General features: G+C 66.9%; 55 protein-coding genes and 1 tRNA gene (2 of these 56 only partly in view). 33 read left to right on the forward strand and 23 right to left on the reverse strand.

Annotated features, from left to right (window positions below):
- Positions 1–723 carry the 5' portion of a peroxide stress protein YaaA gene (yaaA, locus tag H9656_RS02695; RefSeq protein WP_191743723.1) on the reverse strand. It extends 51 nt beyond the left edge of the window, so the window shows 723 of its 774 coding nt (coding positions 1–723); its start codon is at positions 721–723; the stop codon falls past the left edge of the window.
- A 95-nt stretch (positions 724–818) separates the two neighbouring features.
- Entirely contained in the window at positions 819–2,222 is a 1,404-nt protein-coding gene (locus H9656_RS02700) for an FAD-binding oxidoreductase (RefSeq protein ID WP_191742725.1), read from the reverse strand.
- A gap of 77 nt (positions 2,223–2,299) precedes the next feature.
- Here H9656_RS02700 and H9656_RS02705 point away from each other — a divergent pair, with 77 nt between their 5' ends.
- The 3 genes from H9656_RS02705 to H9656_RS02715 are packed head-to-tail and all read left to right on the forward strand — an operon-like array spanning position 2,300 to position 4,238.
- Positions 2,300–2,752: an NUDIX hydrolase gene (locus tag H9656_RS02705; RefSeq protein WP_191742726.1), complete on the forward strand. Its 453-nt coding sequence runs from the start codon at positions 2,300–2,302 to the stop codon at positions 2,750–2,752.
- A 52-nt stretch (positions 2,753–2,804) separates the two neighbouring features.
- The gene (locus H9656_RS02710; RefSeq protein WP_404821550.1) at positions 2,805–3,776 is read left to right on the forward strand and encodes an SPFH domain-containing protein; all 972 of its coding nucleotides are present in this window, start codon (positions 2,805–2,807) and stop codon (positions 3,774–3,776) included.
- A 3-nt stretch (positions 3,777–3,779) separates the two neighbouring features.
- Complete coding sequence (locus tag H9656_RS02715) at positions 3,780–4,238, forward strand: NfeD family protein (protein WP_191742728.1); 459 nt, start codon at positions 3,780–3,782, stop codon at positions 4,236–4,238.
- A 27-nt stretch (positions 4,239–4,265) separates the two neighbouring features.
- On the opposite strand, the gene rnhA is transcribed toward H9656_RS02715, so the two are convergent.
- Complete coding sequence (gene rnhA / locus H9656_RS02720; protein ID WP_191742729.1) at positions 4,266–4,718, reverse strand: ribonuclease HI; 453 nt, start codon at positions 4,716–4,718, stop codon at positions 4,266–4,268.
- A gap of 116 nt (positions 4,719–4,834) precedes the next feature.
- On the opposite strand from rnhA, the gene H9656_RS02725 reads away from it, so the two are divergent.
- From H9656_RS02725 to tatC, 3 genes are read left to right on the forward strand one after another with little or no spacing between them, the layout of a single operon-like run.
- Positions 4,835–5,050 carry a twin-arginine translocase TatA/TatE family subunit gene (locus H9656_RS02725; protein WP_003166998.1) on the forward strand — a complete coding sequence of 72 codons (216 nt, stop codon included), beginning with the start codon at positions 4,835–4,837 and terminating at the stop codon, positions 5,048–5,050.
- A 23-nt stretch (positions 5,051–5,073) separates the two neighbouring features.
- The gene (gene tatB, locus H9656_RS02730; RefSeq protein WP_191742730.1) at positions 5,074–5,658 is read left to right on the forward strand and encodes a Sec-independent protein translocase protein TatB; all 585 of its coding nucleotides are present in this window, start codon (positions 5,074–5,076) and stop codon (positions 5,656–5,658) included.
- The gene (gene tatC, locus H9656_RS02735) at positions 5,655–6,533 is read left to right on the forward strand and encodes a twin-arginine translocase subunit TatC (protein ID WP_191742731.1); all 879 of its coding nucleotides are present in this window, start codon (positions 5,655–5,657) and stop codon (positions 6,531–6,533) included. The genes tatB and tatC overlap by 4 nt, the downstream gene beginning before the upstream one ends.
- 7 nt (positions 6,534–6,540) lie before the next feature.
- Here the strand turns inward: tatC and H9656_RS02740 are convergent, their stop codons facing one another.
- From H9656_RS02740 to H9656_RS02750, 3 genes are all read right to left on the reverse strand, one after another.
- The gene (locus tag H9656_RS02740; protein ID WP_191743724.1) at positions 6,541–6,960 is read right to left on the reverse strand and encodes a hypothetical protein; all 420 of its coding nucleotides are present in this window, start codon (positions 6,958–6,960) and stop codon (positions 6,541–6,543) included.
- A gap of 96 nt (positions 6,961–7,056) precedes the next feature.
- Positions 7,057–8,466 (reverse strand): type I glutamate--ammonia ligase, encoded by a 1,410-nt coding sequence (gene glnA / locus H9656_RS02745; protein WP_191742732.1) that lies wholly within the window; start codon positions 8,464–8,466, stop codon positions 7,057–7,059.
- Between the two features lie 60 nt (positions 8,467–8,526).
- Positions 8,527–8,865, reverse strand: a complete 339-nt coding sequence (locus H9656_RS02750; RefSeq protein ID WP_024352698.1) for a P-II family nitrogen regulator — start codon at positions 8,863–8,865, stop codon at positions 8,527–8,529.
- Between the two features lie 118 nt (positions 8,866–8,983).
- On the opposite strand from H9656_RS02750, the gene H9656_RS02755 reads away from it, so the two are divergent.
- A complete protein-coding gene (locus H9656_RS02755; protein ID WP_191742733.1) occupies positions 8,984–9,811 on the forward strand; it encodes an NAD(P)H-hydrate dehydratase in 828 nt (275 codons plus the stop codon).
- 4 nt (positions 9,812–9,815) lie between these two features.
- On the opposite strand, the gene H9656_RS02760 is transcribed toward H9656_RS02755, so the two are convergent.
- Together H9656_RS02760 and H9656_RS02765 are read right to left on the reverse strand one after the other, a co-directional pair.
- Positions 9,816–9,900, reverse strand: a tRNA-Leu gene (locus H9656_RS02760).
- Positions 9,901–10,077: 177 nt separating this feature from the next.
- On the reverse strand, positions 10,078–11,739 hold the full coding sequence (locus tag H9656_RS02765) for an amino acid permease (protein ID WP_191742734.1): 1,662 nt from the start codon (positions 11,737–11,739) through the stop codon (positions 10,078–10,080).
- A gap of 155 nt (positions 11,740–11,894) precedes the next feature.
- Between H9656_RS02765 and hrpB the strand changes: the two genes are divergently transcribed.
- Both hrpB and H9656_RS02775 read left to right on the forward strand, forming a co-directional pair.
- Positions 11,895–14,330, forward strand: a complete 2,436-nt coding sequence (gene hrpB / locus H9656_RS02770; protein ID WP_191742735.1) for an ATP-dependent helicase HrpB — start codon at positions 11,895–11,897, stop codon at positions 14,328–14,330.
- A gap of 64 nt (positions 14,331–14,394) precedes the next feature.
- Complete coding sequence (locus H9656_RS02775; protein WP_191742736.1) at positions 14,395–15,684, forward strand: MFS transporter; 1,290 nt, start codon at positions 14,395–14,397, stop codon at positions 15,682–15,684.
- Here the strand turns inward: H9656_RS02775 and H9656_RS02780 are convergent.
- From H9656_RS02780 to H9656_RS02790, 3 genes are read right to left on the reverse strand one after another with little or no spacing between them, the layout of a single operon-like run.
- Positions 15,681–16,493 (reverse strand): TrmH family RNA methyltransferase, encoded by an 813-nt coding sequence (locus H9656_RS02780; RefSeq protein ID WP_191742737.1) that lies wholly within the window; start codon positions 16,491–16,493, stop codon positions 15,681–15,683. The two genes, H9656_RS02775 and H9656_RS02780, sit on opposite strands and share 4 nt — an antisense overlap.
- Positions 16,493–17,389, reverse strand: coding sequence for a class I SAM-dependent methyltransferase (locus H9656_RS02785; protein WP_191742738.1), 897 nt, complete (start codon positions 17,387–17,389; stop codon positions 16,493–16,495). The genes H9656_RS02780 and H9656_RS02785 overlap by 1 nt, the downstream gene beginning before the upstream one ends.
- Positions 17,390–17,405: 16 nt before the next feature.
- Positions 17,406–18,806, reverse strand: a complete 1,401-nt coding sequence (locus tag H9656_RS02790; protein ID WP_191742739.1) for a glycosyltransferase family 2 protein — start codon at positions 18,804–18,806, stop codon at positions 17,406–17,408.
- Between the two features lie 123 nt (positions 18,807–18,929).
- On the opposite strand from H9656_RS02790, the gene H9656_RS02795 reads away from it, so the two are divergent.
- The 4 genes from H9656_RS02795 to H9656_RS02810 are packed head-to-tail and all read left to right on the forward strand — an operon-like array spanning position 18,930 to position 22,106.
- Complete coding sequence (locus H9656_RS02795) at positions 18,930–19,562, forward strand: TetR/AcrR family transcriptional regulator (RefSeq protein ID WP_191742740.1); 633 nt, start codon at positions 18,930–18,932, stop codon at positions 19,560–19,562.
- Entirely contained in the window at positions 19,559–20,356 is a 798-nt protein-coding gene (locus tag H9656_RS02800) for an ABC transporter substrate-binding protein (RefSeq protein ID WP_191743807.1), read from the forward strand. Before H9656_RS02795 ends, H9656_RS02800 begins: the two co-directional genes overlap by 4 nt.
- Complete coding sequence (locus tag H9656_RS02805; protein ID WP_191742741.1) at positions 20,353–21,342, forward strand: FecCD family ABC transporter permease; 990 nt, start codon at positions 20,353–20,355, stop codon at positions 21,340–21,342. The genes H9656_RS02800 and H9656_RS02805 overlap by 4 nt, the downstream gene beginning before the upstream one ends.
- On the forward strand, positions 21,339–22,106 hold the full coding sequence (locus H9656_RS02810; protein ID WP_191742742.1) for an ABC transporter ATP-binding protein: 768 nt from the start codon (positions 21,339–21,341) through the stop codon (positions 22,104–22,106). The genes H9656_RS02805 and H9656_RS02810 overlap by 4 nt, the downstream gene beginning before the upstream one ends.
- Here the strand turns inward: H9656_RS02810 and H9656_RS02815 are convergent.
- Entirely contained in the window at positions 22,097–24,127 is a 2,031-nt protein-coding gene (locus H9656_RS02815) for a lytic transglycosylase domain-containing protein (protein WP_225212198.1), read from the reverse strand. The two genes, H9656_RS02810 and H9656_RS02815, sit on opposite strands and share 10 nt — an antisense overlap.
- A gap of 114 nt (positions 24,128–24,241) precedes the next feature.
- Between H9656_RS02815 and dapA the strand changes: the two genes are divergently transcribed.
- The 4 genes from dapA to prfB all read left to right on the forward strand — a co-directional run bounded on the left by dapA (position 24,242) and on the right by prfB (position 29,323).
- The gene (dapA, locus tag H9656_RS02820) at positions 24,242–25,126 is read left to right on the forward strand and encodes a 4-hydroxy-tetrahydrodipicolinate synthase (RefSeq protein ID WP_191742744.1); all 885 of its coding nucleotides are present in this window, start codon (positions 24,242–24,244) and stop codon (positions 25,124–25,126) included.
- Positions 25,126–25,596, forward strand: coding sequence for an SsrA-binding protein SmpB (smpB, locus tag H9656_RS02825; protein ID WP_191742745.1), 471 nt, complete (start codon positions 25,126–25,128; stop codon positions 25,594–25,596). Before dapA ends, smpB begins: the two co-directional genes overlap by 1 nt.
- 101 nt (positions 25,597–25,697) lie before the next feature.
- Entirely contained in the window at positions 25,698–28,088 is a 2,391-nt protein-coding gene (locus H9656_RS02830) for a penicillin-binding protein 1A (protein WP_191743725.1), read from the forward strand.
- A 121-nt stretch (positions 28,089–28,209) separates the two neighbouring features.
- Positions 28,210–29,323 (forward strand): peptide chain release factor 2 gene (gene prfB / locus H9656_RS02835; protein WP_191742746.1). Its coding sequence is split into 2 segments (ribosomal slippage): positions 28,210–28,278 and positions 28,280–29,323, totalling 1,113 coding nucleotides; the frame shifts between segments, so codons are not numbered across the junction.
- Positions 29,324–29,399: 76 nt separating this feature from the next.
- Here prfB and H9656_RS02840 read toward each other — a convergent pair.
- From H9656_RS02840 to tyrS, 3 genes are all read right to left on the reverse strand, one after another.
- Positions 29,400–29,963, reverse strand: a complete 564-nt coding sequence (locus H9656_RS02840) for a bactofilin family protein (RefSeq protein ID WP_191742747.1) — start codon at positions 29,961–29,963, stop codon at positions 29,400–29,402.
- A 133-nt stretch (positions 29,964–30,096) separates the two neighbouring features.
- Complete coding sequence (locus H9656_RS02845) at positions 30,097–30,564, reverse strand: peroxiredoxin (RefSeq protein WP_191742748.1); 468 nt, start codon at positions 30,562–30,564, stop codon at positions 30,097–30,099.
- 10 nt (positions 30,565–30,574) lie between these two features.
- Positions 30,575–31,831, reverse strand: a complete 1,257-nt coding sequence (gene tyrS / locus H9656_RS02850; RefSeq protein WP_191742749.1) for a tyrosine--tRNA ligase — start codon at positions 31,829–31,831, stop codon at positions 30,575–30,577.
- A gap of 182 nt (positions 31,832–32,013) precedes the next feature.
- Between tyrS and H9656_RS02855 the strand changes: the two genes are divergently transcribed.
- The 3 genes from H9656_RS02855 to H9656_RS02865 all read left to right on the forward strand — a co-directional run bounded on the left by H9656_RS02855 (position 32,014) and on the right by H9656_RS02865 (position 35,194).
- Positions 32,014–33,153, forward strand: coding sequence for an anhydro-N-acetylmuramic acid kinase (locus H9656_RS02855; RefSeq protein ID WP_191742750.1), 1,140 nt, complete (start codon positions 32,014–32,016; stop codon positions 33,151–33,153).
- Positions 33,154–34,110 carry a DMT family transporter gene (locus tag H9656_RS02860; protein ID WP_191742751.1) on the forward strand — a complete coding sequence of 319 codons (957 nt, stop codon included), beginning with the start codon at positions 33,154–33,156 and terminating at the stop codon, positions 34,108–34,110.
- Between the two features lie 106 nt (positions 34,111–34,216).
- The gene (locus tag H9656_RS02865; protein ID WP_191742752.1) at positions 34,217–35,194 is read left to right on the forward strand and encodes a TerC family protein; all 978 of its coding nucleotides are present in this window, start codon (positions 34,217–34,219) and stop codon (positions 35,192–35,194) included.
- Positions 35,195–35,205: 11 nt separating this feature from the next.
- Here H9656_RS02865 and H9656_RS02870 read toward each other — a convergent pair whose 3' ends face one another.
- Entirely contained in the window at positions 35,206–35,856 is a 651-nt protein-coding gene (locus H9656_RS02870) for an alpha/beta hydrolase (protein ID WP_191742753.1), read from the reverse strand.
- A gap of 158 nt (positions 35,857–36,014) precedes the next feature.
- Between H9656_RS02870 and H9656_RS02875 the strand changes: the two genes are divergently transcribed.
- From H9656_RS02875 to H9656_RS02925, 11 genes are read left to right on the forward strand one after another with little or no spacing between them, the layout of a single operon-like run.
- The gene (locus H9656_RS02875) at positions 36,015–36,473 is read left to right on the forward strand and encodes an Rrf2 family transcriptional regulator (RefSeq protein WP_191742754.1); all 459 of its coding nucleotides are present in this window, start codon (positions 36,015–36,017) and stop codon (positions 36,471–36,473) included.
- The gene (locus H9656_RS02880) at positions 36,470–37,606 is read left to right on the forward strand and encodes a cysteine desulfurase family protein (protein WP_191742755.1); all 1,137 of its coding nucleotides are present in this window, start codon (positions 36,470–36,472) and stop codon (positions 37,604–37,606) included. The genes H9656_RS02875 and H9656_RS02880 overlap by 4 nt, the downstream gene beginning before the upstream one ends.
- A 3-nt stretch (positions 37,607–37,609) precedes the next feature.
- Positions 37,610–39,076 carry a Fe-S cluster assembly protein SufB gene (sufB, locus tag H9656_RS02885; RefSeq protein ID WP_191742756.1) on the forward strand — a complete coding sequence of 489 codons (1,467 nt, stop codon included), beginning with the start codon at positions 37,610–37,612 and terminating at the stop codon, positions 39,074–39,076.
- Between the two features lie 21 nt (positions 39,077–39,097).
- The gene (gene sufC / locus H9656_RS02890; RefSeq protein ID WP_191742757.1) at positions 39,098–39,847 is read left to right on the forward strand and encodes a Fe-S cluster assembly ATPase SufC; all 750 of its coding nucleotides are present in this window, start codon (positions 39,098–39,100) and stop codon (positions 39,845–39,847) included.
- Positions 39,844–40,866, forward strand: coding sequence for a Fe-S cluster assembly protein SufD (gene sufD, locus H9656_RS02895; RefSeq protein ID WP_191742758.1), 1,023 nt, complete (start codon positions 39,844–39,846; stop codon positions 40,864–40,866). The genes sufC and sufD overlap by 4 nt, the downstream gene beginning before the upstream one ends.
- A gap of 14 nt (positions 40,867–40,880) precedes the next feature.
- On the forward strand, positions 40,881–42,098 hold the full coding sequence (locus H9656_RS02900; RefSeq protein ID WP_191742759.1) for an aminotransferase class V-fold PLP-dependent enzyme: 1,218 nt from the start codon (positions 40,881–40,883) through the stop codon (positions 42,096–42,098).
- Positions 42,099–42,103: 5 nt separating this feature from the next.
- The gene (locus H9656_RS02905) at positions 42,104–42,502 is read left to right on the forward strand and encodes an SUF system Fe-S cluster assembly protein (RefSeq protein ID WP_191742760.1); all 399 of its coding nucleotides are present in this window, start codon (positions 42,104–42,106) and stop codon (positions 42,500–42,502) included.
- 10 nt (positions 42,503–42,512) lie between these two features.
- Entirely contained in the window at positions 42,513–42,911 is a 399-nt protein-coding gene (locus H9656_RS02910; protein ID WP_191742761.1) for a HesB/IscA family protein, read from the forward strand.
- Between the two features lies 1 nt (position 42,912).
- Positions 42,913–43,902, forward strand: a complete 990-nt coding sequence (locus H9656_RS02915; RefSeq protein ID WP_191742762.1) for a methionine ABC transporter ATP-binding protein — start codon at positions 42,913–42,915, stop codon at positions 43,900–43,902.
- Positions 43,902–44,558: a methionine ABC transporter permease gene (locus H9656_RS02920; RefSeq protein WP_191742763.1), complete on the forward strand. Its 657-nt coding sequence runs from the start codon at positions 43,902–43,904 to the stop codon at positions 44,556–44,558. Before H9656_RS02915 ends, H9656_RS02920 begins: the two co-directional genes overlap by 1 nt.
- 20 nt (positions 44,559–44,578) lie before the next feature.
- Positions 44,579–45,388, forward strand: a complete 810-nt coding sequence (locus tag H9656_RS02925) for a MetQ/NlpA family ABC transporter substrate-binding protein (RefSeq protein ID WP_191742764.1) — start codon at positions 44,579–44,581, stop codon at positions 45,386–45,388.
- Here the strand turns inward: H9656_RS02925 and H9656_RS02930 are convergent.
- The 3 genes from H9656_RS02930 to H9656_RS02940 form a co-directional block, all read right to left on the reverse strand.
- Entirely contained in the window at positions 45,385–46,182 is a 798-nt protein-coding gene (locus H9656_RS02930) for a lysophospholipid acyltransferase family protein (protein WP_191742765.1), read from the reverse strand. The two genes, H9656_RS02925 and H9656_RS02930, sit on opposite strands and share 4 nt — an antisense overlap.
- A 49-nt stretch (positions 46,183–46,231) precedes the next feature.
- The gene (locus tag H9656_RS02935) at positions 46,232–47,290 is read right to left on the reverse strand and encodes a GGDEF domain-containing protein (protein ID WP_191742766.1); all 1,059 of its coding nucleotides are present in this window, start codon (positions 47,288–47,290) and stop codon (positions 46,232–46,234) included.
- A gap of 80 nt (positions 47,291–47,370) precedes the next feature.
- A complete protein-coding gene (locus H9656_RS02940; protein ID WP_191742767.1) occupies positions 47,371–48,879 on the reverse strand; it encodes a DEAD/DEAH box helicase in 1,509 nt (502 codons plus the stop codon).
- Positions 48,880–49,093: 214 nt separating this feature from the next.
- Between H9656_RS02940 and H9656_RS02945 the strand changes: the two genes are divergently transcribed.
- Complete coding sequence (locus H9656_RS02945; protein WP_225212199.1) at positions 49,094–49,468, forward strand: hypothetical protein; 375 nt, start codon at positions 49,094–49,096, stop codon at positions 49,466–49,468.
- 39 nt (positions 49,469–49,507) lie between these two features.
- Here the strand turns inward: H9656_RS02945 and topA are convergent, their stop codons facing one another.
- The gene (gene topA / locus H9656_RS02950; RefSeq protein WP_191742768.1) at positions 49,508–52,144 is read right to left on the reverse strand and encodes a type I DNA topoisomerase; all 2,637 of its coding nucleotides are present in this window, start codon (positions 52,142–52,144) and stop codon (positions 49,508–49,510) included.
- Between the two features lie 152 nt (positions 52,145–52,296).
- On the opposite strand from topA, the gene H9656_RS02955 reads away from it, so the two are divergent.
- Positions 52,297–52,482: a hypothetical protein gene (locus H9656_RS02955; protein ID WP_191742769.1), complete on the forward strand. Its 186-nt coding sequence runs from the start codon at positions 52,297–52,299 to the stop codon at positions 52,480–52,482.
- Here the strand turns inward: H9656_RS02955 and dprA are convergent.
- The 3 genes in view from dprA to pyrC are tightly spaced (at most 14 nt apart) and all read right to left on the reverse strand, a layout consistent with a single transcriptional unit that may run on beyond the window.
- Positions 52,479–53,567, reverse strand: coding sequence for a DNA-processing protein DprA (gene dprA / locus H9656_RS02960; RefSeq protein WP_191742770.1), 1,089 nt, complete (start codon positions 53,565–53,567; stop codon positions 52,479–52,481). The two genes, H9656_RS02955 and dprA, sit on opposite strands and share 4 nt — an antisense overlap.
- A complete protein-coding gene (gene plsY, locus H9656_RS02965; RefSeq protein ID WP_191742771.1) occupies positions 53,564–54,202 on the reverse strand; it encodes a glycerol-3-phosphate 1-O-acyltransferase PlsY in 639 nt (212 codons plus the stop codon). Before plsY ends, dprA begins: the two co-directional genes overlap by 4 nt.
- Positions 54,203–54,216: 14 nt before the next feature.
- Positions 54,217–55,410 carry the 3' portion of a dihydroorotase gene (pyrC, locus tag H9656_RS02970; RefSeq protein ID WP_191742772.1) on the reverse strand. The gene runs 105 nt beyond the window's last position, so the window shows 1,194 of its 1,299 coding nt (coding positions 106–1,299); its start codon lies off the right edge, out of view; it ends in the stop codon at positions 54,217–54,219.

Genomic DNA, 55,410 nt, shown 5'->3' on the forward strand with positions numbered 1-55,410 from the left:
CTTGTCGAAGCGATAGCCGTCGCGGTCGAAGGCTTTGAGATCCTCAGCCTTCTCCAGCCGGTTCTCGATGGCGAAGCGAGCCATGCCGCCGCGCGCCTTCTTGGCGTAGAAGGAGATGATGCGGGCCTCGCCGTCCTTCTTCTCCTTGAAGTGAGGGGTCACGACCGGAAGCTTCAGGGCGCGTGCATCGACGGCGCCGAAGTATTCATGACTGGCCAGATTCACCAGCGTCTGTTCGGGCAGTTTTCCGGCGTCTTCGTTGAGGCGCAGCGAAATCCGTTCGCCCCAGAAATCGTACAGGGTCGCGCCGCGCTTGGTCTTCAGCCGCACGCCCATCTCCAGCCTGTAGGGCTGGATCGCGTCCAGAGGCCGAAGCAGGCCGTAGAAGCCCGACAGGATGCGCAGGTGATCCTGCGCCCAGTTCAGATCCTCGACAGACAGGGTGCGGGCCGACAGCCCCTCATAGACATCGCCGGCGAAGGCGAAGACGGCCTGCAGCGCGCCTTCTGACGTGTCGTTGTCGAAGGCCTGGAAGCGCTGATAATTCAGCTCGGCTAGGGCGTCGGAAATGGACATGAGTCGGCGCAGGTCCGCGCGGCTGAGTTCACGCGTCACCTTGGCCAGTTCGGCCGTCTCATCGGCGCAGCGCCTTGGCGTCACGGCGGCGTCGATGGCGGGCGGATTGAAGTCCAGCTTTTTGGCCGGGGACAGGACGATCAGCAAGACGATCGACTCCGTATGCGTCTCAAGAGCGGGCCTCATAGGCCGCTTCCATGACGTTTTGAACCGCCTGAAACGTCACAGACCGTCGCGAAGCCTCAGAATAGAACCGCCGGATTCATGATGCGCTGCGGGTCTATGGCGTGTCGGATCGCCTGCATCGTCGCGATCTCTAGGGGCGATTTGTAACGTCGAGCTTCGTCGGTTTTCAGCCGTCCCAAGCCATGTTCAGCCGAAATCGAGCCGTCGTAGCGGGCCACCACGTCGTGCACGACCTGCGAGCCCTCCATCCAGCGGGCGATGAAGGCGGCGACGTCCTCGCCTTCGCCGGGGATCACGTCATAGTGAAGGTTGCCGTCACCGACGTGACCGAACACTGACACGCGACAACCGGGGTGGAACCGCTCGACCGCCGCTGTGGCCTCGTCGATGAAATCCGCGATTCGCGAGACGGGAACCGAGACGTCGTGTTTCCACCCGCCGCCTTCGGGCTTGAGCGCCGCCGAATGCTCTTCGCGCAGACGCCAGAACTCTGCTTTCTGGGCGTCGTTCTGTGCGATGGCGGCGTCGACGATCAGACCTTCTTCGAAGGCGGCGGTCAGCAGACGCTCCATCGCCGCCTCGGCGCCGTTCGGTTCGCCTGAGGCCAGTTCGATCAGCACATACCAGGGCGGCGTCGATTCCAGCGGTTCGCGGGTGTCGGGAATGTTCTTCAGCACCAGGCTCATACCCAGCCGTTTCATCAGCTCGAACGCCTCGACCCCGCCGCCGGTCTCGGCCTTGGCGCGGGCCAGCAGTTCAACGGCGTCGTGGTGGCTTTCCAGGCCGACGATGGCCGTGGCGCGGCTGCGCATGATGGGGAACAGCTTCAGCGTCGCCGCCGTGATGACGCCCAGGGTGCCCTCGGCGCCGATGAACATCTGCTTCAGGTCATAGCCGGTGTTGTCCTTGCGCAGGCGCTTCAGGCCGTTGAACACCTGACCGTCAGGCATGACCGCCTCAATACCCAGCACCAGATCGCGCATCATGCCGTAGCGTAGAACGGCCGTGCCGCCCGCATTGGTCGAGATCACGCCGCCGATGGTGGCCGAACCCTCCGCCGCGAGGCTGAGGGGGAAGAAGCGATCCTTCTCCTTGGCCAGTTCCTGCGCCTCCAGCAGGGTCACGCCCGCCTCGACCGTCATGGCGTCGTCCAGCGGCGTCACGTCGCGCACCGTTCGCAGCTTGCGCGTGGACAGCAGAACCTCGCCATAAGGAATCTGGCCGCCGACCAAGCCGGTGCCGCCCCCCTGCGTCACAATGGCTGTGCCGTGGCGGGCGCAGATCTCGACAGCGCGGGCGACCTCCTCGGTCGTGCGCGGTTGCAACAGCAGCGGCGTCTCGCCCGTCCAGCGGCCGCGCCATTCGGTCAGCCACGGCGCCATCTCGGCGGCGTCTTGCGTCCAGGCGCCGGGCAGGGCGGCCTTGAGTTCAGCGAGGGATTCTGGCGAGGGGAGGGTCATATCGGCCTTGTGGCAAAAGGCGTGACATGGTGGAAGCGCAAAACCATGCCTTCTGGCGCTCAATTTGAGGGCAAAACATGATTCCGACGCCAGCCGTGGGCGTGGTGTGCCTGAAGCACGATGAAGTCCTGCTGATCCGGCGGGGTACGCCGCCGCGCGTCGGCGAGTGGAGCCTGCCGGGCGGACGGCTGGAGCCGGGCGAGCGCCTGGCCGACGCCGCCCTGCGGGAACTGCGTGAGGAAACCGGCGTCGAGGCCGAGCTGATCGGTCTGGTCGACGTGGTGGACGGCCTGTTTCCAGAAGCGGGGCGTCATTATGTCCTGATCGACTACGCAGCGCGCTGGATCGCGGGCGAGCCAGTGGCGGCTGATGACGCCACCGAAGCGGCCTTCTTTCCCTTCGAGGCCGCGCTGGCCAAGGTGGACTGGGACGAAACGAGGCGGATCATCCGCATGGCGCGCCGGATGGCTGACGGTGATGTCATATTGAAGGAACCGGATTCGATGGCGCAGCAGGCGTCCGGCGGATAAGCTGGTCTTCACATGGGAGGGCCTAATGAATTTTTCGCTGATTTTCTTTGTGATGTTCGCGGTCTTCGCGCTCATCTTCCTGTTCAGCGTGATCAAGATCGTGCCGCAGGGCCGTGAGTTCACGGTGGAGCGGTTCGGCAAATACACGAAGACCCTGACGCCAGGCATCCACATCCTGACTCCGTTCGTCGAGCGCATCGGCCGCCGCATGAACATGATGGAGCAGGTGCTCGACGTGCCGACGCAAGAGGTCATCACCCGCGACAACGCCATGGTGAAGGTCGACGGCATCGTCTTCATCCAGGTGATGGATGCGGCCAAGGCGGCCTATCGCGTCGATAACCTGACCTACGCCATCGCCCAGCTGTGCATGACCAACCTGCGCACCGTGGTCGGCTCGATGGAGCTGGATGAGGTGCTGAGCCAGCGCGACAGCATCAACACCCGCCTGCTGCACGTCATCGATGCTGCGACTGAGCCGTGGGGCATCAAGGCCAACCGCATCGAGATCAAGGACCTGACGCCGCCGTTGGACATCACCAACGCCATGGCCCGCCAGATGAAGGCCGAGCGCGAGCGCCGCGCGGTCATCACCGAGGCGGACGGCGAGAAGCAGGCCGCCATCGCCCGCGCCGAGGGCGCCAAACAGGCCGCGATCCTGGAAGCTGAGGGTCGCAAGGAAGCGGCCTTCCGCGACGCCGAGGCCCGCGAACGCGAAGCGGAGGCCGAAGCCAAGGCCACCGCCATGGTGTCGGAGGCGATCGCCCGCGGCGACGTCAACGCCATCAACTACTTTGTGGCTCAGAAGTATGTCGAGGCCTTCGCCGAACTGGCCCGCAGCCCGCAGCAGAAGACGGTCATCGTGCCGTCGGAAATGGGCGCCCTGGTCGGCACCATCGCCGGGGTCGGCGAACTGGTCGGTCTGGCCAAGGAACAGCAGCAGGTCCGCACTGAAGCCCGCCAGGCTGCGCCGCGGGCCGCACCCCGCCGTTCCGCTGGCGGCGCCGTGCCGACGACGGAGTAGGTGATGGACTGGTTTGTCTCGCTCTACGCCTCGCAACCCTTCTGGCTCTGGTTGGCGATCGGCGTCGTCCTGCTTGGGATCGAGGCGGCGGCTTCGACGGAGTGGCTGCTATGGCCGGCGGTTTCGGCGGGCCTGACCGCCTTGCTGACCGCCCTGGCGCCTCAACTGGGGCTGCCGATCGAGATCGGCGTGTTTGCGGCGCTGACGGTGGCGTCGACGGTGATGTCGCGCCGCTTGATCAAGCGCGTGAACCCCGAGGATCAGCCGGATATCAACGACCGCGACGTCCGTCTGATCGGCGAGCGCGCGCGGGTCGTCGAAGCCTTTGTCGATGGACGCGGGCGGGTGTTCGTGTCGGGCTCCGAGTGGCCGGCAGAGATCGATGGCGCGGCGCCCCTGGCGGGCGAAAGCGTCATCGTGGAATCGGTGTCGGGTCCGCGTTTGAAGGTGCGGGCGGTCTAGACCGCTCGAACCCCGCTCACGTAGGCCTCATCGGGTCCGTAGATCCGCCACGCCGCGATTGGCCAGGCCGTCGGCGCGCTCGTTCAGGGCGTGGCCGGCGTGGCCCTTGACCCAGTGCCATTTGACCTCGTGCCGGTTGCGGGCCTCGTCCAGGCGCCGCCACAGGTCTTCGTTCTTGACCGGTTTCTTGTCGGCGGTCTTCCAACCGCGGGCCTTCCAGCCGCGAATCCATTCGGTCACGCCCTGCATGACGTATTTGCTGTCGGTGTGCAGATCGACGCGGCAGGGGCGCTTCAGCGCCTCCAGCGCCATGATGGCCGCCATCAACTCCATGCGGTTGTTGGTGGTCAGGGGCTCGCCGCCCCAGAGTTCCTTCTCATGGCCGCCGCCGGTCTGCAGGATTGCGCCCCAGCCGCCGGGGCCGGGGTTGCCCTTGCAGGCGCCGTCGGTGTGGATGATGACGTGATCGTTAGGATTCATGGTCGCGATGCCTACAGCCTCCCTTGGCGCATCGCCATCACTCAGCCTATATGACGCACAACAATCAGTCGGTGGGGCGCGCGCGGGCGCGGCCGCCCCCTTGAGGAGGTATCGCCATGGGCTCCATGAGCATCTGGCATTGGGCCATCGTCGTCGTCGTCGTGCTGGTCCTTTTCGGCGGGCGCGGCAAGCTGTCGGGCATCATGGGCGACGCAGCCAAGGGCATCCGGGCCTTCAAGGACGGCCTGAAGGACGACACGGACGCCAAGGGCAAGGAAGCCCCGGGCGCACTGCCGCGCACCGAGGCCGAAAAAGAAGAACTGAACCGCTGATTTTCGCCGGAAGACGCTGAACCATGGGTGGTCTTGGCCCCGGAATCGGCGGGTTCGAAATCCTTGTCATCGGTCTGGTGGCCCTGCTTGTCGTAGGGCCCAAGGACCTGCCTGTGCTGATGCGCAAGGTTGGCCAGTTCGTCGGCAAGGCGCGCGGCATGGCCAACGAATTCCGCGCCAGCTTCGACGAGATGGCGCGTCAGTCCGAGCTGGACGACCTGCGCAAGGAAGTCGAAGCGCTACGGTCGGGGCAGGGGATGTACGCCCTGGGCGCCGATGCGGACGAGGCCTTCAAGGACATCCGCAAGGAACTTGAGACGCCGCTCGAGACGCCGGCCGTCACCCAGCCTGTCGAACAGGAGCCGGCGCAGATCGAGGCCACGGGCGTCGACGAATGGCCCGACAGCGCCACGCCCGTCGTTACGCCCGAGCCTGCGGCCAAACCAGCAACAAAGCCGAGAGCAAAGAAGGCGATCGCCGCCGCTGACGCGACCGCGCCCAAGGTCAAGTCGCGCAAGGCTGCGCCTAAGTCTGACGCCCCGTCGTCCTCGCCGAAACCGGCCGCTGCACGTGCTAGGGCTCAGCGCGCCAAGAAGGTCGAACAATGAGCCGCGCCGACCATGACGAAGCTGATATCGAGGCTTCGCGCGCGCCCCTGATGGACCACCTGATCGAGCTTCGGTCACGGCTGATGATCTGCGTCGTTGCTTTCATCATCGCCTTCATCGGCTGCTTCGCTTTTTCAGAGACCCTTTATCTGTTCCTGGTGCAGCCCTATGTGGTCTCGGCCGCGTTTCACCAGATGGTGGGCGCGCACGGCCATGTGTCTCCCTTCAGCCTGATCCTGGGCACGGCTGGGCTGATTCCTGTGCCCCACGTCGACGACAACAGCGTGCGCTTGATCTACACGGCGCCGCTGGAGATCCTGTTCACCAAGATGAAGTTGGCAGGGCTGGGCGCCGTCATCGTCGCCTTCCCGATCCTGGCCTGGCAGTTGTATCGTTTCGTCGCGCCGGGCCTGTATCGCAACGAGAAGGGGGCCTTCCTGCCGTTCCTGATCGCGGCGCCGGTGCTGTTCCTGCTAGGCGCGGCGCTGGTCTATTATGTCATGCTGCCCTTCGTGATGTGGTTCTCGTTGAGCCAACAGATCATCGGCCAGGGCGTGGCGGCCGAACTGCTGCCGAAGGTGTCTGACTACCTGAACCTGGTGACGGCGCTCATTCTCGCGTTCGGTCTGTGCTTCCAGTTGCCGGTCGTGATGACGCTGCTGGGTCTGGCGGGACTGATCAATAGCGAGCTGATGGCTAAGGGCCGTCGCTACGCCATTGTCGCCGTGGTGGTGGTGGCGGCGGTCGTTACCCCGCCCGATCCGATCAGCCAGCTGATGCTCGCCATCCCCATGGTGCTGCTCTACGAGGTCTCGATCTGGTGCGTCCGCATCATCGAACTGCGCCGCAAGAAAGACGATGCGGCCACGGCCTGAGCGCGTCTCAAAAGACGTTGACGGTGATCGGCTTCGCCGAGTGAAGGGTGGCCGCGCTTCTGGCCACGCCGTCTTTGACCACGGCGATGGCGACCGGGCCTGAGCCGTTGGTTTTGGTGAGCGTACAACTTCCGTTGTCTCCTGGAAGCCGACCACGTTGCGGACCGCGACCCGTGCGGTTCAGGCGGTTGGCCCAGTGCTTGCGATCATAGATGCTCATCTCAAGCGTGACGGGCGTGAAGCCGCAGGTCAGCACCCATTCCGCACCTTGCGGCGCAGCGACCGACCAGGGGAGACCGCCATAGTGGTCAGCGCCCACGTCGGTCTGGGACCAGGCGCTGGATGCGAGCAGAGACAAGCTTCCGATCAGAGCGATTTTGGTCAGCCTCACCATCAGATCCTCCTGTCTGTGACGCATCATGATCACAAAGAACAAGGTTCATCAATCTGGTCGGCTGTGGGCATGAAAAAGGCGTCGGGTGCGGACCCGACGCCTTTGGGAAGCTTCAGCTGTAATCAGTGATCAGCAGCTATAGTACATGTCGAACTCGACCGGGTGCGGGTGCAGCTGCAGCCGGGCGACTTCTTCCTGCTTCAGGGTGATGTAGCTGTCGATGAAGTCGTCATCCATCACGCCGCCCTTCTTGAGGAAGGCGCGGTCGGCGTCGAGCGCATCCAGGGCCTCACGCAGCGAACCGGCGACCTCGGGGATCGAGTGACGCTCTTCGGGCGGCAGATCGTACAGGTTCTTGTCGGCGGCCGCGCCCGGATCGATGCGGTTCTCGATGCCGTCCAGACCCGCCATCAGCAACGCCACGAACGTCAGATAGGGGTTGCCCATCGGATCGGGGAAGCGCGCTTCCAGACGCTTGGCCTTGGGCGAGGTGACGTGCGGGATGCGGATCGAGGCCGAGCGGTTGCTCGCCGAGTAGGCCAGCTTCACCGGCGCTTCATAGCCCGGGACCAGACGCTTGTAGGAGTTGGTGGTCGAGTTGGCGAAGGCGTTGATGGCCTTGGCGTGCTTAATGATGCCGCCGATGTACCACAGGCATTCCTGCGACAGGCCGGCGTATTTGTCGCCGGAGAACTGAGGCTTGCCGTCCTTCCAGATCGACATGTGGACGTGCATGCCCGAGCCGTTGTCGCCGAACATCGGCTTGGCCATGAAGGTCGCCGACTTGCCATAGGCGTGGGCCACGTTGTGGATCACGTACTTATACAGCTGCATCCGGTCGGCCATGGTCAGCAGGTCGCTGAACTTCAGGCCCAGCTCGTGCTGCGCGGGGGCGACTTCGTGGTGGTGCTTTTCCGGGTCGAGGCCCAGGTCCTTCATGACCGCCAGCATCTCGCCGCGCAGGTCCTGGCCGGAGTCGACCGGGTTGACGGGGAAGTAGCCGCCCTTGGGGCCCGGACGGTGGCCCAGGTTGCCCTCGGCGTATTCGGCGCCGGTGTTGGCGGGGAGTTCGGTGGAGTCGAAGCTGTAGCGGGTGTCGTGCGGCGCCGTGTTCCAGCGCACGTCGTCGAACACGAAGAACTCGGCTTCGGGACCGAAGAAGACGGTGTCGCCCACGCCCGACGACTGGACATAGGCCAGGGCCTTCTTGGCCATCGAGCGGCTGTCGCGGTTGTAGGGTTCGGCCGTGTCCGGGTTCAGCACGTCGCAGAACATGAACAGGGTGGTCTGCTGATAGAAGGGGTCCACGAAGGCGCTCGACAGGTCCGGCTTCAACAGCATGTCGGACTCATTGATCGTCTTCCATCCGGCAATCGAGGAGCCGTCGAACATGGTGCCGTCTTCGAGGAAATCCTCGTCGACCATGCCGATGTCAAAGGTGACGTGATGGACCCGCCCACGCGTGTCGGTGAAACGGAGATCGACGTACTGGACGTCCTTGTCCTTGATCTCTTGCAGGATCTTTGCGGCGGCGCTCATGGGGAGGAGTGTCCTGTAGCTTGAAATTGAAATCGGCCGCCTTGGAAGGCGGCCGTTGGTCTAGATGGCCTGGGCGCCGGTTTCGCCCGTGCGGATACGGATTACGTCTTCGAGGTTGGTGATGAAAATCTTGCCATCCCCGATCTTGCCGGTGCGGGCCGCGTTTTGAATCGTCTCGACCACGGCCGGCGCCAGGTCATCGGCCACCACCACCTCGATCTTGATCTTGGGCAGGAAGTCGATGACGTACTCGGCGCCGCGATAGAGTTCCGAATGACCCTTCTGACGGCCATATCCCTTGGCCTCCAGCACAGTCATGCCCTGCACGCCGATATCCTGGAGTGCATCCTTCACTTCATCCAGCTTGAATGGCTTGATGACGGCTTCGATCTTCTTCATGGCAGGTCCCGAGCCGGCTCCTTGTTTGGTCCGACGCTCGGGCGCTAAAGGGACATTGCATCGCACAAATTGGCAAGCGATTTTCGTGCCCAGAGGCCATCCGTGAACGGAAATCCACATGAAGTTCGGTAACAGCCCCTCAGAGTGGCGTCATCTGCTCCCCCGACCGGGGCCCGACAGCCATAAACACGCGCGCGGCCGGCTCGGCGTCGTCTCGGGCGGCGCTTTGACCACGGGGGCCGCTCGTCTGTCCGCCAGAGCCGGCCTTCGGGTCGGCGCAGGTCTGGTCAAGGTCTTCTGCCCGCCGGACGCGGCGCCGGTTCTGGCCCCGGCGCTGGAGGCGGTGATGCTGGCCGCTTTCGCCACGCCCGAGCAGCTTCAGGTCCTGGCGGATCCGATGGACGCCGTCGTGATCGGTCCCGCCGCCGGCCTGGTCGAAAGCACGGCGCTGAACCTGGCGGCGCTGGTGCGTACGGGCGCGGCGCTGGTTGTTGATGCGGACGCCCTGACCCTGTTTCGCGACCGACCTGAGCAGTTGTTCGCCTGGCTGGACCGGGACGATGTCCTGACCCCGCACGAAGGGGAGTTCGAGCGACTGTTTCCCGGCCTGTTGGAGGCGAACGGCCGCGAGGGCGCGGCGCAGGAAGCCGCGCAGCTTGCTGGCGCGATTGTCGTGCTGAAGGGCCCGGCGACAGTCATAGCGGCGCCGGACGGCCGCCTGGCGATCAACGGCGACGGTTCGCCCTGGCTGGCGACGGCGGGCAGCGGAGACGTATTGGCTGGAATGATCGGCGGTCTGATCGCTCAGCACATGGACAGCTTCGACGCGGCGCGGGCCGCAGTCTGGATGCAGTCGGAAATCGCGCGGCGCTTCGGGCCGGGCCTGATCTCGGAAGACCTGCCGCAAGGGCTGCCGGCAGTGCTGGCGGACCTGCTGAACGGTTGAAATCTGGTGCGGATGAGAGGACTCGAACCTCCACGCCTCGCGGCGCCAGAACCTAAATCTGGTGCGTCTACCAGTTCCGCCACATCCGCATAGGTTCGCCCGAGGCTGTAGGCGAGGGCGGCCGTTTCGGCAATCCCGCCGGACATGAAAAAGGCCCCGGATCGCTCCGGGGCCTTTCTGTTTTTTGGCCTACCGCGCTTCGCGCTGCTTGAGGCCGTTTGGCCGCCGCAACTTGCAGACGCGGTGTGCGGAACGACTGACCGTGATCAGTCGTCCTTCTTGTTGTCGACGCCGTGGCCGAAGGCCTCGGCCGCCGATTCCAGTTTGACGTCCTCGGTGATGTCGATGCCCTTGGCCAGCTTCGAGTGAGCGAAGCCGTACAGGCCGTAGATCAGGGCGCCGACCAGGGCGTACACGCCCAGGATGGTCAGCGGCAGCGGGTTGTCGTTCAGCGCGTGCTGGACCATCGGCACGAAGTTGAACGACGCCAGCGTCAGACAGGCCAGGATGCCCAGCACGGCCGTGACCATGCCGCCCGGAACGCGGAACGGACGCTCCATCTCCGGGTGTTTGATGCGCAGGACGATGACCGACAGGCAGACGATGGCGAAAGCCGTCGCCGTGCCCAGCGACACCAGGTCGCCCAGGATCGAGATGGGCAGGAAGGACGCCGCGATGGCGATGACGATGCCCAGCAGGATGGTGCCGATCCACGGGGTGCGGAACTTCGGGTGCACCACGGCGAACGCCTTGGGCAGCAGGCCGTCGCGCGCCATCGTGTAGAAGATCCGCGTCTGGCCGTAGCACAGCACCAGCATGACCGAGGACAGGCCGGTGATGGCGCCGATCTTGATCAGGAAGGCGATCAGGTTGAGCTTGCCGCTCGGCGCGCCCGCCAGCGGAATGTCGGCCCAGGTCAGCGCCATGCGGTCGATAGCGACGGCGATCGGCGCCGGCGAAGCCAGCTCCAGGTAGGGGACGACGCCGGTCATGACGGCGGCCACGACCATGTAGATCAGGGTGCAGACGAACAGGGCGCCCAAGATGCCGATCGGCACGTCCTTCGACGGGTTCTTGGCTTCGGCGGCGGCGGTCGAAACCGCTTCAAAACCGACATAGGCGAAGAAGATGATCGAGGCGCCGCGGAAGATGCCGCCCACACCGAACTGGTCCCAGCTTTCGCCCTGCGGCGGGATGAAAGGGTCCCAGTTGGCCGGATTGATGTACTGGAGGCCCACGGCGATGAAGGTCAGCAGGACGATGATCTTGATGACGACGATGGCGTTGTTGATGTTCGCCGATTCCGACACGCCCAGCACCAGCAGGCCGCAGACGGCGGCGATGCCGACGGCCGCCACCAGGTTGAAGGTGCCCGTCAGCGGGAAGCCCGCGTCAGCGCCCGAGGCGACATACTGGATCAGCGGGGTGGCCCACTGAGGTCCTTCGCCGCCTGGGTAACTTATTGTCGGGAACAGACTGGCGCTGATTCCGAAGTCATTCAGGATCGACACCACATAGCCGGACCAGCCGACCGCCACGGTCGAAGCCGCGACGCCATATTCCAGCACCAGCAGCCAGCCCATGATCCAGGCGAAAACCTCGCCCAGAGTGCCGTAGGCATAGGTGTAGGCCGAACCCGACACCGGCATGGTCGACGCCAGCTCGGCATAGCACAGGCCCGCCAGGCCGCAGGCGATGCCGGCGATGACGAACGAGAACATGATGGCCGGACCGGCATGGGCCGAAGCCACCTGACCCGTCAGCACGAAAATGCCCGCGCCGATGATGGCGCCGATGCCCAGGCTCATCAGGTTCAGCGGGCCAAGCGTCCGCTTCAGCTCGCTTTTGGCGGCTTCCTTCTGAATTTGGGCGATGGATTTTTTTAGGAATAGCCGATTACCGGCAGGCTTTACGCCGTCTGCAGACATGCAGTTGCGCCCCCAACTTATACGACGACCCCTCCCGGGTCGCCTTCTTGGGCGGGGACGCTAGCCATCTGAGGCCGTGGGCGCAACGCGGTTTACGAGGGATGACGAGCCGACGACGCTTTCGTGAACCCCGTCGAAGGCGCTACAGCCGCTTCATGTTGCCGATTCACGCCGTTCTGGAGCCCTTGAAGGCCGCCCTGGCTCAGACCTCTGCGGTCGTGCTGGCGGCCCCGCCGGGCGCGGGCAAGACGACGGTCGTGCCTTTGGCCCTGCTGGATCAGCCGTGGCTGGCGGGCGGCAGGATTCTGGTTCTGGAGCCGCGCCGACTGGCCGCGCGCGCCGCCGCCGATCGCATGGCCGCCAGTCTGGGGCAAAAGGCCGGAGAAACTGTCGGTTATCGCACTCGTCTGCAAAGCCGGATCGGTCCGGACAGCCGAATCGAGGTGGTGACCGAGGGCGTCTTCACCCGGATGATTCTCGACGACCCGGGGCTGGAGGGCGTCGGCGCCGTCCTGTTCGACGAATTCCACGAGCGCAGTCTGGACGCTGATCTGGGTCTGGCGCTGGCGCGCGACAGTCAGACGGTGCTGCGCGACGATCTGCGCCTGCTGGTCATGTCGGCGACGCTCGACATCGCAGGGGTGTCCCGCCTGCTTGAAGGCGCTCCGGTGATCGAGGCCGAGGGGCGGATGTTCCCGGTCGAGACACGCTATCTGGGCCGCAACCCGGTCGAGCGGTTCGAGGACGCCATGGCCAAGGCCGTGGTTCAGGCCCTGCATGAGGAGACCGGCTCGATTCTGGCCTTCCTGCCGGGGCAGGGCGAAATCCACCGCACGGTTCAGCGCCTGAACGAGCGGCTGCGTGATCCGTTGGTCGACGTCGTCGCCCTCTATGGCGCGCTGGACAAGGGCGAACAGGACCGCGCCATCGAACCCGCCGCACCCGGCCGCCGCAAGGTCGTGCTGGCGACCTCGGTGGCCGAAACCAGCCTCACCATCGAGGGTGTGCGCGTGGTGATCGACGGCGGCCTGTCGCGCGTACCGCGTTTCGAGCCGTCCAGCGGCCTGACCCGACTGGCGACCGTCAAGGTCAGCCGATCCTCGGCCGAACAGAGGCGAGGTCGAGCCGGGCGGGTCGAGCCCGGTGTCTGTTATCGCCTGTGGGACGAGGAGCAGACCCGCGGACTGGTCGGCCATCAGCGGCCCGAGATCCAGGAGGCGGACCTGACGGCCTTCGCCCTCGACCTGGCGCGCTGGGGCGCGAAATCCGTCGACGGGCTGGCTCTGCTGGACCCGCCGCCCGCCGGCGCCATGGCCGAGGCGCGCAAGGTGCTTACGCGCCTGGGCGCGCTGGACGCGAAGGGCGATCTGACGCCTCATGGGCGGCGGTTGACCCGTATTCCTCTGGCGCCGCGTCTGGCGCACATGGTCGCCGTCGCCTCGGATCAGGGCGACGCCCTGGGCGGAGCGAAGATCGCGGCGGTGCTGAGCGAGCCGGGCCTCGGCGGAAACGGCGTCGATCTGCACGACCGGCTCAAGGCCCTGGAGCGAGACCGTTCTCCGCGCGGCCGCGACGCGATGAAGCTGGCCGAACGCTGGGCGCGGGCGGCGGGCGGCGGCCGGGACGGTGGGGCGGACGCAGGCCTGCTGCTGGCCGAGGCCTTCCCCGAACGCATCGCGCGCGCCAAGGGCAAGCCGGGGGAGGTGCTGCTGGCCTCGGGCCGCGGCGCCTTCATCGAACCGACGGATCATCTGGCGCGCGAAGCATGGCTGGCCGTGGCGGAACTGGGCGGCGGCGACGCGCGCGACCGCATCCGCCTGGCGGCCGCGCTGGACGCCGCGACGCTGGAAGCCGACGTGGCGCATCTGATCGAGGTCGAAGACCGACTGACGCGAGAACCGTCGGGCAAGCCGGTGATCCGTCGCATCCGGCGTATCGGCGCCATCGTGGTGAATGAAAAGGTCGTAGGCGCGCCGGATCGCGCCACCATGACGGCGGCGCTGAAGTCTGAGGTTGAGGCCGGCGGCCTGTCCGCCCTGAAGTGGGGCGAGCAGGCGGGGGCGTTGCGGGCGCGGCTGGCTTTCCTGCATGGTCTGGATGCGACGTGGCCCGACGTTTCGGATGCGGGCCTGCTGGCGACGCGCGAGGACTGGCTGTGGCCTCTGCTGGACGGCGCCCGGTCGCTGGCCGACATCGGCGACGGCAAGCTGGCCGAGGCCCTGCGCGGCCTGATCCCCTGGGACCTGCAGCGGAAGCTGGACGAACTGGCGCCGACGCGCCTCACCACCCCGCTGGGCAGCGCGGGCATCGACTATGCCGCCGAGGGCGGACCGCGTGTCGAAATCCGCGTCCAGGAGCTGTTCGGGGTGACGACCCATCCGAGCGTCGGCGCCGGACGCGTTCCCCTGACGCTCAGCCTGCTGTCGCCCGCGCGGCGGCCGGTGCAGGTGACCAAGGACCTGCCGGGCTTCTGGGCTGGCTCATGGGCGGCGGTCCGCAGCGAGATGCGCGGTCGCTATCCGCGCCACCCCTGGCCGAAAGATCCCGCCAATGCGGTCGCCACCACCCGCGCCAAGCCACGCGGAACGTGACACCGCGCTTGACGTGCAGAGGCGCTGCGCCGCAATGATCGTGCGTAAACCGTAAGGATTTCGCGTGACCGACGCCGCTGTTTCACCACCTCCCGCCTCAAAGCGGCGCGTTCTGTTCGCCAGCCTGATCGGCACGACGATCGAGTTCTACGACTTCTACATCTACGCCACGGCGGCGGTGCTGGTCTTTCCGGACCTGTTCTTCCCCGGCGGCGACCGGATGACGGCCATGCTGGCCTCGTTCGCCACCTTCTCCATCGCCTTCTTCGCCCGACCGATCGGAGCCGTGGTCTTCGGCCATTTCGGCGATCGGGTGGGACGCAAGGCGACGCTGGTGGCGGCGCTGATGACGATGGGGTTGTCCACCATCGCCATCGGCCTGCTGCCCACCTACCATTCCGTCGGCGTGGTCGCGCCGTTGCTGCTGGCCCTGTGCCGGTTCGGACAGGGCCTTGGCCTTGGCGGCGAGTGGGGCGGAGCCGTGCTGCTGGCGACCGAAAACGCACCGCCGGGAAGGAAGGCCTGGTTCGGGATGTTCCCTCAGCTGGGCGCGCCCATCGGGTTCATTTTATCTACTCTCAGCTTTATCGTGCTGGGCCAGGTGATGAGCGAGGGTGAGTTCATGGCCTGGGGCTGGCGCGTCCCCTTCATCGCCAGCGCCCTGCTGGTCATCGTCGGCCTGTGGATGCGGCTGAAGATCACCGAGACGCCTGAGTTCGAGCGCGCCATCGACCGGGCCGAACGGGTCCAGGCGCCCGCCCTGACCCTCGTGGCGCACCACAAGTTCGCCTTGCTGACCGGGACGCTGGCCGGGCTGGCGACTTTCGTCCTCTTTTATCTGATGACCGTCTTCGCCCTGGGCTGGGGGACGACGGCCATGGGCTATACGCGCGAGCAGTTCCTGCCGATCCAGCTTCTGGGCGTCTGCTTCTTCGGCCTGTTCATTCCGCTGGCGGCGCTGGCGGCGGACAAATGGGGGCAGGGGCGGACGCTGTTGGCGACCTCCGTCGCCATCGCCCTGTTCGGTCTTGTGCTGGCGCCTCTGTTCGGCAGCGGCGGGATGGTCGGCGTCGTGGCCTTTTTCATCATCGGTTTCAGCCTGATGGGCTGCACCTACGGCCCGCTGGGTGCGGCGCTGGCGCGGCCGTTCCCGACGACGGTGCGCTATACGGGCGCGTCGATGACCTTCAACCTGGCGGGCATCCTCGGCGCCTCGCTGGCGCCCTACGCCGCGACCTGGCTGGCGGGCCATTACGGGCTTCAAGCCGTCGGCGCCTATCTGACGGTCGCGGCCTTGCTGACGGTGTTGGCGTTGATCGGCATGGGCCGCATCCGCACTGAAGGCGAGGCCTAGAGGCTGGAGCCGTAGGCCGCGTCGGTTACGGCATAGACCATCACCCCCGTGGCGACGGCCAGGTTCAGGCTGTCGGCCCGGCCGCGCATGGGGATCTTGACGTTCAGATCGCAGGCGGCGGCCAGTTCGTCGGTCAGGCCCGCCTGTTCGTTACCCATCATGATCAGGGCCGGATGGCGCAACGGGCTGTCGCGATAGCCGTGCGTGGCGTCCAGCCGAGTGCCCATCACGCTCCCCGGCCAAGAGGCGCGCCACGCCAGGAATTCCTCGCGCGTCGCCTTGCTGATGGTGACGGCGAAGACCGAGCCCATCGTCGCGCGCACCGCCTCGACCGAGAAGGGATCGACGCAGTCGCCGATCAGGATGACCCCGCCGCATCCGGCCGAGTCCGCCGTGCGGATGATGGTGCCGAGGTTGCCCGGATCGCGCACCTGCTCCAGCGCCACCCAGCAGGGCTTGGCGTCGGGCTGGATGGCGTCCAGCGGCGTATAGACCTGCTCGAAAACGCCCAGCACGGTCTGCGGATTATCGCGACGGCTGATCTTCTCGAGGATGGCGTGGGTGACGACGATGATCTGACCGCCGGCCTTCAAAGTCTCGGCCTTGGCGCGGTCCAACAGGGGGTGCGGCCGGGCGTCCTGGCCGACCAGCAGCATGACCGGGGCGCGGCCCTGATCCAGCGCCTCGCCGATGAACTTCAGCCCCTCGGCCAGAAAGCGCCCGGTCGCCTCGCGCTCCTTGCGCATGTGCAGGGCGCGGACGGCCTTGATCGTGTCGTTGGTCAGGGAGGTGATGAGGCGTTCGGTCATCAGGCGCTCCACCGCGCGAAGAAGCTCAGGCCGATGGCGCGGGCGCTCTCGCCGTCTTCGGACAGCGCCAGTTCGCCCCAGTCGATGCGGCCGCCGCGATCGTGCGTGGCCTCGGCCATCATGTGCGCCAGCGACAAGCCGGAAATCCGCGCTGCATAGGCGTTCAGCAGCAGGAAGGAGGCGTCGTCCGACAGCAGGGAGGCGCAGTCCTTGAGCAGTTCTGGCATGTCCTCGAACAGACGCCAGACCTCACCGTTGGCGCCGCGTCCGTATTTGGGAGGGTCCAGGATGATGCCGTCATATTTGCTGCCGCGCCGGACCTCGCGCGCCACGAATTTGCGGGCGTCCTCGACGATCCAGCGGATCGGGCGGTCGGCCAGGCCCGACAGTTCCGCGTTCTCGCGAGCGTAAGTCACCGACTTCTTGGAGGCGTCGACGTGGGTCACGTGGGCGCCCGCCGCCGAACAGGCCAGGCTGGCCACGCCGGTGTAGCCGAACAGGTTCAGAATCTTGGGCTGTTTCAGGGTGCGCACGCGGGCGTCCAGCCATTCCCAATTGGCCGCCTGCTCAGGGAAGAAGGCCAGGTGCCGGAACGGGGTGAACCGTCCCATGAAACGCACGTCGCGCCACTTCAGCGGAAAGGCGTCGATCGGCCCGTGCTGGTCGAAGCGCCAGCGACCGGAGTCCTCTTCCTCCTGCTGCGGGTCGAACATGGCGTTGGCCCGCCCGAATGCGGCCTCGTCATGGGCTTTCCAGAAGCACTGGGGCTCCGGGCGCACGACGGTGTAGCGGCCGTAACGCTCCAGCTTGCGGCCGTCGCCGCTGTCCAGAAGGGCGTAGTCTGACCACCCGTACGTGACGAGGGTTTCGGGAGCGGAGGAAAGAACCGGAGCCATGCGCGCTGATAGGCGCTCAGGCGGCCGCTCGTCCAGCGTCGGGATAGGGGGCAGGAACGATGAGCGGCTCGACATCGTCCTGATGCGGGGTCTTGTCCCAGCGGTGCGGTTCCAGCGTCAACCGGACAGCGGCGTGCATGAAGGCGAGGCTCAGCAGGAACCAATAGGGAAGCGAGGCCGCCATATCGATCGGGCCGTAGGGCGTCCCGGCGATCCGTGCGCCGCGGTGTTTGGTGATCCAGGCGGCGGCCACGCCACCGATCAACACCGCCCATCCCAGCACTGAAAGCGACGGCAATTGCCTGTCCATAGCCGACATCAGGCAGACCACGGCGACCCAGGCCATGCAGCCGGCGTGAACCGCGGCTGACCCCAGGCCCGCGCCGATGGTCAGGGTCAGCGCCGCCCATCCGCGCCAGCCCATGCCCTCGGTCCAGCGCGTATGCACGGCCAGCGTCTGCAGATAGCCTTTCAGCCAGCGCGTACGCTGCGGCAGCCATAGACGCACCGGACCGGGCGGCGTCTCATAGGTGGGGCGGCTGATGACGCCTAGCCGAAGCCCCGAGCGCCAGATCCTGAAGCCCAGATCGGCGTCTTCAGTCACATTCCAGGCATCCCATCCGCCCAGCGCCTTCAGCGCCGAAACGCGGAAATGATTGCTTGTGCCGCCCAGCGGAAAAGGCAGGCCAAGGCGAGCCATGGCGGGCAGGGTGATCTCGAACAGGGCGGCGTATTCGGCGGCGAACTGGCGATCGAGCAGGGGGTGAGGGCTGTTCTTCTGGCGACTGCGGATGCGTAAGGGAGCCTGAACGCAGGCCAGGCCTTCGCCCTCCGCGCGAAACTTCATCGCCGCTTCTTTCAACTGCAGCGGATCGGGATCGTCTTCGGCGTCATAGATCGTCAGGAAGTCGCCAGTTGCGCGAGCCAGGGCGTAGTTCAGGGCGCGCGGCTTGGTTTTCGGCGCGCCGGGCGGCACCACCAGAACGCTCAACCAGTCCGGCAGGCTCAGCCGCGACGCGGCGGCGATAGTGGCGTGATCGTCGGCTTCCAGCGCGAGGAAGCCCTGCAGACGGTCTCTGGGGTAATCGATCTCATCAAGTCGCTCGACCAGATGAGGCAGTATCTGCGCCTCGTGATAGAGGGCGGCCACGATGGTGTAATGCGGCCATTCATCGTGCGACCAACTGGCGGGCGGATTTTGACGGGGCGCCTCGGCCTGAACCATGATCAAACTCAGGCGCCATATCGCGAGCGCTAGAAAGCCGACCTGGGCCGACATCAGGTAGAAGGAGGCGAGGCTTGGAAGAAGACATGCGCCCGCCAGACTGAAGGCCGAGAAGACGGCGATGGCTATAGCCTGTGAACGCGTCAGGGTGATGCGCGCCGTCCCAGCCGATCGCTGTTCAGAACCCGCCACTCAAGCCCCCTAGTTTTACCAATGTTAATATCATTGATATCCCAAAGCTTGGGTTTGGCTAGAGGGGCCGGTCGAGTTAACCTCGCGTCGGGACTCAGGTCCCTCGTTCAGGGAGCCATTTGATTGCCGGTCTCAACGACTACTGCGTCGCGATCGAACCGCAAGGCCAAGGGAGAGGGGCACGAACGCCGCGCCGAGATCCTGGCGGCGGCGGAGCGTATCTTTGTCGAGAGCGGCTACGAGGGCGCCACCATCCGGAAGATCGCCGATGAGGTGGGCCTGTCCTCGACGGCGCTCTACATGCACTTCGCTGACAAGGGCGAAATCCTCAACGAAATCTGCCGCAACACCTTCGAAGGGTTGGCGGAACGTAATCGCGACATTCTGGAAGATACTGCCCCTACACTGGCGCGCCTGCGCCGTATCGCGGAGAGCTATGTAGCGTTCGGGCTTGAGCATCCGAACGCTTACCGCCTGGCCTATCTGACCCCGCCGGTCGAGACGCCTCACGGCGCCGAGACGATTGCGCAAAAGGCGGGTGGAGAGCTCTTCGCGGCGGTGGTGTCAGTGGTGGAGGAGGCGGTCGAACAGGGCGTCATCCGAGGAGACGCTCGGGTTCTGGCGCAAATCATATGGGCCAGCGTTCACGGCGTTGTCTCTCTGCTGAACACGAAACCCTATTTCGACTGGGCGGATCGGGACGTTCTGATCCGCACCCAGCTGGACGTGCTGTTCAATGGGTTGACCTCGCGGTGAAGCGGCGGCTCTGCGGGCTGACGCTCTTCATCACCGCGACCGTGGCGACCTCAGCACAGGCGCGGCCGTTGCGGGTGATGGCGCTGGATCAGTGCGCGGATCAGTTCGTCCTGGCCCTCGCGCCTGATGCAGAGCTGGCCTTGTCGCCGCGCGCCGACGATCCGGATGCATGGATGCGCAATGCGGCCAAGGGGCGGCGGTTGGTTCGGCCGACGCTCGAGGCCGCGACGGGGTTTCAGCCGGACGTGGTGGTTCGTTACTGGGGCGGAGACGCGCGGCTGTTGAACGCGCTGGACCGGCGCGGCGCGCGCACGGTCGGCATCGACGACGCCACGGACATGGACGGCGTGAGGGCTAATATCCGCAAGGTGGCGGCCGCCCTGGACCGCCCCGAGCGCGGCGAGGCCTTGGTCCGCCGTATGGATACGCAATTGAGCCGGGCGTCGGGCGCCGGGCATGGGCGGGCGGCTGTCTATGTGACCGCTGGCGGTTTCACCAGCGGGCCCGGCTCGCTGATGGACGCGATCCTGCGCGCGGCCGGATTTCGCAACGGCGTAGTGAAACCCGGCTACCAGCCGCTGGGGCTGGAACGCGTCCTGCTGTCGCCGCCCGCGCTCTATGTGAAGGGGTTCTTCGACCTGGCGCGGTCGGACTGGCGCGGCGCAGGGCGCCATCCGGTCATGCGCCGCGCGACGGCGGAACGCACCGCGGCCAGCCTGCCCGGCGCAGCCCTGACCTGTCCCGCCTGGTTCGCGGCGGATGCGGCCGTTCTGCTGGCGGAGCAGGCGAAATGACCGGCGCGACGAGACTGAATATCGGCCTGGGTTTGGCCCTGGTCGCCGCGCTCGGCGTGGCGGTGACCCTGGGAGAAACCGCTTTCAGCGCGGGGCAATACGCCGAGGCGCTTTCTGATCCGGCGTCCGGGCCGGGCGAGGTGTTGTGGCTGGTCAGGGCGCCGCGCGCAGTCTGCGCCCTGCTGGTCGGCGCCGCGCTCGGCCTGGCCGGGGCGGTCATGCAAGGGCTGTTGCGCAATCCTCTGGCCGAGCCGGGGGTGCTGGGGGTGTCTGCGACCTCGGCCCTGGCCGCGGCGACCGCCATTGTGCTGGGGTTGGCCGCTATACCCGGCGCTGTCGAAAGCGCGGCCCTGTTCGGCGCGGCGGTCGGCGGCGGTCTGCTGATCGCCCTGGCTGCGCGGGTGCGAGCGCCTGAGGCCCTGATCCTGTTCGGGGTGGCCCTGTCCAGCTTCGCAGGCGCCCTGACAGCCCTGATCTTCAACCTGTCGCCGTCGCCGATCGCCTCAGCCGAGGTGATGAACTGGCTGCTGGGCTCGGTTGAGAACCGGAGTTGGGTCGACGTGGCCTGGGTGGCGCCGGCGCTTCTGATCGCAGCTCTTCTTGCGCGAGCGGCCGCGCCGGGGCTGCGGATGCTGACACTGGGAGAGGAGGCGGCGCGGGCTTCCGGCTTGTCGATGGGGCGGATGCGGGTGCTGGCCTTGGCGGCGGCGTCGCTGGCCGCAGGCGCGGCGGTGGCCGTCGCCGGGGTCATCGGCTTCGTCGGCCTGGCGGCTCCGCATCTGGTGCGCGCGGCGGTGCGCGGCGATCCGGGACGGTTGCTGGCGCCCTCGGCTCTGGCGGGCGGCCTGATGCTGGTGCTGGCCGATCTTATGGCGCGGATGCTGCCGACGGATCAGGAGCTGAAGCTGGGGGTGTTCACCGCCCTGGTCGGCGCGCCGCTGTTCGCCCTGATCGCCTGGCGCGCGGCGCGGGAGTGGCGGCTGTGAGCGGTCTGCTGGAGCTTGAGAACGCTCACGCGCGCCTCGGAGGGGTCGAGATTCTGAAAGGCGCGTCCTTCGTTGTCCGGCCAGGCGAAGTCGTCGCCCTGTGCGGACCGAACGGGGCGGGCAAGTCGACGGCGGTCCGTGCGGCCCTTGGCCTGACCCCGCTGACGCAAGGGACCGCTCGTCTGGGCGACCACGAGGCCCGGCGCCTGTCGGAACGCCAGCGGGGCGAACGCGCGGCCTATCTGCCGCAAGACCGCTCCATCGCCTGGAACCTGCCGGCAGTCGAAGTGGCGGCGCTGGGCGCGCCCTTCCTGACCGGAGAGGCGGCTCTCGAGCGCGCCCGCGCGGCGCTGGACGAGGTCGGCGTGGGCCATCTGGTTGATCGCGGCGTGGCCGACATGTCGGGCGGCGAACGCGCACGCGTGCTTCTGGCCCGCGCCCTGACGGTTCCGGCGCCTCTCTTGGTCGCCGATGAGCCGATCGCCGGTCTGGATCCTGACGCCCAACTGCTGGTGCTTGAGCGGCTGCGGGCCCGCGCAGACGCAGGGCGCGGGGTCCTGGTCAGCCTGCACGACCTGAGTCTGGCGGCGCGTTTCGCCGATCGGGTCGTGGTGCTGGATCAGGGTCGGACGACGGCGGAAGGCGCGCCGACAGAGGCTCTGTCGCCCAGCATTCTGAAGACCGTCTTCAACCTCGACGCCGTCTGGCTGGAGGCGTTGGACGGGCCGTGGCTAGCGGCCCGTCGTCTGTCACCTCACGGCTGATAGGCGCGCGGTCCGGCGTTCGGCGGCGTGCCGCGAGCCAGGTCCGCCGAGGGCGTCAGCGGGGCAGAGCCGCCGTTCAGGCGGGCGCGATAGACCTGCATGTTCTCCATCACCCGCATCATGTAGTTGCGCGTCTCGGTGAAGGGGGCGCACTCGATGAAGTCGATGGGATCGACCTGGGCCTGACGCGGGTCGCCGCAGCGGGCGGTCCACTGCGGCGGCCGGGCCGGTCCGGCGTTGTAGCCGACGGCGGCCAGCAGGGGCGAGCCGCCGAAGTTGTTCATCAGTTCGCCCAGGTGATAGCTGCCCAGGGTCATGTTGATCTCCGGGTCCCAGAGCTGCTCTGAGTTGAACGAGCGGCCCATGCGGCGCGCCACGCCCTGCGCCGTCGCGGGCAGAAGCTGCATCATGCCGCGCGCATCGGCGTGCGAACGGACCAGGGGATCAAAGCTGGATTCCTGACGGGTGATGGCCAGGGCGAACTCATTCGGGGCCATGCCCGGAACCTGTTGCGGCAACTGAATCGGATACATCCGCTCGGGCATGACGAAGCCGCGCTGGCTGGCGGCACGACCGACCATCATCGAGCCGAACTGGTCGCCATAGCCCTGCATCAGGTCGAACAGCTGCGACAGGTCGTAGGGCGACGGCAGCGTATCATCCAGATGATAGGCGAAGACCCGCATCAGGGTCTTCTCGCCGATCTGGCCCAGGATGCGGGTCGCCCGCACCACTTCATTGCCCTCGAAGCGGTTGACGTCTTCCGGCGACGGCGCCGGCTCGCCCGGCAGCGTCAGGGTCGTCGCCCCGGCTTTTTCCGCCGCCAACTGGCCGTAGAAGGTCTGCCAGTGCTCGGCCCCCGCCTGATACCAGCGCTGGGCGCCCTCGCGGTCGCCGCGCGCCTCGGCCGCCCGACCCAGCCAGTACAGGGCGCGGCCCTGGGTGATCGGGGTCGAGGAGGCGTTGCGCAGGACCTCGAAATGCTGGGCCGCCGTGGCCGGATCGTTGAGCTTGGTCAGGGCGACCCAGCCGGCGAAGAACTCGGCGTCGACCTTGCGCTCGCCCGAGGGGAAGCCGTGGCCGTTCATGGCGGCGTAGGCGGCGCGGGCGTTACCCTGTTGCAGGGCGTCCAGGAAGTAGTTGCGGCGTTCGCTCCACAGGGTGTTCTGACCGTCCAAGTGCGACGGCGCGGCGGGCAAGGCTGACAGCAGCGGGAAGGCCTCGGACTGGCGCCCGGCCGAGCGCAGCAGGCGCACCCGCTCCAGCACCACGGCCGGGTCGTTGGCCTGCGAGGGCGACAGACCGCCGACGATGGCGTCGGGGGCGTAGGCGGTGCGCAGCGCCATCGCCGTATTGGCGATGGTCTGACGGTCGGCCGGGACCAGGGCGACCATCGCTCGCGTCGCCGGGCCGTGCGGGCCCAGCAAAAGCATGTTCAGCCGCGCTGTATGATCGTCGCTGCTCAGCCAGCCGCTCCAGCGCGAATAGATTCGGCTTTGCTGGGCCTCTTCAAAGCTCTGGGTGCGCCACCAGTCGCGAATCAGCGCCTGGGCTTCCTGGCGGCGGCCGGTCTGCTCCAGCGCGCCGGCCAGGGCGATGGCGCCCTGGGCCGTGGTCGGGGCGGTTCCGTTAAAGAAGGCGATGACGGCGTCCGGCGCCTGGTCGGCCATGTCCAGCGCTCGCTCGCCGGCTGCTCTGCGCGATTCGCCGCGCGGCCAGTTCGCCAGGTCGGTCTGCGCCCGCGCCAGGTCGCTGTAGGACATTTGCCTGTCGGAGGTGTCGACCAGCGCCCATTCCACCAATTTGCGCGCCGAGGGGTCCGAAATCCGGGCCATGATGGCCTGCGTGCCGACCACATCGCGGGCTCGCGCGGCGGTCAGTCCCTGCTGCACCAGGGCGGCGTCCTGACTGCTGATGATTCCGCCCTGGCTGGCGGAGTAGGGGGCAGGGGTGCTGTTCAGGACGTCCTGAGCTGGTGGAGTCAGTATCGCCAGGGCGGCGGCCACGGTCGTCGCGATCATTAGATATCTGATCCTCATTCATCTTTGGTTGCGGCCAGGCGGCGGGCAACCTACCCTTTGCCGATTAGTGACGGGCGGACCGCCGCCCATTCTCCGCGCAGGTATGTTGTTCCCATGACCGCCCCCTTGTTCAAGGGCGTGATCACCGCCCTGATCACACCTCTTCGTGACGGAAACGTGGACGAGGCCGCTTTCGAGCGCCTGTTGGAACGCCAGATCGCCGCTGGGGTTCACGGCGTCGTGCCGATGGGCACCACGGGCGAGAGCGCTACCCTGCATCTGGATGAGCACAAGCGCGTGGTCGAACAGTGCGTCGCCATCGCCGCTGGTCGCATCCGCGTCATCGCTGGCGCGGGTTCATCCGCCACCGACAAGGCGATCGAACTGACCCGTTTCGCCAAGACGGTCGGCGCCGACGGCGCCCTGGTCGTCACCCCCTATTACAACCGCCCGTCGCAGGCCGGGATGCAGGCGCATTTCGAGGCGGTTGCAGACGCCGTGCAACTGCCGATCCTGCTCTACAACGTGCCGGGGCGTACGGGCGTGGACCTGGCCAATGAGACGGTGGCGGCCCTGGCGGCGCATCCGAACATCGTTGGCATCAAGGACGCCAGCGCCGATGTGGCGCGGGCCAGCTGGATGCGCGCCAATATCAACGGCGCCTTTGACCTGCTGTCGGGCGATGATTCCAGCTATCTGGGCTATGCGGCCCACGGCGGCGTCGGCGTCATCTCGGTGACCTCGAACGTCGCGCCGGAGGCGATGGTCGCGCTTCACAATGCCATCCAGGCCGGCGATTTCGCCGCCGCCCGCTCGTGGCAGGAACGGCTGATTGGCCTGCACAAGGCGCTGTTCCTCGACAACTCGCCGTCGCCGACCAAATACGCCTTGGCCAGGATGAGCCTGTGCACGGAAGAGGTTCGTCTGCCGCTGTCGCTGACGGCTGAGGGCGTCAAGCCCGCCATCGACGAGGCGCTGGCCGCCGCCGGAGTCGCCTGATGGCCGCCGACGCGCCCAAACAGAAAACCATCGCTGAGAATCGACGCGCGCGCTTCGACTACTTCCTCGAAGATCACATCGAGGCCGGGATCCAGCTGCGGGGCACCGAGATCAAGGCTTTGCGCGACGGCCGCGCCAATATCGCCGAGAGCTACGTCTCGCCCGAGGGGCGCGAGATGGTGCTGATCAACGCCGACATCCCGCCCTACAAGATGGCGAACCGCTTCAATCATGAGCCGCGCCGTCACCGGAAGCTGCTGCTGCACCGCAAGCAGATCGACAAGCTGATCGGCGCCGTCCAGCGCGAAGGGCGCACCATCGTCCCTGTACGCCTCTATCTGAATGAGGCGGGCAAGGCGAAGCTGGAAATCGCCCTGGCCAAGGGCAAGAAACTGCACGACAAACGCGAGACGGCGGCCGAGCGCGACTGGCAGCGGGACAAGGCGCGCCTGCTGCGCGACAAGGGATAAGTGCGGTTCCGCTTTGCGCGCCGCGCGACGCGCGATAAACGAGCGATGATGGGGTGCGTCTTGCGGAGTTCGTGGTGAAGATAGCCGAACGCTGGTTCGTCATGGCGGGCGTGGCCCTGCTGGGCGCCATCGCCCTGGCCGGCGTGGTGGTGGCCATCTACGCCGCCTGGGTCCTGCACGACATGCCGGACGCCTCTGAACTGGCCGACTACCGTCCCGCGACGGCCACGCGCGTCTACGCCGGGGACGGCACCCTGATCGGCGAATTCTCGGAAGAGCGGCGCATCTACGTCACCTATGACCAGGTGCCGCAGACGGTAGTGCACGCCTTCCTGGCGGCCGAGGATCAGAACTTCTTCAGCCACGGCGGCATCGACGTATCCGGCATCGGCCGGGCCATGTTCAAAAACGTGTTCAACGTCATGTCCGGCAAGCGGTTGGAGGGCGGATCGACCATCACCCAGCAGGTGGCCAAAAACGTTCTGCTGACCAGCGAGACCAGCCTGAACCGCAAGCTCAAGGAAGCCGTCCTCTCCAGCCGCCTGGAGGCGACGCTGACCAAGGAGCAGATCCTCGAGCTCTATCTGAACGAGATTTACCTGGGCTATCGCTCCTATGGCGTGGCCTCGGCGGCCTTCAACTATTTCGGCAAGTCGCTGGACCAGTTGACGCCGGATGAGGCGGCCTTCCTCGCGGCTCTGCCCAAGGGGCCGACCAACTATCACCCCAAGCGCTATCCCGAGGCCGCCCTGGGCCGTCGCAACTGGGTGCTGGGCGAGATGGCCGACAACAAGTGGCTGTCGCAAGAGCAACTGAAGACCGCGCTGGCTCGCCCCCTGAACACCCGAGCGGCGCCGCGCCGGGCGGAATACGCAGACGCGGACTTCTTCGTGGAGGAGGCCCGCCGTCGCGCCATCGCTCTGTTCGGTCAGGAAGAAGTCAATCGCGGCGGCTATTACCTGCGCACGACGCTTGATCCGCAACTGCAGTCGGCGGCGCGCGACGCCCTGATGCGCGGGCTTGAGGATTACGACCGCCGCCACGGCTGGCGCGGCGCCTGGGGCACGACCGACTTCGCCGAGGGCTGGCAGGCCGAGGCCCAGAAGCGCACGACCCCGCCTGAGCGTCGTTCGTGGCAGGCGGCCGCCGTCGAAAGCGTCAGCGGAGGCGCGATCCGTGTCCGCACGGCCAAGGACGATCAGGCGGGCGCGCTGCGCGCCGCCGATGTCACCTGGTCCAACGCCGGACGCCGTCCGCTGAAGCGCGGCGACCTGATCTTCGTCGAACGTCAGGGCGGCCAGTTCGCCCTGAAGCAGGTGCCCGCCGTCAACGGCGCCCTGGTCGCCATCGAGCCGCAGTCGGGCCGTGTCCTGGCGATGGTCGGCGGCTATTCCTACGCCCTGTCCAGCTTCAACCGCGCGACCCAGGCGCGGCGCCAGCCGGGCTCGGCCTACAAGCCCTTCGTCTATGCAGCGGCGCTGGAAGGCGACTTCACCCCGGCTTCGATCGTGCTGGATGCGCCGATCAGCTTCCCCGGCGGCCCCGGCGGTCGACCCTGGACGCCTCAGAACTACAGCCGCCAGTTCTATGGTCCGCAGACGCTGCGGCGCGGCCTGGAGCTGTCGCGCAACGTCATGACTGTGCGTCTGGCCCAGGCTGTGGGCATGAAGAACGTCGTCGACCTGTCGAAGAAGATGGGCGTGGTGGACGACATGTCGCCCAACCTGGCCATGTCGCTGGGGGCAGGCGAGACGACGCCCTACCGCATCACCGCCGCCTATGCCGCCTTCGTCAACGGCGGACGCAAGATCGACCCCTATCTGATCGAACTGGCGCAGGACCGGAACGGCCAGACCATCCACCGCGCCGACCGTCGCCAGTGTCGCGACTGCGCCCGCGGCTTCAGCGGGCAGGAATCGCCGCGCCTTCAGGATCGCGGAACTCAGGTGATCGACCCGATCACCGCCTATCAGATGACGTCCATGCTGGAGGGCGCCATCCAGCGCGGCACCGGCGCCCGGGCGCGCAGCCTGGGCCCGTGGGTCGGCGGCAAGACGGGCACCACCAATGAATACCGATCAGCCTGGTTCGTCGGCTTCTCGGCGGACATCGTCGTCGGCGTCTTCGTGGGCTTCGACGACAACCGATCGCTGGGCGGCGGTGAAGCCGGGGCCTCGACCGCCGTGCCGATCTTCATCGACTTCATGGAAGACGCCCTGAAGGAGCGGCCTGCGCGGCCGTTCGTGAAGCCGAAGAACGCCATCTTCCGCACCGTCAACGGCATCGAGGAAGCCTTCCGCCCCGGCACTGAGCGCCAGCTGCGCGAGGAAGCGCCGCCGCCGGCCCAGCCGGAAGGACCGCAGAACTACTACGACGTTATCCGTCGTGAGCAGGAGGTCCGCTCCCAGACCCCCGCGGGAACAACGCCCCCGCCGGCGACGCCTCCGCCGCCGAAGAAGGAGCCGGCGGAAGACTTGAGCGGCCTTTACTGACGCTCTAGGTAAGCCCACCAACCCGGCGCGCCTGATTTCAGGCGTGCCGTTTCACCTGTCCCTAGCGGTCCGCGCGTGGCGCGGCCCTGTTTGCGGGGACTTTCGTTCGCAGGAGTTTGCGATGAGATCGGATGTCGAGGCCATGAAGGCCGACATCGAGCAGAGCGTCGCTCTGCTCAGGAGGCGACTTTGACTGGGATGTCGCTCTAAGAAAGCTCGACGAGCTGAACGCGCGGGTCGAGGATCCGACGCTGTGGGATAATCCCGAGCAGGCCCAGGCCGTCAGCCGCGACCGGTCGCGGTTGGAAGCGCAGGTCAACGCCGTCAAGGAAATGGAGCAGGGTCTCGAAGACGGGATCATGCTGGCCGAAATGGCGGACGAGGAGGGCGACGAAGCCGCTCTCGAAGAAGCACGTGAACTGCTGAAGTCCATTAAGGACCGGGCCGCGCGCGCCGAACTCGAAGCCCTGCTGTCCGGCGAGGCTGACGGCAATGACGCCTATCTGGAGGTCAACTCCGGGGCTGGCGGCACCGAGTCCAATGACTGGGCGGGCATTCTGCTGCGGATGTATAGCCGCTGGGCGCGTTCGCACGGCTATGAGGTCGAGCTTCAGGAAGAAGAGTCGGGCGAACAGGTCGGCATCAAATCGGCGACCCTGCTGATTACGGGGCCCAACGCCTATGGCTGGCTGAAGTCGGAATCGGGCGTTCACCGTCTGGTGCGCATCAGCCCATATGATGCGGCGGCCAAGCGGCATACGTCGTTCGCCTCGGTCGGGGTCTCGCCCGTCGTGGACGACAGCATCGAGATCGACATCAACCCGTCGGACGTGCGCACGGACACCTACCGCGCATCGGGCGCGGGCGGTCAGCACGTCAACAAGACGGACTCGGCGGTGCGCCTGACCCACATTCCGACCAACACCGTGGTCGCCTGTCAGGCGGGCCGTTCGCAGCACCAGAACCGCGATCAGGCCTGGAAGATGCTGCGTGCGCGTCTGTATGAGCTTGAGCTTCAGAAGCGTGAGGCTGCGGCCCAGGCTCTGGCCGACGCCAAGACCGACATCGGCTGGGGCCACCAGATCCGATCCTATGTCCTGCAGCCGTATCAGATGGTGAAGGACCTGCGGACCGAGGTCGAGACCTCGGACACGCAAGGGGTGCTGGACGGCGACCTTGACGCCTTCATGGGCGCGGCGCTGGCGGCTCGCGTGGGCGAAACCCGCGAGGGCTGATCCGACTTTCGGACAGACGCATAAAAAAGGGCGGCCTTCGCGGGCCGCCCTTTCTCGTTTTCGATGACCGCGCCGATCAGGCGGCGGGCTTGGCCTCGACCTTGGCGTCCGTCTTGGCGGGCGCAGGCTTTTCGGCCGGGGCAGGGGTTTCCAGCATGTTGGCGCCAGGCGTGTCGCGCTTGGCTTGGGTGCAGCGGCCCTGGAACCAGGCGCCCTGTTCGATCGACAGTTGCTCCTGGGTGATGTCGCCTTCGACGCGCGAGGTAGCGAACAGCTTGACCTGCTTGGCGACGATGGCGCCCGAGACGCGACCGCGCACCTCCAGGATGTCGGCGTGAACCGTGCCCTCGACCGCGCCGCCTTCACCGATCACAACGCGAACCACGCGGATGTCGCCCTTCAGCGAGCCGTCGACCTGAAGCTCGCCAGCGCCCGAAATATTGCCTTCATATTTTACACCCGCCGACAGGGTCGAAAGGCTGGAGGAACGCGAGGAGGGGCGAGCCGGTTCGGGCGCGCGTGCCGGTGCGGCGGCGATCGGAGCGGCGGGCTCCGGCTTGGGCTGGATTGGCTCGGGCGGCTTGGGAATGCCCATTCCGCCTGAGGGGTTGTTATCGAACGGTTTGTTCTTATTGAACATTCATGCTCTCCGCGTCACGCCGCGACTATCGGCGTTTGGTCAATGTCAGCCCCTGAGGATGCAATCCCTGGCGACACTTAGTGCGGGCTGAGGCGGAGAGGTCAAGCGGGGCCTTCCGAACCCCGCTCACCGATCAAAGCGCTTCGACGGCGGCCAGAACCTCTTCGGCGTGGCCCTTGACCTTGACGTTGCGCCAGGCGCGGCGGACCACGCCCTGGCCGTCGATCAGGAAGGTCGCGCGCTCGATCCCCATGTATTCGCGGCCGTAGAGCTTCTTCAGCACCCACACGCCCCAGGCTTCGGTGACCAACCCGTCCTCGTCCGAGCCGAGCACCACTTTGAGGTCATGCTTGGCCTTGAAGCGGTCCAGCTTCTTCACCGTGTCGCGCGATACGCCGATCACCACGGCTTTCGCCGCCGAGAAGCGCTCGATCAGGGCCGAGAAGTCCTGCCCTTCGGTCGTGCAGCCGGGCGTGTCGGCCTTGGGGTAGAAGTACAGCACGACGTTCTTGCCCTTCAGGCCGTCCAGGGACACGCGCCCGTCGCCATCTGTCGCCAGATCGAAAGCAGGGGCGGCGGCGTTTTCAGTGATGTCGGTCACAGCTCTCTCCTCAAACCGGCCGCACCAGCACCAGCTTCTTCTTGCCAGCGCCCAGCTTCAGCACGCCGTCAGCGTTGAGATCGGCTTCTTCGATCAGGCGGGCGCCGTCGTTGACGACCTCGTCGTTCAGGCGAAGGCCGCCGCCCTGGGCCAGACGGCGCGCCTCGCCGTTGGAGCCGCTGAGGCCCGCCTTGGTCGTGACGGCGGCGATCATGGCGCCGATGACCTCGTCACGCGGTAGTTCGACGGTCGGCAGGTCGGCCGACAACTGGCCTTTCTCGAAGGCGGCCTCGGCGGCGGCGCGGGCGGCCTGAGCGGCTTCCGAGCCGTGCAGCATGGAGGTGGCGGCGTCGGCCAGGGCCTTCTTCGCCTCGTTGATGCCGGCGCCTTCCATGGCTTCATAGAGGGCGATCTGGTCCAGCGGCAGGTCGGTGAACAGGCGCATGAAACGCCCAACGTCCGCGTCCTCGGCGTTGCGCCAGAACTGCCAGTAGTCGTAGGGGCTCAGTTGGTCGGCGTTCAGCCAGACCGCGCCCTGGGCCGTCTTGCCCATCTTGCCGCCGGACGCCGTGGTCAGCAGCGGCGTGGTCAGGCCGAAGGCGGCCTTGTGATCCACGCGACGCACCAGGTCGACGCCCGAGGTGATGTTGCCCCACTGGTCGGAGCCGCCCATCTGCAGCGTCACGCCCAGCGCGCGGTTCAGCTCCAGGAAGTCCACCGACTGCATCAGCATGTAGTTGAACTCGAGGAAGGTCATCGGCTGCTCGCGCTCGAGGCGCAGCTTGACCGAGTCGAAGCTCAGCATCCGGTTGACGGTGAAGTGCGTGCCGAAGTCGCGCAGGAACTGGATGTAGCCGAACTTCGACAGCCACTCGTCATTGTTGACCATGACCGCGTCGGTCGGGCCGTCGCCGAAGGTCAGGAAGCGGGCGAAGACCTTCTGGATGCCGTCGATGTTGGCCTGGATCGTCTCGTCGGTCAGTTGCGGGCGCGAGGCGTCCTTGCCGGTCGGGTCGCCGACCTTGGTCGTGCCGCCGCCCATCAGGACGATCGGCTTGTGACCGGCCTGCTGCAGGCGACGCAGCATCATGATCTGGATCAGACTGCCGACGTGCAGGCTCGGCGCCGTGGCGTCGAAGCCGATGTAGGCCGTCACGATCCCGCTCGAGGCGGCCTCGTCCAGCTCCACCGGGTGGGTCACCTGGTGGATGTAGCCGCGCGATTGCAGGGTCTTGAGGAAGTCGGACTTGAAGGCTTGGTCGGTCATGGACGGCTCCGTAGCAGGGATGCCGGCGGCCGTCTTCCTTTCGGGAAGTCGCGCCGCCAGCGAAGGCGGCACGAGATCGCGGCCGCTCGCTAGCTCAGCGAACGGTAATACAGGCCGGAAATGGCGCGGACGGCGATCATGGGCGCTAGCTACGTCGCGCCTGACGTGGCAGTCAACCCGCCATGACGACCTCCCCGAAAAAGACCCTGCGCGTGCTCGGCTTCATGACCGGCACCTCGCTCGACGCCGTGGACATGGCGGTGATCGAGACGGACGGCCACGACATCCTGTCCTTCGGCCCCGCCGGCGAGATGAAGCTGGACAGCGAGACCCGCGCCATAATCGAGGACGCCATCGACGACGCCTTCGACTGGGAGCGCGGCGAGGAGGAGCCGGACAGCTTCGAGGACGCCCGCATGGCCGTGGCCGACGCCCACCTGGCCGCGGCCCTGGGCTTCATGGCGGTGAACGGGGTGAAGTCCAGCGGGCTGGATCTGATCGGCGTCCACGGCCAGACCGTGCTGCACGAGGCGCCGACGCCCGAACGGCCCGGCCGCACGGTGCAGTTGATCGACGCCGTCAGCGTGGCCGAAGGCCTGGGCGTGCCGGTCGCCTATGATTTCCGCAGCGCGGACGTGGCGGCGGGCGGGCACGGCGCGCCTCTTGCGCCTGTTTACCACGCGGCCCTGGTCCGCAAGGCGGGGATGGAGGGGCCGGTTGCGGTGCTGAACCTGGGCGGGGTCGGCAACATCACCCTGATCCGCGCCGACGGCGAGCTAGAGGCGTTCGACACCGGCCCGGCCAACGGCATGGTCGATCTGCTGGTCCAGTCGCGCATGAAGAATCGGATGGACGAGGGCGGCCGTCTGGCGGCGGCGGGAACGGTCGATCAGGCCGTGCTGGAGGCCTATCTGGCTCACCCCTACTTCGCCGCTACCGGGCCGAAGTCGCTGGACCGTTTCGACTTCTCGCTTGACCCGGTTGCAAGCCTGTCGCTGGAAGACGCCGCCGCCACCCTGACCGCCTTCGCGGCCCAGGCCGTGGCCCTGGGCGTGGCCCGGTGTTCGGAACAGCCCAGGGAGATCGTCGTCTGCGGGGGCGGCCGTCACAACCCGGTGCTTCTGGCGGCTATTCGGGAGCGCGTCGGCGTCCCCGTGGCCACCGCCGAGGACAAGGGCTGGCGCGGCGACTCCATCGAGGCCGAAGCCTTCGCCTTCCTGGCCGCGCGCTGTCGCCTGGGGCTGCCGATCAGCTTCCCCGGCACCACGGGTGTCGCAGCGCCGATGACCGGCGGTCGGATTGTCGAGCCGGGAGCGGAATAGATGGCGGGGTCATCGCGTTTCTGGGGCGTCGCCAGCGGTCTGGCGGCCGGCGCCCTATGGGGACTGGTCTTTCTTGCGCCGAAGGCCGTGCCCGAGGCCTCGCCTCTGTTGCTGACGGCGGGGCGCTATCTCGCCTATGGCCTGATCGCGGTCATGCTGATCGCCCCACGTTGGCGGAAAGTGACCGCTGCGCTCACGCCCAAGGCGTGGCGGGCCTTGGTTTGGCTGAGCCTCACGGGGAACGTCGTGTATTTCGCCTTCCTCGTGGTCGGCGTTCATTACGCCGGCGTCCCGGCCTCGGCCCTGATCGTCGGCATGGTGCCTGTGGTGGTGGCCCTGTGGGGGCTAAGGGACAAGGACTCGCCGCCGCTGTCGCGCGTCGCTCCACCCATCGCCGTGGCGGCCCTGGCCGTGGGCCTGATTGGTTGGGAGTCGCTCAGTCAAGGCGGCGGCGCAGCGGCGCAGAGCGGCGCGGCGACGCTGATCGGCCTAGCCTGCGCCCTGGCGGCCCTGCTGTCCTGGACCGCCTTCGCGGTTGGCAACAGCCGCTGGATGGGGCGCTTGCCTGATGTCACCCCGCATGAGTGGTCGTCGCTGACGGGCGTGGTGACCGGCGCGCTGGCGCTGGTGCTCGTCATCCCTTCTCTGTTCATGCTGGACGGCATGACGGATGACGCCTGGCTGCGCCTCATCGGCGTCAGCCTGGGCGTGGCGATCTTCGCCTCCGTCATCGGCAACGCCTTCTGGAACCAAGCCAGCCGCCTGCTGCCCCTGACTATGCTGGGCCAGATGATCGTTTCCGAGACGCTATTCGCCTTCATCTACGGCTTCATCTGGGAACAGCGGGGGCCGACCGTGATCGAAATCGTCGCCATGATCCTGATGATCGTCAGCGTCGTCTGGTGCGTCCGCGCCCATCGACCCGCAGCCTTGGCCGCTGCTGAGGGCGATCACTAGCAACGCGCTCTGTCCTCAGGCGTTGGGGGAGGGCGGACCGGGCCCCTCTGGCGACCCCTGATCGCGATGTCGGCCGCGTCGTGTGAAACGACCCGCGAAGGCGTCGATGGAACTGGTGCTGTTGGAGTGGTTGGGCAAGCCCGTCTGGATGTGGGCGGGCTTTCTCACGGTCGTCGTCGCCCTGCTGGCGCTGGACCTCGGGCTGTTCAATCGCAATGATCACGAGATCGGCGTGCGAGAAAGCCTGGGGCTGTCGGCCTTCTACATCGCCGTCGCCTTCGCTTTCGGCGCCTGGATGTGGTCGCGGCTGGGGGCTGACAGCGCCATCGACTATCTGACCGCCTATGCCGTCGAGAAAAGTCTGGCGATGGACAACGTCTTCGTGATCGCCCTGATCTTCAGCGCCTTTTCTGTGCCGCGCCTCTATCAGCACCGGGTGCTGTTCTGGGGCGTGCTCGGGGTCATCGTGCTGAGGGCGATCATGATCGGCGGCGGAGCGGTGCTGGTCGCTCGCTATCACTGGGTGCTGTACCTGTTCGCCGGCTTCCTGATCATCACGGGCGTGCGGATGTTCTTCGCTCGCGGCGTGGAGACAGACATCGAGGACAATCGAGTGCTCAAGTGGTGTCGGCGACGAATGCGGGTGACGCCAGGCCTGCACGGCCACGCCTTCTTTGTTCGCGCGCCCAACCGATCAGGCCAGCTGGCGCTGCACGCCACCCCCTTATTCCTGGCGCTGGTGACGATCGAGTTCGCGGACGTCATCTTCGCCGTAGACTCTGTCCCGGCGGTCTTCGCCATCACAACGGACGCCTATGTCGTCTATACGTCCAACATCTTCGCCATTCTGGGGCTGAGGGCGCTCTATTTCGCCCTGGCGGCGGTGATCCACCGCTTCGCCTATCTGAAACAGGCGCTGGCCGTGCTGCTGGTCTTCATCGGCGCCAAGGTGTTCGCCGCGCCCTTGCTGGGACTGGAGAAGATTCCGCCGGTCTTCTCTCTTTCCGTCACGGCGGCGATTCTGATCGCGGGCGTGGTTTGGTCGCTGTGGCGGACCCGCGCGGAGGCCGAGCCTCCGCGCTGATCCGAAGGATGTCAGGCCGGCTTTTCTTCCAGTCGTTTGTCGAGGTAGGCGCCGACGCGACGCTCGACCGCGTCGATGTGGTCCTGCCAGAAGTGGGTCGCGCCTTCTTCGAGTTCGTAGTCGATGACGATGCCCTTCTGCGTCCGCAGCTTGTTCACCACGCGCTCGACATCGGCGGGCGGCACGACGGTGTCGGCCGTGCCGTGCAGGAACAGGCCCGAGGCCGGGCAGGGGGCCAGGAAGCTGAAATCATAGATGTTCGACGGCGGCGACACGGAGATGAAGCCGTCGGTCTCGGGGCGACGCATCAGCAGTTGCATCCCGATATAGGCGCCGAACTGATAGCCGGCGACCCAGGTCTGGGTGGCGGCGGGGTTGTTGGCCTGCAGCCAGTCCAGCGCCGTCGCGGCATCGGCCAGTTCGCCGATGCCGCTGTCGAACTCGCCCTGCGACTTGCCCACGCCGCGGCTGTTGTAGCGCAAGGTGGCGAAGCCGCGCTGGACGAACAACTGGTGCATCGTCAGGGCGACGGGGTTGTTCATGTGCCCGCCCGCCTTGGGATGGGGGTGCAGGATCAGGGCGATCGGCGCGTCGGGACGCTTGCCAGGAGAGTAGCGGCCTTCGATGCGGCCGGAGGCGCCAGGCAGGATAACTTCAGGCATGGATGGCGGTCCCTACGATCAACAGTGGTTTCGCGAGCGGATAATACTTGACCACTCAGGTAGGACTTTCTAAGTCCCCCTGCGCGATGCGCTCGCCAGCAAGGCCGGGGGTCTTAGCACAGCGAGCCTGAAAAGCGGTAGAATTTTGAGGTACTGGGATGCGTCTGTCGACCAAGGGACGTTACGCCGTCATGGCGATGGCCGATCTGGCGAAGAACGGCAGCGATCGGGCTGTCTCCCTGGCTGAAATCGCGGCCCGTCAGGAGATTTCGCTCAGCTACCTGGAGCAGCTGTTTGCGCGGCTGCGCAAAGGCGGTCTGGTGAAGAGTGTGCGCGGGCCCGGCGGCGGCTATCGCTTGGCTAGGACAGCGGGCGAGATGGTGGTGGCCGACATCGTCCTCGCGGTCGACGAGCCGATCCGCGCGACCCGCTGCGCCGCTCATGGCACGCCGCGCGGCTGTATGAACGGCGGCGCGCGCTGCATCACCCACGATCTGTGGGAAGATCTAGGGGCGGAAATCCATCGCTATCTGTCGGGCGTCAGCCTCGCCGACGTGGTGGAGAAGCGGACGGGCCGGGCGCGTGTCGGCGCGGGCTCGATGGAGGCCGCCGCATGAGCGTCTACCTGGATTACAACGCCTCGGGCCTCGTTCGCCCCGAAGTTCAGGAAATCATGGCGAAGGCCTTGGCCGACAACGGAAATCCTTCTGCCGTGCACGCCGCCGGGCGTCGCGCCCGTGCACGGGTTGAGACGGCGCGGGCGCAAGTGGCCGATCTGGTGGGCTCCGATCCGACGGCGATCATCTTCTCTTCGGGCGGCACTGAGTCCAACGCACAGGCGATCCACAGCGCCCTGGCGGCCGGCTGCGAGCGACTGATCGTCGGGGCGACCGAGCACCCCTGCGTGGCCGAAGCCGCCGCCGTCAGCGGCGTTCCGGTCGAGGTGCTGCCGGTGGATGCGAACGGCGTCGTCGACCTGCACTGGCTGTCCGAGGCGCTGGCTCGTCCGGGCCGCGCGGTCGTCGCCATCCACCACGCCAACAATGAAAGCGGCGTGATCCAGCCGATCGCCGAGGCGGCGAAGCTGGTCCATGCGGCGGGCGGCTGGCTGCACGTCGACGCCATTCAATCGGCCGGCAAGATTTCGGTGACGATGAAGGCGGTGGGCGCTGACAGTCTGACACTCTCGGCGCACAAGCTTGGCGGGCCGCAGGGCGTGGGTGCGCTGGTGCTCAAGGACGGCGTATCGGCCGTCCGCATCCTGCACGGCGCCGGTCAGGAGCGCGGCCTGCGCGCTGGAACTGAGAATGTGCCGGGCATAGCCGGCTTCGGCGTCGCGGCTGACTGCGCGGCGCGCGATCTGGACGCCGCCATGGCGCACGTCGCCTGGCGCGATGCGGCTGAAGCCAAGGTCAAGGCGGCGGGCGCGACGATCATCGGCGGCGCGGTCGAGCGTCTGCCCAACACCCTGTTCATGGCGGTTGAGGGCTGGGACAGCCCGCAACAGCTGATCACCCTCGATCTGGTCGGCGTCATGGTCTCGGCCGGTTCGGCCTGTTCGTCGGGCAAGGTCAAGCCGTCCAAGGCGATCAGCGCCATGGGCCTGCATCATCTGGCGACCGGCGGCGTGCGCGTCTCTGGCGGCTGGGGCACGACCGAGGCCGACTGGTCCCGCTTCGCCGACGCCTGGGTTGCGGCCTGGGACAAGCATAAGGCGCGCCTGCAAGAGCGCGTGAAGGAAGTCGCGTAAACTATGGCTATCGTACAGGAAACAATCGATACGGTCGCGGAGCTGGAGCGGTACAAATACGGCTTCACCACTGACGTCGAGCAGGAGTTCGCGCCCAAGGGTCTGAACCCCGACATCATCCGCTTCATCTCCGACAAGAAGGGTGAACCGGAGTGGATGCTGGAATGGCGCCTCGCCGCCTATGAGCGCTGGCTGGCGATGGAAGAGCCGACCTGGTCGGCGGTGAAGTACGAGCCCGTCGACTATCAGGACCTCTACTACTACGCCGCGCCGGTGAAGAAGGAGGGGCCCAAGTCGCTGGACGAGGTCGATCCCGAACTTCTGGCCGTCTATGCCAAGCTGGGCATCCCGCTGAAGGAGCAGGAGGTCCTGGCCGGCGTCCAGGGCGCGCCCAAGGTGGCCGTCGACGCCGTGTTCGACAGCGTCTCGGTCGTCACCACCTTCAAGGAGGAGTTGGCCAAGCACGGCGTGATTTTCATGCCGATTTCCGAGGCCTTGCGCGAATATCCTGATCTGGTGCGTCAGTACCTCGGCACCGTCGTGCCGGTCAGCGACAACTATTTCGCGGCCCTGAACAGCGCGGTCTTTTCCGACGGCTCCTTCGTCTACATCCCGCCGGGCGTGCGCTGCCCGATGGAGCTGTCGACCTATTTCCGCATCAACGCCAGCCAGACGGGCCAGTTCGAGCGCACCCTGATCATCGCCGACAAGGGGTCCTACGTCTCCTATCTGGAAGGCTGCACAGCGCCGATGCGCGATGAAAACCAGCTGCACGCGGCGGTCGTGGAGATCATCGCCCTGGACGACGCCGAGGTGAAATACTCGACCGTCCAGAACTGGTACCCCGGCGACGCCGAGGGCAAGGGCGGCATCTACAACTTCGTGACCAAGCGCGCCGACTGTCGCGGCGACCGCTCGAAAGTCAGCTGGACCCAGGTCGAGACCGGCTCGGCCGTCACCTGGAAATACCCGTCCTGCATCCTCAAGGGCGAGGAAAGCTCGGGTGAGTTCTATTCCATCGCCATCACCAATGGCCATCAGCAGGCCGACACCGGCACCAAGATGCTGCACCTGGGCAAGAACAGCCGCAGCCGGATCATCGCCAAGACGGTCTCGGCCGGTAAGTCGGATTCGACCTATCGCGGCCTGGTGTCGATCCATCCCAAGGCGACGGGCGTGCGCAACTTCACCCAGTGCGACAGCCTGCTGATCGGCAAGGAGTGCGGCGCGCACACCATCCCCTACATCGAGGTCCGCAACGGCTCGGCCCAGCTTGAGCACGAGGCGACCACCACCCGCCTGTCCGAAGCCCAGCTCTTCTACGCCCAGCAGCGCGGCCTGTCGGAAGAAGAAGCGGTGGCCCTGTTGGTCAACGGTTTCGTCCGAGACGTCCTGCAGGAACTGCCGATGGAGTTCGCCGTCGAAGCCCAGAAGCTGGTGGCGATCAGCCTCGAAGGCTCGGTCGGCTGAGTGAGTTGAAGAAGAAAAACAATGCTTAAGATCAATAATCTCCACGTCTCTGTCGCCGACAAGCCGATCCTCAAGGGTCTGACGCTCGACGTGCCTGCGGGCGAAGTTCACGCGGTCATGGGGCCGAACGGGGCGGGCAAGTCGACGCTGGGCTACAGCCTGTCCGGTCGCCCGGGCTATGAGGTGACGGACGGTTCCGCCTCGTGGAACGGCATCGATCTGCTGGATATCGAACCGGCCGAGCGTGCGGCGGCGGGCCTGTTCCTGTCGTTCCAGTATCCGATCGAGATTCCCGGCGTGCCGGCCATGACCTTCATCCGCACGGCCCTGAACGCCCAGAAGCGCGCGCGCGGCGAGGATGAAGTTTCGGCCCCGGCCTTCCTGAAGTTGGTCAAGGCGGCGTCGCAGTCGCTGAAGATGGACTTCGACATGCTCAAACGTCCTTTGAACGTCGGCTTCTCCGGCGGTGAGAAGAAGCGGATGGAGATCCTGCAGATGGCCCTGCTGGAGCCGTCGTTGCTGATCCTGGACGAGACGGACTCCGGCCTCGACATCGACGCCCTGCGCATCGTCGCCGACGGCGTGAACGCCATGCGCAGCCCGGAGCGGTCGATGCTGGTGATCACCCACTATCAGCGCCTGCTGGACTACATCAAACCGGACCGCGTGCACGTTCTGGCGGGCGGCCGCATCGTCGCCTCGGGCGGGCCTGAGTTGGCGCATGAACTGGAGGCGGAAGGCTACGACAAGTTCCTGCCGGAGGCGGCATGAAGGCGCTCGCCCGGCTGGACCTGACCGACGCCGCGACCTTTCCCTCGCGGCGGGTCGAGGAATGGAAATACAGTGACCTAAAGCGCTTTCTTCGTGAAGCGCCCGAACTGTCTGGCACGGCCGTCGTCGGCGCGCCGGGGCCGTTCTATGATCTGGGCGGCGACGCCATCGTCTTCGCCAACGGCCGCCCGGTCGGGGTGAAGGACTACATCGCCTCGGGCGATCAGACGCTGCGCCTGCGCTTCATCTCGGATGCGACGGGCACCGGTCATACGGCGTCGGCGCGCATCGTCGCCCGCCCCGGCGCGCGCCTGCTGCTGCTGGAGACGCACGAGGGCAAGGGCTCGGCCTATGTCGCCCACAACAAGGTCGAGATCGACGTCGCCTCCGATGCCGAGGTGACGCGCATAGTCCTGACCGACGAACCGGACGATGCCATTTCTGTGGCCGAGGCCGAGGTCAAGCTGGAGGCCGGCGGCCGGTATCGCCAGATCATCGTCGCCACCGGCGCAAAGCTGCAACGTCTTGAGACCCGCCTGCGTCACGAAGCCGAAGGCGCCGATGCGCGCGTCGACGGAATCTATTTGCTCGGCGGCTCGCGTCACGCCGACCTGACCTCCGTCATCGACCACGTCGGGCCCAACGGCACGACCAGCCAGTTGATCAAGGGCGTCGTCCGCGACGAGGCGCGCGGCGTCTTCCAGGGAAAGATTCTGGTTCAGAAGGGCGCCGACGACACCGACGCCCGCATGGGGCACCACGGCCTGATCACGTCCGAGCGCGGCGAGATCGACGTGAAGCCCGAGCTGATCATCTACGCCGACGAGGTGCAGTGCGCCCACGGCGCCACCGTGGGGACGCTGGACGAAAGCGCCCTGTTCTACATGCAGCAGCGCGGCATTTCGGCGGATGAAGCCCGCGCCCTGCTGACCCAGGCTTTCCTGATCGAGGTCGTCGACCGCATCGAGCATGAAGGCGCCAGAGAGGTGGTGCGGGAATGGCTGACGGCTCGCCTGTGACTCATGCGCCTGTGATGGGGTTCGACCCCTATGCCGCCCGCGCGCAATTCCCGATTCTGTCGCGTCAGGTGAACGGCAAGCCGCTGGTCTATCTGGACAGCGCCGCATCGGCCCAGAAGCCGCGCGCGGTGATCGACGCCATGGTCGCGTCGATGGAAGGCAGCTACGCCAACGTCCACCGGGGCCTGCACACCCTGTCGAACGAGGCGACCGAGGCCTATGAGCGCGCGCGCGAGATCGTCGCCCGCTTCCTGAACGCCCCGTCGCCCGAGACCATCGTCTGGACCAAGGGCGGGACCGAGGCGATCAACCTGGTCGCCAATGGCGTCGGCCTGTCGATCCAGCCGGGCGACGAGATCATCGTCACCGAGATGGAGCACCACTCCAACATCGTGCCGTGGCACCTCCTGCGCGAACGGCGCGGGGCGGTGCTGAAATGGGCGCCGGTCAAGGACGACGGCTCGCTGGACATGGAGGCCTTCCCCGCCCTGCTGGGGCCGAAGACGAAGCTGGTCGCCGTCACCCACATGTCCAACGTGCTGGGCACCATCAACCCGGTCGCCGAGATCACCGGCTTGGCCCATGCGGCCGGGGCGCGGGTGCTGATCGACGGCTGCCAGGGCGCGGTTCACGCGGCGCCGGATGTTCAGGCCATCGGCTGCGACTACTACGTGCTGACCGGCCACAAGCTGTTCGGTCCCACCGGCATCGGCGTCCTGTACGGCACGGCCGAGGCGCTGGAGGCCCTGCCGCCGTATCAGGGCGGCGGCGAGATGATCGAAATGGTCGAGAAGGAGCGGGTGACCTACGCCAAACCCCCGCATCGCTTCGAGGCCGGGACGCCGCCGATCGTTGAGGCCATTGGTCTGGGTGCGGCGTTGGAATGGCTGTCGCAGTATGATCCGGCCGCCGTTCAGGCGCACGAAAAGGCTCTGTATCGCCACGCCGTCGAGCGTTTGGCCGACCATGAGTGGTTGCGCATCCTGGGCCAGGCGGAAGGGAAGGGCGCTTTGCTGACCTTCGCCGTCGAGGGCGCCCACGCCCATGACGTGGCCCAGATCATGGACCGCTACGGCGTCGCCGTGCGGGCCGGACTGCACTGCGCCGAGCCGCTGGCGAAAAGACTGGGCGTGAGCGCAAGCACGCGCGCCTCCTTCGCCCTATATAACACCATGGAGGATACAGACGCCTTCGTGGACGCGCTGATCAAGGCGCGCAACTTCTTCGTGTGACGAGTATGGACGCCAAGACCGACAACGCGATCAGCGACAGCGACGCCTTCGCCGCCAGCTGGGACGAGCCTCAGAAGAGCGCCCTGTCTCAAGCCGAGCTGGACAAGCTGACGGACGACCTGATCGAGGCGCTGAAGACGGTGTACGATCCGGAAATCCCGGTCGACATCTATGAGCTGGGCCTGATCTACAAGGTCGACGTCTCCGACGACCGCGACGTGCTGGTCGAAATGACGCTGACGGCGCCGGGCTGCCCGGTGGCCGGCGAAATGCCCGGCTGGGTCGAGGACGCGGTGAAAAAGGTCGACGGCGTTCGCAGCGCCAAGGCCAATCTGGTGTTCGATCCGCCGTGGGATGCTTCCAAGATGAGCGACGAGGCCAAACTGGCCCTGAACATGTTCTGAGGAGGCCCTGATGACCGAGCTTCAGACCACGACCCGGCCCCGACGCCCCCGACCCAAGGCGGTGACCCTGACGGACGCCGCCGCCGCGCGCGTGCGCGAAATCATGGCCAACGCCGAGAAGGACTATGTGGCCTTGCGCGTCGGGGTGAAGAACGGCGGCTGCGCCGGGCAGGAATACACCTTCGCCTACGCCGAGGAGATTCAGCCCTTGGACGAAGTGGTCGAGGACAAGGGCGTGACCATCCTGATCGACCCGAAGGCCGTGCTGTTCCTGATCGGCAGCGAGATCGATTACGAGACGACCAAGCTGTCGTCCAAATTCGTCTTCCGCAATCCGAACGAGACCGACGCCTGCGGCTGCGGCGAGAGCGTCACCATCATTCCCGCCGCCGCCCTGGACGCCGACTGACATGATCCGACTGGAGCGTGTGACCCGGCGCTATCGCAGCGCGGCGGGCGACCGCACGGCGCTGGACGCCGTCGATCTTCATGTCGCGCGCGGCGAGGTGTTCGGAGTGGTGGGCCGTTCGGGGGCGGGCAAGTCCACCCTGATCCGCGCCATCAACCGACTGGAGACGCCCGATGCGGGCAAGGTCTTCGTCGACGGGCGGGAGATCACCGCCCTGAGCCCCGCCGAGCTGCGCGCGGCACGGCGCGGCATCGGCATGATCTTCCAGCACTTCAACCTGCTGAACGCCAAGACGATCGAGGAGAACGTCGCCTTCCCCTTGAGACTGGAAGGGCGGCCCGAGGCCGAGGTGAAGGCGCGCACGGCCGAACTGCTGGCGCAACTTGGCCTGGCCGACCACGCGAAGAAGCATCCGGCCCAGTTGTCGGGCGGCCAGAAGCAGCGCGTCGGCATCGCCCGCGCCCTGGCCTGCGGCCCCAGCGTCCTACTGTGCGACGAGGCGACGAGCGCCCTGGACCCGGAGACGACCGAGGACATCCTGACCCTGCTGGATGGGCTGAACCGGGATCTTGGTCTGACCATCGTCCTGATCACTCACGAGATGGAGGTCGTGCGCCGCGTCTGCGACCGGGTGGCGGTGCTGAAGGACGGCAAGATCGTGGAGCAGGGCGCGACGGCCGACGTCTTCCTGCACCCGCAACACGCTGTGACCCGCGCCATGCTGGCCGAGGGCGAGGAGGCGGTCGACGCCTCGGTCGCGCCGGCCGGGGCGCGCATGGCCCGCCTGACTTTCCGGGGTGCTGCGACCTACGACCCCGAGCTGAGCCGCGTGGCGCGCACGGCGGGCGTGGACTATTCGATCCTGTCGGGCCGCATCAGTCGCATCCGGGGCGAGCCCTACGGCCAGATGACAGTGGCGTTCACCGGCGGCGACGCCGAGGCGGCTCTGGCGCAACTGGCCGCGCGCGGCGTCGTGGTGGAGACGGTCTGATGTTCGCCAATGTGGATTGGGCCGATATCGGCAAGGCGACGGTCGACACCCTGCTGATGCTGGGCGGATCGATGGCTCTGACCGTGATCCTGGGCGTCCCGCTGGGCGTGCTGCTGTATCTGTCGGGCAAGGGGCGGCTGGCGGACAATCCGGTGCTGAACGCTGTCCTGTCCTTCGTGGTCAATGTGCTGCGCTCGGTGCCCTTCATCATCCTGCTGATCGTCATGCTGCCGCTGACGGTACTGCTGGTCGGCACGTCCCTGGGCGTTGCGGGGGCCATTCCTCCGCTGGTCGTCGGGGCCGCGCCCTTCTATGCGCGCCTGGTCGAGACGGCCCTGCGTGAGGTGGACAAGGGCGTCGTCGAGGCGACACAGGCCATGGGCGGTTCGACCTTCCAGATCGTGACGCGCGCCCTGCTGCCCGAGGCCATGCCGGGCATCATCGCCGGCGCGACCGTCACCGCCATCGCCCTGGTCAGCTATACGGCCATGGCGGGCGTGGTGGGGGCGGGCGGTCTGGGCGACCTGGCCATCCGCTTCGGTTATCAGCGCTTCCAGACCGACGTCATGGTGGTGACCGTAGTTCTGCTGCTGATCCTCGTACAAATTCTGCAGATGATCGGCGACCGTCTGGTCGCTAAGGTCTCGCACCGCTGATTTTATCGAAAGCCCGCTGCATGATCCGCCGTTCGCTACTGCTGTCCGCCGTTGCTGTTCTGACGCTTGCCGCCTGCGGCCAGGGCGCGGACAAGAAGGCAGGGGCTGAGGGCGCCCCCCTGCTGGTCGGCGCCACCGCCGTGCCGCACGCTGAAATCCTGGAGCAGGTGAAGCCGATCCTGGCCGCCGAGGGCGTGCCGATCGAGATCAAGGTCTTCAACGACTACGTTCAGCCGAACGTGCAACTGGCTGAAAAACGGCTGGATGTGAACTATTTCCAGACGAAGCCCTATCTCGACGAGTTCAACGCGGCGCGGGGAACGAGCCTAGTCACCGTCGCAGGCGTCCACGTTGAACCGCTGGGTCTCTATTCGCGCAAACACAAGGCGCTGACGGGCCTGCCCAACGGCGCTCAGGTCGTCTTGCCCAACGACGCCTCCAACACCGGCCGCGCCTTGCTGCTGCTGCAGGCGGCGGGCCTGATCACCCTGAAGGATCCGCAGAACCCGCTCCAGACGGTGCGCGACATCGCCACCAATCCGAAGGGTCTGAAGTTCCAGGAGGTGGAAGCCGCCACCATCCCGCGCATCCTGCCCCAGGTGGACGGCGCGGTGATCAACACCAACTACGCGCTCGACGCCGGGCTCAAGCCCAAGACCGACGCGCTGCAACTGGAAGGGGCCGACAGCCCCTATGTGAATTACCTGGTCGCGCGCCCGGACAACCAGAATGACCCGCGCATCCAGGCCCTGGCCAAGGCCCTGCGCGGCCAGGCGATCAAGGACTTCATCGCCTCCAAATACGAAGGCGCGGTAATCCCGGCGGCCTAGGCCGCGGCGCTGACCGCCTTGGCTGCCGCGGCGGCCGTGGCGGATTCTTCCTTGGATTCGACCAGCACGGCGGGCGTGACCGGCTGTCCCGTCGCTTCGGCGATCAGTTCGGCCGTCTTGCCTTCCACGGCGGCTTCCAGCCGTTCCAGAAACTCAGCCTTGGGCAAACCAGTCGGAATGGGTTCAAGGAATTCCAGCGTCGCCGTGCCGGCATTCTTGCGGAACTCCTCCAGCGGCCAGAACAGGCCCAGATTGGTCGCCAGCGGCACGACCGGCATGTCGAAGTCGCGATACATGTGCCAGACGCCCGAGCGGTAACGGAACTTCTCGCCGACCCGGGCCAGATGGCCTTCTGGATAGATCAGGATCTTGCGGCCCTCGCGATTGGCGTCGGCGGCGCGCTCCTTCAGGGCGGCGCGGGCGGCGTGGCCGCCGCAGTTGTTGACGACGATGGCGCCCAGCTTTTTCAGCACCGTTCCCAGCAGGGGGAACTTCTCGAGGTGGTCGCCGGTGACGAAGGCCACATCGTCGAACTGATCATAGGTGGCGAAACCGTCGCCCCAACTCTGATGTTTCGAGGCGATGATGAAGGCGCCTTCCGGCAGGCGCTCCTTGCCGCGAGTCGCGATGCGGATGCCCGCGAACAGGCTCATGGCCTGCACCATGCGCCGGACATAACGACGGATAATCCAGCTGGTGGCCTTTCGGCCCGGCGCCAAGGCCGCAAAGGCCGCAGCCAGCCCGTAGGTGATGGAAAGCGCCCAATAGGCGATGTTGAACAGCAGGCTTCGCATCAGGCGACTATGGCAGTCTGCATTTCATAGGCGAGCTTAAAGTGAAGCCTCAGGCTGCGTTGGACACGGCCTCGGCGGCGGCGGTGACCTTGTTGCGCCCGCTGCGCTTGGACGCGTAGAGCGCTTCGTCCGCCCGTGCCAGCAACTGCCCAGCGCTTTCCCCCGCGCGGCGCACGCCGAAGCCGACCGAGATGGTGACGGCGCCGAGATCGTCGTTGGTCGAGCGGCGCCGCAGCGCGCGGGAGCCGATTTCCACGCGGACGGAGTTCAGCGCCGCCTCGATTGCGCCTGCGGTCTCACCGGGGAAGATCACGGCGAATTCCTCGCCGCCATAGCGGGCGGCGATCCGCGGCGCGCGCGCCACGCGTCCCAGGACGCTGCCTACATAGCGCAACACCTGATCCCCCGTCTGGTGGCCCCAGGTGTCGTTGAAGCGCTTGAAATGGTCGATGTCGATGATCGCCAGGCCCAGCGAGCCGCCCGCGTTTTCAGATTCATCGCACAGCCGCAGCAGATGTTCGTCGAACGCCTTCCGATTGGCCAGGTTGGTCAGGGCATCCGTCATCGCGTCGCGACGGACCTGCTCCATATGGTCACGCAGCTTGGTGACTTCGCGGTTCGAGGACTCCAGGCGGCGTTCCAGCGCGGCGGTATGGCGCCGGATGCGGCGCGTTGCATGGGCCAGCGAAGCCACCAGGTCGCCAAGATTTCCGGCCTCGCCCGGGTTGGCCATGCGATCCGCGGCCTCGGCCAGGGTGTTGCCATAGGTGACCTGACTCTCGCGCGCCTTGTCGATGGCGCCGGCCACCGCCGCGAGCTCGCGATTCAACACGGCGCCGGCGTCGCGGATCTCTTCGGACAGCCGCCCGCGCGGCAGGAATTCGGCCGCGAGCATCTCAGCGGTTGAGTCGGTAAAGGGTGCACCCGAAGCCAGGAGACGCGAAATTTCCTGCCCCAGGTTTCCTTCCGGATCGCCCAGATAGTGGAGCCACAGTTCGAAGTTTAGCGGCGTCGGCCATACGGAGGCTGCCTGCATGGCGTCCACGGCGCGATGCGCCAGGGTATAGGCTTCCGGACTCCGGACCGTCGTTTCCACCTGGATGGTCATGCCTGAACTGCCCCTACGCTATGTCCCCCGGAAAGCTATACCGGTCTTCCGTAACGCAGGGTTAAGTTGGCAAACCAGCCTTATCCCGCAAGAACCACCGGCCGACGCAGGAAGGCCGGGACCTCATCGCCGAAAGGATTTCCGGCCAAGGTCGACGGCTGGCCATCGTCGCCTGCGTTGGGCTTCTTGGCCGCTTTCTCAGCGGTCTTCGGGCTAGTCTTTTGCTCGGGCGCCGGCGGCGTGGGGCTTTGGGCCCTCTTGCGGCTGCGTGACCGTTGAGCCGGCGCTTCCGCCTCGGGGGCGGGCATGGGGGCCTGTTCGACGAGGACTTCGGCCTCGACGGGCGCAGGCTCAACCGATCGACGCGAGCGGCTGCCGCGTTCGCTCCGTTCGCCGCGCCCACGGCCACGAGCCGAACGGCTGTCGTCGCGGGGGCGGTCCTGGATGGAGGCGAAGTCGATACCGTCCAGCGGCAGTTCAACCGGCTCCTTCTTGATCAGCTTCAGCACCTTGTCCAACGACTTGTCGTCGGACGGCGTCACGATCATGAAAGCCTCGCCCAGTCGCCCGGCGCGGCCGGTGCGCCCGATGCGGTGGACGTAGTCGTCGGCGTGGTGCGGCACGTCATAGTTGAAGACGTGGCTGACGGCCGGGATGTCCAGGCCGCGGGCCGCGACGTCCGATGCGACCAGCAGCTTCAGCGCGCCGCTGCGGAAATCGGCCAGCGTCTTCATCCGCAGCGACTGGTCCAGGTCGCCGTGGATCGGCGCGGCGTCGAAGCCGTGCACCTGCAGCGACTTGGCGACGATGTCGACTTCCGACTTGCGGTTGCAGAAGACGATGCCGTTCTGCACGTCGCCCCGCTCGACCAGGGCGCGCAGCGCGGTGCGCTTGGCCTTGGGGTCCGAGGTCGGCAGGCGGGTGATGTGCTGGGTGATGGTGTCGGCGGTCGTGGCCGGGCGCGACGCCTCGATCCGCGTCGGATCCTTGAGGAACTGCTGCGTCAGGCGCGTGATCTCCGGCGGCATGGTGGCCGAGAAGAACAGGGTCTGACGACGCGGCGGCGTCAGCTTGAAGATGCGCTCGATGTCCGGAATGAAGCCCATGTCCAGCATCCGGTCGGCCTCGTCGACCACCATCAGCTCGACGCCGGTCAGGAGCATCTTGCCGCGATCGAACAGGTCCAGCAGGCGGCCCGGCGTAGCGATCAGCACGTCCACGCCCTTGTTCAGGGCGGCGACCTGGTCGCCCATGGAGACGCCGCCGATCAGCAGCACCCAGTTCAGCTTGGTGCCCTTGGCGTATTTGGCGAAGCTCTCGGCCACCTGGTCGGCCAGTTCGCGGGTCGGCGCCAGCACCAGGGCGCGCGGCATCCGGGCGCGGGCGCGGCCCGAGGCCAGGCGGTCGACCATGGGCAGGGTGAAGGCGGCCGTCTTGCCGGTGCCGGTCTGGGCGATGCCGAGGACGTCGCGCCCGGCGAGGGCTACCGGGATGGCCTGTTCTTGGATCGGGGTGGCGGTCGTGTAGCCAGTATCGGCGACCGCCTGCAGGGTCGTGGGCGAGAGGCCCAGCTTGGAAAATTCAGTCATGCAGTCCTAAGGGACGGAGGATAAACGCCTAAACGTCTTCGGCCTTGCGGAACCGCCCCTCTTGGGCGAGCGGGCGGCGCGCATCGCCAGTCCTGTCCCGGGCCAGGTGCGGTATATGGAAGGCCCTACGCATCAGTCAAGTATTTCCGTTCGGAACCGACGCCTTGGCAATGGCATTGGGCGCTGTATTGTCCGCGCAGGGACGGGAAGAGGAATGCCGATGCGCGCTACCGTATTGATCGCGCTGGCCTTGGTCGCGCCAGGAATCGCTTGGTCTTCTGACCGCGGGCGCGCCGACGCCATGCAGGCCGCCTTCGGCAATACCGTGATTTCTCATTATCCCGACGGCCACTGGGTCAAGCATTGGTTTGACCGCGACGGAGGTTATCGCGCGGAATTCTGGGATGGTCGGAGGCTGACGGCGCGCTGGGTCCGCGAGGGCGACAAGGTATGCCTGAACCAGATTCGGCCGCGAATGATCCTCTCGCGCTTCTGCACGCCGCTGGTGCAAGCCAGCGTGGGCGAAACCTGGCCGGGCCGAGATCCCCTGGGCCGCCGGGTCCGCAATGAGCTGGTCGCGGGGCGGTAACAAAAACGCCCCCGTTCAGCAGAACGAGGGCGCTTGATCTTATTCGGCTTCAGCCGCCTTGGCCGCCTTTTTCGCGGGGGCTTTTTTCGCCGCTGGCTTCTTGGCCGCCGGCTCCTTCTTAGCCGCTGGCTTCTTTGCTGCAGCCTTCTTGGCGGGCGCTTTCTTCTTGGGCGCGGCGCCGGCCTTGGCTGCCAGCAGGGGCAGGGCGGCCTCCATCGTCATGTCTTCGGGCGCCGTGCCCTTCGGCAGGGTGGCGTTGATCTTGCCCGACTTGACGTAGGGGCCGTAACGACCGGCCATGACCTGGACGGCCTCGCCCGTTTCCGGGTGGGCGCCGAGTTCTTTCAGCGGCGCGGCGGCCGAGGCGCGACCCGCACGACCTGCACGCTTCTCGGCCAGCAGGGCCACGGCGCGGTTCAGGCCGACGTCGAACACCTCTTCGATGTCCGCGACGTTGGCGTAGGTGCCCGCGTGCGCCACGAACGGACCATAGCGGCCCAGGCTGGCGGTGATCATCTTGCCGTCTTCGGGGTGCGGGCCCACATCGCGCGGCAGGCTGAGCAGGCGCAGGGCGCGCTCCAGATCCATCGACGCCGGGGTCCAGCCCTTGGGCAGGGACGAGCGCTTGGGCTTTTCGGCGTCCGGCGGCGTGGTCTCCACGTAGGGGCCGAAGCGACCGATCTTCAGGTGCACGGGCTGGCCGGTCGCCGGATCGACGCCCAGTTCGCGATCGCCGCTTTCGGCTCCGCCATCGGCCGCGTCAGGCGAGGCCACGGGGCGGGTGTATTTGCACTCCGGATAGCGCGAGCAGCCGATGAAGGCGCCGAAACGGCTGGTCTTCAGGCTCAGCTGGCCTTCATGGCAGACCGGGCATCCGCGCGGGTCGGAGCCGTCGCCCTTGTCCGGGAAGATGTGCGGCCCCAGCGCCTCGTTCAGGTGATCCAGAATGGCCGTGGTGCGCAGCTCGCCCGCGGCTTGCGTCGCGGCGTGGAAGTCCTGCCAGAAGCGGCGCAGCAGCGTCTTCCAGTCCAGATCGCCTGCCGACACCTCGTCCAGCTGGGTCTCCAGCGCGGCGGTGAAGTCGTACTCGACCCATTTGGCGAAGAACTGCTCCAGGAAGGCCGTGACCAGCCGTCCCTTGTCCTCTGGGAAGAAGCGGTTCTTGTCCATGCGGACGTATTCGCGGTCGCGCAGGGTGGTCAGGATGGAGGCGTAGGTCGACGGACGCCCGATACCCAGCTCTTCCAGTTTCTTGACCAGGGTGGCTTCCGAGAAACGCGGCGGCGGCTCGGTGAAGTGCTGGTCGGTGCGAATGGCCTCGACCTTGGCCTTGGCGCCTTCCTTCAGCGAGGGCAGGCGGCCGCCTTCGTCCTCGTCGTCCTCGGCGCCTTTCTGTTTCTCGTCGCGGCCTTCTTCATAGGCGGCGATGAAGCCGTCGAAGGCCACGACCTGGCCGGTGGCGCGCAGCCCCGTCTGGCCGTCGGGCGTCTCGATCTCGACCGTGGTGCGGTCCAGACGGGCCGATTCCATCTGCGAAGCGATCATCCGCTTCCAGATCAGCTCATACAGGCGCTGCAGATCGCTATCGAGCCGCAGGGTGTCCGGGCTGCGCAGGATGTTGGTCGGACGAATGGCTTCGTGCGCTTCCTGAGCGTTCTTGGCCTTGGTCTTGTAGTAGCGCGGCTCGGCCGGAACATAGGCGGGCCCGAAGCGCTGGCCGATGGCCTCGCGCGCCTGGGCGATGCCTTCGGGCGTCACATAGACGCCGTCCGTACGCATATAGGTGATCAGGCCGCCGGTGTCGTCGACGCCTTCATACAGCTTCTGCGCCGCCTGCATGGTGCGCTGGGCGGTGAAGCCCAGTTTGCGCGCGGCTTCCTGTTGCAGGGTCGAGGTGGTGAAGGGCGGGGCGGGGGACCGCTTGGCCGGCTTCTTCTCGACCGACTTGATGGTGAAGTCGCCGCTATTGACGGCCTCGCGCGCGGCCATGGCCATGGCCTCTGACACGATGTCCAGACGCTGGACGCGCTTGCCTTCGTGCTTGACCAGACGGGCGGTGAAGGGCGGGCTGTCGGCGATCAGGTCGGCCTCGACCGACCAGTATTCCTGCGCCTTGAACCGCTCGATCTCCATCTCGCGGTCGACGACGATACGCAGCGCCACCGACTGCACCCGGCCCGCCGAACGCGCCCCCGGCAGCTTGCGCCACAGCACCGGCGACAGGTTGAAGCCCACCAGATAGTCCAGCGCGCGGCGCGCCAGATAGGCGTCCACCAGCTCCATATCCAGCTGGCGCGGGTTGGCCATGGCCTCCAGCACCGCCGACTTGGTGATGGCGTTGAAGGTGACGCGCTGGACGTCCTTGTCCTTCAGGGCCTTCTTCTTGTTCAGGATCTCCAGAACGTGCCAGCTGATCGCCTCTCCCTCGCGGTCGGGGTCGGTCGCTAGAATGACGCGGTCGGAGGCCTTGGCGGCCTCGGCGATTTCCGACAGGCGCTTCGAGGCCTTGGCGTCGACCTCCCAGTGCATGGCGAAGTCCTCGTCGGGCAGGACCGAGCCGTCCTTGGACGGCAGGTCGCGGACGTGGCCGTAGGAAGCCAGAACCTTATAGTCCGAGCCCAGGTATTTATTGATGGTCTTGGCCTTGGCGGGGCTCTCGACGATAACGAGATTCATGGCGCTCTATCGGGGAAAACGGGGCGCGAACGTGGTTGCGGCGCGAGCGGAAGTCAATCGGCCCATTTTATATGAGCAACCTTTCCGCGTAACACCAGTTTACAAACGCCCATAAGTTGTGTTCCTCTCAGGTGTTCTCGGGAGGGTTGACGATGAGCCAAACTTCGCAGCGACGCCCCAGGGCGTCAGGCCCGGATCTGAGCGACTATCCGGTTCGCGAGTACGTCGCCGCCATGGCCACGGAACTCGCCGGAATGGCCCGCTGGGACGGGGATGAGCGGTTGGCTGGGCTGCTTGAACGCGCGGCGGACGCAGCGCGCCGCGCAGCCCCTGCCTAGATCGAGGCCAGACCTCCAGCCAACAGAGTGGCCCGCCCGACAAGGTGTAGCTCCAGTAAGGCGGCGGCTGTCTCCGCAACGGATAATCTCGCCGCGCGCGCCAGTTCGTCGCGGCTGACCGGCGATGGCGACAGCAGGGCCTCGATGCGGTCCAGCACATCGTCGGTGATCTCACCGGGCGCCCCGGTGTCGAAAGGCGAATCAGCGGGCGGTTCTCGCAGCGTCCTGAAGGACGCGAAGGCGCGTTCGATATCCTCGATGCCTTCGCAAAGTATGGCGCCTTGGCGCAGCAACTCGTTCGGCCCCTTGGAGCGCGGGTCCAGCGGCGAGCCGGGCACGGCGAAGACATCCCGGCCCTGTTCGCCCGCCAGCCGCGCGGTGATCAGAGAGCCGGAGCGGATCTCCGCCTCGACAACGACCACTCCGCGCGACAGGCCCGAGATGATGCGGTTGCGACGCGGGAAATCGCGGGCCTGGGCCCGTGCGCCGACAGGGCTTTCCGAGACAATGCAGCCGCGCTCGGCGATCTGGCGATACAGTTCGGCGTTGTCGGAGGGATACACGTCGTCCACGCCGCCGCCGAGAACGGCGACCGTGCCGGTTTCGAGGGCGCCCAGATGGGCCGCCGCATCCACCCCGCGCGCCAGGCCCGACACGACGACATGACCGTTTTCGCCTAACTGCTGGGCCAGGCCCCGTGCGATCCTTTGGCCGCCGGCCGAGGCGATGCGCGCCCCGACGATGGCCATGCAAGGCCGCCGCATTAACGCCGCATCGCCTAGGGTCCACAGCAGAGGCGGCGGCGGGTCGACGGCGGCGAGGGCTTCGGGATAGGCGTCCTCGCCCCACAGGATCAGGCGCGCGCCGATGCGGGCGCCCGCCTCAAGCTCGCCCTCGACGGCGTCGGGCGCAGGTATGGCGTAGCCGTTCCGTCCCCGGCTGCGGATCAGGTCGGGCAGGGCGTCCAGCGCGCGCTCGGCCGAACCGAACCGTTGAAGCAACTGAGAAAAGGCGACGGGGCCGACGCGGTCGGTCCGGGCGAGCCGGAGGCGGGCGAAACGCTCGGCCTCCGACAGCGGCGTCACGCCTTCTTCGCCCCGATCTTGGGCTCCGCGCCTTTCAGCAGACGGCCGATGTTCTCATGGTGCCTGATGAAGATCAGCACGGCGGTGAAGATCGCCATGACCACGACCGGCGAGGGCGCCGGAAGGCCCAGGGCGGGCAGGGGCAGCAGGGCGTAGAGCGGCGTCAGCGCCGCGGCCACCAGGGCCGACAGCGAGGAATAGCGCAGGGCGAAGGCCATCAGCAGCCAGGTCGCCGCCGCCAACAGGCCCAGCGGCCAGCAAGCAGCCAGGATCAGGCCGAAGAAGGTCGCCACCCCCTTGCCGCCCTTGAAACCCAGCCAGACAGGGAACAGGTGGCCCAGGAAGGCCGCGCCGCCGGCGATGGCGCCCATGGCCTCGGACCCGAACAGATGCCGCGCGATCAGCAGGGCGACCGCCCCCTTGCCCGCGTCCAGGATCAAGGTGGCGATGGCCAGATCCTTGCGCCCGGTGCGCAGCACGTTGGTCGCGCCGATATTGCCTGAGCCGATGCTGCGCACGTCGCCCGCGCCGGCCGCGCGGGTCAGGATGACGCCGAAGGGAATGGAGCCCAGCAGGTATCCGCCAATAGCCACAAGCCCGAGCGTAAGGAGCGCCGGTCCCGCCAGATCCTGCAAGTGATTCGCTCCCTTTAACGTGCGTCGTGGACGATGCGGCCCGAAACGACGGTGAGCAAGACCTTCCCTTGCAGTCGCCGCCCGTCAAAGGGCGAATTCTTCGACTTGGAGCGCAGGGTCGCGGCGTCGATCACCACCGGCGCCCCGGCGTCGAATAGCACCAGGTCGGCGGGCGACCCTTGCGACAGCTCTCCGGCCTCCAGCCCCAGCAGGGCCGCGGGCCCCTGCGTCAGCGGCCGCAGAACGTCCAGCAGGTCGACGCCGTATTCATGGTGCAGCGTCAGGGCGGCGGGCAGCAGGGTCTCCAGACCCACGGCGCCCGGTTCGGCCTCGGCGAAGGGGCGGCGCTTGTTCTCGGCCGGTTCGGGACAGTGGGCCGAGGTGATGACGTCGATCAGGCCGTCGCGCACGGCCTCGACCAGCGCCTGCCGGTCGCTCTCGGCGCGCAGCGGCGGGTCCAGCCGGTAGAAGGTGCGGTAGTCGCCGATATCGATCTCGTTGAAGCACAGGTGGTTGATCGAGGCCGAGGCCGCGACCTCCAGCCCGCGCGCACGGGCGCGGGCCAGCGTCTCCAGCGCGCCCTCGGTCGAGATCTGGTCGATCAGGAAGCGGGCGCCGGTCTGCTCGACCAGGGCCAGGTCGCGCTCCAGCTGGATACGCTCGGCGATGGCAGGCGCGCCCGACAGGCCCAACCGGGTCGCCAGTTCGCCGGCAGTCGCCACCGCGCCTTCCGACAGCCAGGGTTCGGTCGGGCGGCAGGCGATCAGGGCGTTGAACGAGGCGGCGTAGCTCATCACCCGCTGCAGGGTGCGGGTGTTGCGGATCACCCGGTCGCCGTCGGTGAAATACAGGGCGCCCGCTTCGTGCATCAGGCCGATCTCGGCCATGCGTTCGCCGTCGCGCGATTGCGTGGCCGCGCCCGCCGCGCGGACGTGGACCAGATCGAGGGCGGCGCCGCGGCGCTGGATGTGGTCGATCATGGCCGGGTCGTCGATGGCCGGATCGGTGTCGGGCTGGACGACGATGGTGGTGACGCCCCCCGCCGCCGCCGACAGGCTGGCCGATTTCAGCGTCTCCTTCGGCTCATTGCCCGGCTCGCCGGTCTTGACCCGGATGTCGATCAGGCCGGGCGCCAAGCAGCGGCCCTCGGCGTCGATGATCTGCACGCCTTCGGGGCGTTGGGTGGCCTGGCCGTGGATGACCTCGAC

It is taken from the genome of Brevundimonas guildfordensis, assembly GCF_014836405.1.
In the GTDB taxonomy this organism is placed as follows: domain Bacteria; phylum Pseudomonadota; class Alphaproteobacteria; order Caulobacterales; family Caulobacteraceae; genus Brevundimonas; species Brevundimonas guildfordensis.

What these genes read in the sequence shown, in the direction of transcription:
- H9656_RS02700 (WP_191742725.1), bottom strand. Translation starts at nt 2,222, where the DNA reads ATGACCCTCCCCTCGCCAGAATCCCTCGCTGAACTCAAGGCCGCCCTG.
- H9656_RS02705 (WP_191742726.1), top strand. Translation starts at nt 2,300, where the DNA reads ATGATTCCGACGCCAGCCGTGGGCGTGGTGTGCCTGAAGCACGATGAA.
- H9656_RS02710 (WP_404821550.1), top strand. Translation starts at nt 2,805, where the DNA reads ATGTTCGCGGTCTTCGCGCTCATCTTCCTGTTCAGCGTGATCAAGATC.
- H9656_RS02715 (WP_191742728.1), top strand. Translation starts at nt 3,780, where the DNA reads ATGGACTGGTTTGTCTCGCTCTACGCCTCGCAACCCTTCTGGCTCTGG.
- rnhA (WP_191742729.1), bottom strand. Translation starts at nt 4,718, where the DNA reads ATGAATCCTAACGATCACGTCATCATCCACACCGACGGCGCCTGCAAG.
- H9656_RS02725 (WP_003166998.1), top strand. Translation starts at nt 4,835, where the DNA reads ATGGGCTCCATGAGCATCTGGCATTGGGCCATCGTCGTCGTCGTCGTG.
- tatB (WP_191742730.1), top strand. Translation starts at nt 5,074, where the DNA reads ATGGGTGGTCTTGGCCCCGGAATCGGCGGGTTCGAAATCCTTGTCATC.
- tatC (WP_191742731.1), top strand. Translation starts at nt 5,655, where the DNA reads ATGAGCCGCGCCGACCATGACGAAGCTGATATCGAGGCTTCGCGCGCG.
- glnA (WP_191742732.1), bottom strand. Translation starts at nt 8,466, where the DNA reads ATGAGCGCCGCCGCAAAGATCCTGCAAGAGATCAAGGACAAGGACGTC.
- H9656_RS02750 (WP_024352698.1), bottom strand. Translation starts at nt 8,865, where the DNA reads ATGAAGAAGATCGAAGCCGTCATCAAGCCATTCAAGCTGGATGAAGTG.
- H9656_RS02755 (WP_191742733.1), top strand. Translation starts at nt 8,984, where the DNA reads ATGAAGTTCGGTAACAGCCCCTCAGAGTGGCGTCATCTGCTCCCCCGA.
- H9656_RS02765 (WP_191742734.1), bottom strand. Translation starts at nt 11,739, where the DNA reads ATGTCTGCAGACGGCGTAAAGCCTGCCGGTAATCGGCTATTCCTAAAA.
- hrpB (WP_191742735.1), top strand. Translation starts at nt 11,895, where the DNA reads ATGTTGCCGATTCACGCCGTTCTGGAGCCCTTGAAGGCCGCCCTGGCT.
- H9656_RS02780 (WP_191742737.1), bottom strand. Translation starts at nt 16,493, where the DNA reads ATGACCGAACGCCTCATCACCTCCCTGACCAACGACACGATCAAGGCC.
- H9656_RS02785 (WP_191742738.1), bottom strand. Translation starts at nt 17,389, where the DNA reads ATGGCTCCGGTTCTTTCCTCCGCTCCCGAAACCCTCGTCACGTACGGG.
- H9656_RS02805 (WP_191742741.1), top strand. Translation starts at nt 20,353, where the DNA reads ATGACCGGCGCGACGAGACTGAATATCGGCCTGGGTTTGGCCCTGGTC.
- H9656_RS02815 (WP_225212198.1), bottom strand. Translation starts at nt 24,127, where the DNA reads ATGATCGCGACGACCGTGGCCGCCGCCCTGGCGATACTGACTCCACCA.
- dapA (WP_191742744.1), top strand. Translation starts at nt 24,242, where the DNA reads ATGACCGCCCCCTTGTTCAAGGGCGTGATCACCGCCCTGATCACACCT.
- smpB (WP_191742745.1), top strand. Translation starts at nt 25,126, where the DNA reads ATGGCCGCCGACGCGCCCAAACAGAAAACCATCGCTGAGAATCGACGC.
- H9656_RS02830 (WP_191743725.1), top strand. Translation starts at nt 25,698, where the DNA reads ATGGCGGGCGTGGCCCTGCTGGGCGCCATCGCCCTGGCCGGCGTGGTG.
- H9656_RS02840 (WP_191742747.1), bottom strand. Translation starts at nt 29,963, where the DNA reads ATGTTCAATAAGAACAAACCGTTCGATAACAACCCCTCAGGCGGAATG.
- tyrS (WP_191742749.1), bottom strand. Translation starts at nt 31,831, where the DNA reads ATGACCGACCAAGCCTTCAAGTCCGACTTCCTCAAGACCCTGCAATCG.
- H9656_RS02855 (WP_191742750.1), top strand. Translation starts at nt 32,014, where the DNA reads ATGACGACCTCCCCGAAAAAGACCCTGCGCGTGCTCGGCTTCATGACC.
- H9656_RS02860 (WP_191742751.1), top strand. Translation starts at nt 33,154, where the DNA reads ATGGCGGGGTCATCGCGTTTCTGGGGCGTCGCCAGCGGTCTGGCGGCC.
- H9656_RS02865 (WP_191742752.1), top strand. Translation starts at nt 34,217, where the DNA reads ATGGAACTGGTGCTGTTGGAGTGGTTGGGCAAGCCCGTCTGGATGTGG.
- H9656_RS02870 (WP_191742753.1), bottom strand. Translation starts at nt 35,856, where the DNA reads ATGCCTGAAGTTATCCTGCCTGGCGCCTCCGGCCGCATCGAAGGCCGC.
- H9656_RS02875 (WP_191742754.1), top strand. Translation starts at nt 36,015, where the DNA reads ATGCGTCTGTCGACCAAGGGACGTTACGCCGTCATGGCGATGGCCGAT.
- H9656_RS02880 (WP_191742755.1), top strand. Translation starts at nt 36,470, where the DNA reads ATGAGCGTCTACCTGGATTACAACGCCTCGGGCCTCGTTCGCCCCGAA.
- sufB (WP_191742756.1), top strand. Translation starts at nt 37,610, where the DNA reads ATGGCTATCGTACAGGAAACAATCGATACGGTCGCGGAGCTGGAGCGG.
- sufC (WP_191742757.1), top strand. Translation starts at nt 39,098, where the DNA reads ATGCTTAAGATCAATAATCTCCACGTCTCTGTCGCCGACAAGCCGATC.
- sufD (WP_191742758.1), top strand. Translation starts at nt 39,844, where the DNA reads ATGAAGGCGCTCGCCCGGCTGGACCTGACCGACGCCGCGACCTTTCCC.
- H9656_RS02900 (WP_191742759.1), top strand. Translation starts at nt 40,881, where the DNA reads ATGGGGTTCGACCCCTATGCCGCCCGCGCGCAATTCCCGATTCTGTCG.
- H9656_RS02905 (WP_191742760.1), top strand. Translation starts at nt 42,104, where the DNA reads ATGGACGCCAAGACCGACAACGCGATCAGCGACAGCGACGCCTTCGCC.
- H9656_RS02910 (WP_191742761.1), top strand. Translation starts at nt 42,513, where the DNA reads ATGACCGAGCTTCAGACCACGACCCGGCCCCGACGCCCCCGACCCAAG.
- H9656_RS02915 (WP_191742762.1), top strand. Translation starts at nt 42,913, where the DNA reads ATGATCCGACTGGAGCGTGTGACCCGGCGCTATCGCAGCGCGGCGGGC.
- H9656_RS02920 (WP_191742763.1), top strand. Translation starts at nt 43,902, where the DNA reads ATGTTCGCCAATGTGGATTGGGCCGATATCGGCAAGGCGACGGTCGAC.
- H9656_RS02925 (WP_191742764.1), top strand. Translation starts at nt 44,579, where the DNA reads ATGATCCGCCGTTCGCTACTGCTGTCCGCCGTTGCTGTTCTGACGCTT.
- H9656_RS02930 (WP_191742765.1), bottom strand. Translation starts at nt 46,182, where the DNA reads ATGCGAAGCCTGCTGTTCAACATCGCCTATTGGGCGCTTTCCATCACC.
- H9656_RS02935 (WP_191742766.1), bottom strand. Translation starts at nt 47,290, where the DNA reads ATGACCATCCAGGTGGAAACGACGGTCCGGAGTCCGGAAGCCTATACC.
- H9656_RS02940 (WP_191742767.1), bottom strand. Translation starts at nt 48,879, where the DNA reads ATGACTGAATTTTCCAAGCTGGGCCTCTCGCCCACGACCCTGCAGGCG.
- H9656_RS02945 (WP_225212199.1), top strand. Translation starts at nt 49,094, where the DNA reads ATGCCGATGCGCGCTACCGTATTGATCGCGCTGGCCTTGGTCGCGCCA.
- topA (WP_191742768.1), bottom strand. Translation starts at nt 52,144, where the DNA reads ATGAATCTCGTTATCGTCGAGAGCCCCGCCAAGGCCAAGACCATCAAT.
- H9656_RS02955 (WP_191742769.1), top strand. Translation starts at nt 52,297, where the DNA reads ATGAGCCAAACTTCGCAGCGACGCCCCAGGGCGTCAGGCCCGGATCTG.